Origin of the sequence: Dactylosporangium sp. NPDC000244 (genome assembly GCF_040300725.1) — a bacterium.
Taxonomy (GTDB): domain Bacteria; phylum Actinomycetota; class Actinomycetes; order Mycobacteriales; family Micromonosporaceae; genus Dactylosporangium.
Window position 1 is genome coordinate 1 of the sequence record NZ_JBEPEH010000040.1, and the last position, 57,671, is coordinate 57,671.

Genomic DNA, 57,671 nt, shown 5'->3' on the forward strand with positions numbered 1-57,671 from the left:
GCCGCTGGCCCAGGAGGCCGCCGCGCCCGCGCCGCCCGCGCCCGCGCCCGCGCGCCCGCTCCCGCGCGCCCGCGCCCCACCCCGCGCAGCCCCGCCCACGTGCGCCCCGCGCGCCCGAGCGCCTCCGCCCGCGCGCGGCCGTCCGCGGGGGTGCTGTGTCCGCGTCCGTGTGCGGCGGCGCGTGGGTGTGATCGACGACTCCGCGCTCGGCAGGGCTTGACAGCCGAAATCGTCAGGGCTAGTACGCTCTGCAAATGCTCTCCGTCAAAGCCATCGCCTGGACGCACTTCGAGCCGCCCTCCGAGGTGCCCTGGGAAACCGACGCCGAAGGCGGGGAGGCGCTCGCCGAGTTCGCCGGCCGCGCGTGCTACCAGTCGTGGAGCAAGCCGAACCCGGCAACCGCAACGAACGCCGGGTACCTCAAGCACATCCTCGAGGTCGGCCACCTGAGCGTGCTCGAGCACGGCACGGTGACGTTCTACATGACCGGCGTCTCGCGGTCGTTCACGCACGAGCTCGTGCGGCACCGGCACTTCTCCTACTCGCAGCTGTCCCAGCGGTACGTGCCCGGGCGCGAGCAGGTGATGGTCGAGCCGGCCGTGATCGCCGAGGACCCGGCGTTGCACAAGACGTTCGTCGAGGCGGGTGAGGCGGCGCTCAAGGCGTACAACGAGCTGCTCGAAGGGCTCGAGGCCAAGTTCGCCGACGTCGAGAACAAGACCTCGCGGCGCAAGCAGGCGCGGCAGGCGGCGCGGGCGGTGCTGCCGAACGCGGCCGAGACGCGGATCGTGGTGACCGGGAACTACCGGGCCTGGCGGCACTTCGTGACCATGCGCGCGAGCGAGGGCGCCGACGTGGAGATTCGCGAGGTGGCGGTCGCCTGCCTGCGGGAACTGCAGCGGGTCGCGCCCAGCGTGTTCGGGGATTTCACGATCAGCGAGCTCGCCGACGGCACCGAGGTGGCGGCGCCGCAGTACACCTGGGAATCTTGAGAAATGCTTCGCTTGGGCTTCCGCTAGGTTGTGCGTATGACACGCACCGGTTCCGTCCCCGGCCGGCCGTTCGGCCGGTTGCTCAGCGCGATGGTCACGCCGTTCGGGCCTGACGGTTCGCTCGACGTTGACGGCGCCGCTCGGCTCGCCGCCTACCTGGTCGACGAGCAGGAGCACGACGGCCTGGTGGTCAACGGTACGACCGGTGAGTCGGCCACCACGAGCGACGCGGAGAAGGACCGGGTGCTCCGCGCGGTCGTGGAGGCCGTCGGCGACCGGGCGCACGTGATCGCCGGCGTCGGCACCAACGACACCGCACACTCCGCCGAGCTCGCCCGGGCCGCCGAGAAGGCCGGCGCCGACGGGCTGCTCGTGGTGACGCCGTACTACAACAAGCCGCCGCAGGCCGGCCTCGTGCACCATTTCCGGGCGGTCGCCGACGCGGCGGATCTGCCGGTCATGCTGTACGACATCCCCGGTCGCTCCGGTGTGGCGATCGAGACCGAGACGATGTGCAAGCTCGCCGAGCACGAGCGCATCGTCGCGGTGAAGGACGCCAAGGGCGACCTCGGCGAGACCGCCTGGGTGATCAAGCGGACCGGCCTGGCGTACTACTCCGGCGAGGACAAGCTCACCCTGCCGCTGCTCTCGGTCGGCGCGGTCGGCGTGGTGGGCGTCCCCACGCACGTCTTCGGGCCGCAGACCAAGGCCATGATCACGGCGTACGAGGCGGGCGACGTCGCGCGGGCGCGGGAGCTGCACCTGCAGCTGCTGCCGGCGTTCTGCGGATTCTTCCGCACCCAGGGTGTCATCCTGACCAAGGCGGCCCTGACGCTGCTCGGCCTGCCCGCCGGACCGGTCCGCCCGCCTCTCATAGGCGCGAATGCGGCGGAACTCGGCCGTTTGCGGGAAGATTGCGCGGAGGCGGGCCGCACCATCGGCTCGGCCGACCAGATGGCGCACCACAACGACCTCGGAGTGGCCTTATGACGGTGGCGCACGTCGAGCTCGATCCGCCACCCCCTCCGGGGCCCGGCACGCTGCGGGTGACCCCGCTGGGCGGGCTTGGCGCGATCGGCCGCAACATGACGCTGCTGGAGTTCGAAGGCAAGTTGCTTGTCATCGACTGCGGCGTGCTGTTTCCCGATGTGGAGCAGCCCGGCGTCGATCTCATCCTGCCCGACTTCTCCTCGATCCTCGACCGCCTGGACCAGGTTCAGGCGATCGTGCTCACGCACGGGCACGAGGACCACATCGGCGCGGTGCCGTACCTGCTCGCCCACAAGCCCGACATCCCGCTCGTCGGCTCGAAGTTCACGCTCGCCCTGGTCGAGGCCAAGCTGGCCGAGCGGCGCATCGAGCCCTACTCGCTGACCGTCCGCGAGGGGCAGGTCGAGCGCCTGGGGCCGTTCGAGTGCGAGTTCTTCGCGGTCAACCACTCGATCCCGGACGCGCTCGCGGTCGCCGTGACCACCGGCGCCGGCACCGTGCTGCACACCGGCGACTTCAAGATGGACCAGCTGCCCCTCGACGGGCGGATCACCGACCTGGCCGGGTTCGCGCGGCTCGGCGCCGAGGGCGTCGACCTGCTGCTGTCGGACTCGACCAACGCCGAGATCCCCGGGTTCGTGAACCCGGAGCGCGAGATCGGCCCGGTGCTGGAGCGGATCTTCGGCCGCGCGACCGGGCGCATCATCGTCGCCTCGTTCGCCTCCCACGTGCACCGGGTGCAGCAGGTCTTCGACGCCGCGCACGCGCACGGGCGCAAGGTGGCCCTCATCGGCCGCTCGATGGTGCGCAACATGGGCATCGCCCGCGACCTGGGCCTGCTGCGCATCCCGCACGGGCTGGTCGTCGCGATCGACGAGGCGATGAGCCTGCCGCCCGATCGGGTGGTGCTCATGTCGACCGGGTCGCAGGGCGAGCCGATGAGCGCGCTGGGCCGCATGGCCAACGGCGACCACCGGCACATCGTCATCGGCGAGGGCGACACCGTGGTGCTCGCGTCGTCGCTGGTCCCCGGGAACGAGACCGCGGTGTACCGCGTGATCAACCAGCTCTCGCGAGCCGGCGCGATCGTGGTGCACAAGGACGTCGCCAAGGTGCACGTCTCCGGGCACGCGCCCGCGGGCGAGCTGCTGTACCTGCTCAACGTCGTGAAGCCGCGCAACTTCATGCCGGTGCACGGCGAGTGGCGGCACCTGCGGGCGCACGCACAGCTGGCCCGGGAGGCCGGCGTGCCCGCCGAGCGCGTCGTGCTCTGCGAGGACGGCGACGTGGTCGACCTCGTCGACGGCGAGGCGCGCCTCGTGGGCCACATCCGTTCGCGGTACGTCTACGTCGACGGCCTCGCCATCGGCGACGTGGGGGAGTCGCTGCTGACCGAGCGGCGTATCCTGGGCGACGGCGGGTTCATCGCGGCCACGGTCGTGATCGACTCCGTCACCGGCAAGGTGGTGGCCGGTCCGACGGTCTCGGCGAAGGGATTCTCCGACGACCCGGCGGTCTTCAACGCCGTGCTGCCGCTGGTCACCGAGGCCCTCAACAGGGCGGCGACCGACGGCATCACCGACCCGCACCAGCTGCAGCAGATCGTGCGGCGCACGGTCGGCCGCTGGGTCAACGAGGCGTACCGGCGCCGCCCGATGATCGTGCCGACGGTGGTCGAGGTCTGAGATGTACGCGGCGCTGGCGACGACGGTCCTGGTGCTGCACTTCTGCTTCCTCGCCTACGTGGTGCTCGGCGGGTTCCTCGTCTGGCGGTGGCCCAGGGCCTTCTGGCCCCATCTGGCCGCCGCCGCCTGGGGACTCGCCGTCGTGTCGATCCCGCTGACCTGCCCGCTCACCGTCGCCGAGCACTGGGCTCGCCGCAAGGCCGGGCAGGCGGTCGGGGACAAGGGCTTCATCGACACGTACATCGAGAATGTCCTCTACCCCGAGCGGTACACGCACCTGCTGCAGGTCCTGGTCGGCGTCATCGTGGTCTTCTCCTACGCGGTCGCCCTCGCGAAGCTTCGTCACCGGCGTGCCGAGAGAAGATTGTCGTAGCCGCCCGATACGGTGTGTCCATGGCGGGCCGCACCTCCCAGGCCGGCCGCGGCGGAGGCACGTCCAACGCGCGCGGCGGTTCGAACACGCGTGCTACCCCCCAGAAGCGCGCGGCGACGCCCCGTGCCCGGGCCACGCCCGCGGCCAAGGCGACCCCCGCGAAGGCGACCCGCGGCCGGGCGACCCCGCGGGCGAACACCCGCGTCGCGACACCCGTGCGCCGGCGCCGGACCGGGGCCATGGTCGCCACGCCGCTGGGCCTGTTCGGCCGGGGCATGATCGCGGTCTGGATGGGGCTCGCGCACAGCGTCGGCTGGGGCGCCCGCGCGATCGGGCGGCAGGCGGCGACCGCCCGCGACCTCGATCCCGAGCACCGCCGCGACGGCGCCGGGCTGGGCGTGATCGGGCTCGCGGTGCTGCTCACGGCGGCCCTGTGGTTCCAGGCGGCCGGGCCGGTGGGCCGATGGCTCGCCGACATCTGCCACACGTTCATCGGGGGTGCTTCAGCGGTACTGCCGGTGCTCCTCGTCATCGGCGGCATCCGGATCATGCGCTCGACCGGGGACCCCGACGAGCGCCGCGGACGCGGACTGATCGGCTGGGGTGCCCTCTTCATCGGCGGCACCGGGCTGATGCACCTGGCCGCGGGCAGCCCCACGCTCCCGGCACGGATGGACCGGGCCGGCGGTCTGCTCGGCCGCGGCGGGGGCGGGCTGCTGCAGATGGCGGTCACGTCCTGGGTGGCGGTACCCCTCCTGCTGCTGCTCTCCGCGTTCGGCCTGCTGGTCGTGACGTCCACGCCGATCAGCCGCATCCCCCAGCGCTGGCGCCAGCTGCGCGACCTCGCGCTCGGCCGGGTCGAGGACCCGACGCTCATCGACGACGAGGAGGAGTTCGAGGAGCTCTACGACGAGCCCGAGGAGCGGCCCGCCCGCCGGGCTCCGGCCCGCCGCCGCCAGGCCGCCCGCGCCGACGGCGAGCCCGAGCCGCTGCCGCACCCGCTCGGCCTCGACCCCGACGAGTTCGACGCGGCCGCGCCCGACCTCGACCCCGAGCTCGTCCACGACACCGTGGTGCTGCAGCGGATGCCCGCCGCGGGGCGCAAGAAGAAGGAGAAGGCTCAGGCGCCCGAGAAGGAGCCGCCGGAGCACTCGCCGATGCCGACGCGGGCCGAGCAGCTCGCGCTCACCGACGCCGACTACAAGCTGCCGCCCCCGGACCTGCTCGGCACCGGCGACGCCCCTCGCGGGCGCACCCGGGCCAACGACGAGGTCATGAACGCGCTGCAGGGCGTGTTCGAGCAGTTCGGCGTGGACGCGCTGGTCACCGGCTTCACCCGGGGCCCGACGGTCACCCGCTACGAGGTCGAGATCGGCCATGGCGTCAAGGTCGAGCGGATCACGGCGCTGTCGAAGAACATCGCCTACGCGGTGAAGTCGGCCGACGTGCGCATCCAGAGCCCGATCCCGGGCAAGAGCGCGGTCGGCGTCGAGATCCCCAACCCCGACCGCGAGAACGTGGCGCTCGGCGACGTGCTGCGCTCCCGGGCCGCGACCGGCGACCACCACCCGCTGATCGTCGCGCTCGGCAAGGACATCGAGGGCGGCTACGTCGTGGCCAACCTGGCCAAGATGCCGCACATCCTCATCGCCGGCGCGACCGGCGCGGGCAAGTCCAGCTGCCTCAACAGCCTGCTCGTGTCGCTGCTGACGCGGTCGACGCCGGAGGAGGTGCGGCTGCTGCTCGTGGACCCGAAGCGGGTGGAGCTCACCAGCTACGAGGGCATCCCGCACCTGGTCACGCCGATCGTGACGAACCCGAAGAAGGCGGCCGACGCCCTCGACTGGGTCGTCGGCGAGATGGACATGCGCTACGACGACCTCGCCGCGGCCGGGGTCCGGCACATCGACGACTACAACCGCAAGGTGCGGGCGGGACAGATCACCGCGCCGCCGGGCAGCGAGCGGGAGATCCGGCCGTACCCGTACCTCCTCGTCGTCGTCGACGAGCTCGCCGACCTCATGATGGTCGCCCCGCGCGACGTCGAGGACTCGGTGGTGCGCATCACCCAGCTGGCCCGCGCGGCCGGCATCCACCTGGTGCTCGCCACCCAGCGGCCCAGCGTCGACGTCGTCACCGGCCTGATCAAGGCCAACGTGCCGTCGCGCCTCGCCTTCGCCACGTCGTCGCTGGCCGACTCGCGGGTCATCCTCGACCAGCCCGGCGCCGAGAAGCTGATCGGCCGCGGCGACGCGCTGTTCCTGCCGATGGGCGCGTCGAAGCCGATCCGCATCCAGGGTGCCTGGGTCTCCGAGACCGAGATCAGCGACGTCGTGAAGTTCTGCAAGGACCAGCGCGAGCCGGAGTTCCGGCCCGACGTGACGACCAAGCGGGACGAGGGCAAGAAGAAGATCGACGAGGAGATCGGCGACGACCTCGAGCTGCTCATCCAGGCCATCGAGCTCGTGGTGACGAGCCAGTTCGGCTCGACGAGCATGCTGCAGCGCAAGCTGCGGGTCGGGTTCGCCAAGGCGGGCCGCCTCATGGACCTCATGGAGACCCGCGGCATCGTGGGCCCGTCGGAGGGCTCGAAGGCCCGCGACGTGCTCATCAAGCCGGACTCGCTCGGCGAGGTGCTGGGCGCGCTGCAGGCCTCCGAAGACGACGACTGACGGCGGCGGCGGCGGCCCGGACCGGTCCGCCTGGTGATTGCCCGCGCCCGCTGCGCCTGGCCCGCCCGGTTCGGGGCTGTTCACGCGCGGTGGCCCGTGGGGTGACGGTCGGCGCTGGCCTAGGGTGACTCGGGTGAGGCTTGGGCGGGGGAGCGCGTAGGAGTGCTGGCCGCGTTCGTGCCGATCTGGGCGCTCACCGCCGTCGGGTTCATCGCCGGGCGCAGCGGGGTGCTCGGGGCGCCCGCCGTTGATGTGCTCGGGCGGTTCGTGTTCTACGTGGCGATGCCGGCCGCGCTGCTCAACACGCTCACCCGGCAGCCGATCGGGGGACCCGCGGGGCGCGCGGTCGCGGCGTTCTCGATCGCCACGCTGGTCATCGGGGCGGTCGGCTTCTGCGCGGCGCGGTGGCTGTTCCGGCGGCCGCTGGCCGAGCAGACGATCGCGGGGATGGCCTGCGCGTACGTGAATGCGGGCAACCTCGGCATCCCCGTCATGATGCAGGTGGTGGGCGATGCGAGCTTCATCGCCGTGGTACTGCTGATCCAGACCAGCATCCTCACACCGGTGATTCTCGGCACGCTCGACATCGCACAGAGCGAGCACGCCACCGGGCGCTGGCGGCGGCTCCTGACGGTGCCGTTGCGCAGTCCGGTGATGCTCGCGTGCCTGGCCGGCGTGGTGCTCGGCGCCGCGCACGTGCACCTGCCGCGTCTCGTGGGCGACGCGGTCGCGCTCCTGGGCAACGCCGCGGTGCCCTCGGCCCTCGTCGCGCTCGGGCTCTCGCTCGTGCCGCGGGGAGGCGGCGACGGGGAGGCGCGCCGGCCCGCGGAGGTGACACTGGCGGTACTGCTGAAATCGCTTGTGCAGCCCCTGCTGTGCTTCCTGCTCGCGCGCGTCGTGTTCGGGCTCACCGGGGAGGCGCTGCTCGCCGTCGTGCTGTGTTCGGCGCTGCCGACGGCACAGAACACGTTCGTCTTCGCGCGCGCGTACGGCGTGGACGGCACCTTCTCGCGCGACGTCATCGTGGCGTCGACGGGGCTGTCGATGGCGACGCTCACGGTGGCCGCGACGTTGCTGCAGTGACGCGACTTGGCCGCGTGGCGCGGTCGCGACGTGGGCCGCGCGACGTGGGCCGCGGCGTGGTCGTGCGGCGCGGTCGCGTGAGCGGCGGCGTGGCGTGAGGGCGTGACGTGGCGGTGGTGCTTCTAGGCGGCGGCGCGGGGCGGGCGGTGCTGCTGCGATAGTTGAACGCGTGCCTGACGAGGAGATCGACGCGCTGGCGGCGTTGGCCGACCCGCGGCGGCGGGCGGTGTACGAGCATGTCGCGGCGGCCGGGGACACGGTCAGCCGGGATCAGGTTGCCGAGGCGCTCGGGATCGGGCGCACGCTCGCCGCCCATCATCTCGACAAGCTCGCCGAGGCGGGGCTGCTCGATGTGGCGTTCGCGCGGCTCGGCGGGCGTAGCGGGCCCGGGGCCGGGCGGCCCTCCAAGTTGTACCGGCGCTCCGCGGCCGAGCATTCGGTGAGTCTCCCGCCGCGGGGGTATCGCGTGCTGGCCGAGGTCTTCGCCGAGGCGGTCTCCGAGGCGGGGGTCGAGCCGGCCCTGTACGCGGCGGCGGAGCGTACCGGGGCCCGGCTCAAGGGGCAGGACCCCGAGGCGACGCTGCGGGGGCTCGGATACGAGCCGTACGCCGAGGGCGACGTGTGGCGGTTGCGCAACTGCCCCTTCGACGCGGTCGCGCGCACGCATCCGGGCGTCGTGTGCGGGGCCAACCTGGCGCTGCTGCGGGGCGCGCTCGGAAGCGGCGCGCGTATCGACCCCCGGCCGGACGGGTGCTGCGTCGTCGTGGACCGGTTCGTCGCGGGCGCGGGCGCGCGGGACGATGCGCAAGGCGACCAGGACAGCGCGGGCGCGCTGAACGCTCCGCAGGCGCAGGGTGACCAGCTCGGTGCGGGTGCGCGGGACGACGCGCAAGGCGACCGGCTCCGCGCGGAGGCGCAGGACGGCGTGCAGAACGAACCGTCCGGCGCGGGCTGGGTACACGATCGGCATGCGGCCGGTACTAAAAACAATGAAAGTTTGTCTTAGACTGCCGCCATGACCGATCACCTGGCTCAGCTCAACGTCGGCGTGCCCGTCGGGCCGCGCGACGATCCCCGCATGGCGGGCTTTTACGCTGATATCGACCGGATCAACGCGGTCGCGGACGAGTACCCGGGCTTCGTGTGGCGGCTCGTGGACGACGGCGGTGCCGATGCCACCTCGCTGCGGCCGTTCGGCGGGGACCTCATGGTGAACATGTCGGTCTGGGCGTCGCTGGAGGATTTGCGGCAGTACACCTTCCGTAGTGGTCACCTCGACGTTCTGCGACGACGACGGGAGTGGTTTGTGCCGCTCGGGGAGGCTCACGCGGTGCTCTGGTGGGTCCCGTCCGGCCACCGGCCGAGCCTCACGGAGGCCCGCGACCGGCTTGAGCTGCTCCGGCGGTCCGGGCCGACGCCGGAGGCCTTCACGTTCCGAGACGTATTCCCGGCTCCCTGAGGCCGGATCCGCTCCGCAAATTGTCAGTCCCGGTCGGTACCCTCGACAGCATGTCCACCAACGCTGACCGCCGCGTAGCCCTGCTCACCCTGGGCTGTGCCCGCAATGAGGTGGACTCCGAGGAGCTCGCCGCCCGGCTGGCCGAGGGCGGCTGGTCGGTGACCACCGACGGGACCGACGCCGATGTGGTGCTCGTGAATACCTGCGGCTTCGTGGCCAAGGCCAAGCAGGACTCGATCGACACCCTGCTGGCCGCGGCCGACACCGGGGCCAAGGTCGTCGCGACCGGGTGTCTCGCCGAGCGCTACGGGGAGCAGCTGGCGGGGGAGCTGCCCGAGGCCGACGCGGTGCTGGGCTTCGACCACTACCCGGACATGGCCGCTCGCCTGGACTCGATCCTGGCGGGCGAGTCCATCCCGTCACACGCCCCGCGCGACCGGCGCACGCTGCTGCCGCTGACGCCGGTCGCGCGCCGGGAGGCGACGGTCGTCACGCCCGGGCACCTGCCGGCCCACCTGCGCGGGGTGATGCGGCACCGGCTCGATCACGGGCCCGTCGCGCCGCTGAAGCTGGCCAGTGGGTGTGACCGGCGGTGCGCGTTCTGCGCGATCCCGGCCTTCCGCGGGGCGTTCGTCTCCCGCACGCCGGAGGAGATCCTGGCCGAGGCCGAGTGGCTCGGCGCCAACGGGGTGCGCGAGCTGGTCCTGGTGAGCGAGAACTCGACCTCCTACGGCAAGGACCTCGGCGACCCGCGGCTGCTGGAGAAGCTCCTGCCCCAGCTCGCCAGGACGGCCGGCATCGTGCGGGTGCGCGTGTCCTACCTGCAGCCGGCCGAGACGCGGCCCGGGCTGATCGAGGCGATCGCCACCACTCCGGGCGTCGCCCCGTATTTCGACCTGTCGTTCCAGCACTCCAGCGAGCCCGTCCTGCGCCGCATGCGCCGCTTCGGCTCGACCGAGCGCTTCCTGGACCTGCTCGCGACCGTGCGCAAGCTCGACCCGGAGGCGGGCGCGCGCAGCAACGTGATCGTCGGGTTCCCGGGGGAGACCCGCGAGGACGTCGACGAGCTCGCGCGCTTCCTCACCGAGGCCCGGCTGGACGCGATCGGCGTGTTCGACTACAGCGACGAGGACGGCACCGAGGCGGCCGGGCTGCCGGACAAGGTCTCGGCGGCGACGGTCAAGAAGCGGTACGACTGGATGAGCGCCCTCGCCGAGGAGCTCTGCGCCCAGCGCGCCGGCGACCGGGTCGGGTCGATGGTCGACGTGCTCGTCGACACGGTCGAGCGCCACCCCGACGGCGTGGACGTCGAGGGCCGTGGCGCCCACCAGGCCCCCGAGGTCGACGGCTCCACGACCCTCGTGGCGGGCGGCAACCTCGACCCGGCGTCGCTGCGCCCGGGCGACCTCGTGCGGGCCAAGGTCACGGAGAGTATCGGCGTCGACCTCGTCGCGACCCCGACTGAGCTGATCAGCCCGGCGGCGACATGACCCAGGTCAAGCCCGTGCCGCTGCTCAACGCGGCCAACGTCCTCACGGTCGTGCGCATGGTGCTCGTGCCGGTCTTCGTGCTGTGCGTCGTGGCCAGCCGGATGACCCACGACGTCTGGCAGCTCGCCGCGGGCCTGACCTTCATCGTGGCCTCCGCCACCGACTACGTCGACGGCTGGATCGCCCGCACCCACAACCTCGTCACCTCCTTCGGCAAGGTCGCCGACCCGATCGCGGACAAGGCCCTGACCGGCGCCGCCCTGGTGCTGCTGTCCGCCTACAACCAGCTGCCCTGGTGGGTGACGGTGGTCATCCTGGTCCGCGAGTGGGGCGTCACCGCGCTGCGCTTCTGGGTCATCCGGCACGGGGTCATGCCCGCGAGCCGGGGTGGCAAGGCGAAGACGGCCCTGCAGATCCTGGCCATCGGGTGGTATCTCACGCCGCTGCCGCACGGCCTGGCGCAGATCGGCCCGTGGCTGATGGCCGCGGCGGTCGTGGTGACGGTGGTCACCGGCGCCGACTATGTGATGCGGGCGATCCGGATCCGGCGCGAGTCGCTGGCCCGGGGCGGGGGCGCGGTGCTGCCCGGCCCGGGCGCGGCGCCGGCGGTGGCCCCACAGGCGGACGAGCCGGTCGCCTAGAGAGAGGGGCTCGGGTGTCAACGGATCGGACGGGCGCGATTCTGGCGGCCCTCAAGGAGCGTGGCGAGACCCTCGCCGTGGCCGAGTCGCTGACCGGCGGGCTGCTCGCGGCGGCCTTCGTCGAGGTGCCGGGGGCGAGCCGGGTGTTCCGGGGCGGGATCGTGGCGTACGCGACGGAGCTGAAGGCCAGGCTCCTCGGGGTGCCGCCGCCGCTGCTGTCCTCGCACGGGCCTGTCGACCCCTCGGTGGCCGCGGCGCTCGCGGCCGGCGCCCGGGAGCGGTGCGGCGCGGACTGGGCGGCCGCCACGACCGGGGTCGCCGGACCGGACCCGCAGGGTGGCCAGCCGGTCGGGCGGGTCTACGTCGCCGTCGTCGGGCCGCCCCCCGGGCCGGGCGAGCCGGACCGTGTCGAGGTGCGGGAATTCACCCTTGAGGGGGACCGGGCCGCGGTGCGGGGCGGCGCGGTCGAGGCCGCCGTCGGGTTGCTGGCCGAGACCCTCGCTGTCTCATAACGGCGGGGCAGGGTGTCGATCGGCGTCTCACCAGGTACCGTGACGAGTACCAGTTTCTTCGCGGTCTTGCCAGCTGCGTCAGAGGGGGTGCCACCGTGCTGCTTCGTCGGGTGATCGGTGACGCGCTGCGAGCGCGACGGCAGGCCCAGCACCGGACCCTCCGTGAGGTGTCCACCGCGGCCAACGTGAGCCTCGGCTACCTCTCGGAGATCGAGCGCGGCCAGAAGGAGGCGTCCAGCGAGCTGCTGGCCGCCATCTGCGAGGCCTTGGGCGCCGCGCTGTCCGAGGTGCTGCGGGATGTGAGCGACACCCTGGCCCTGGCCGAGGATCTGCCGCCGGTGCTCGTGCCGGTCGGTGCCCCCGAGCCGGTGCCGGATTCCACGTCGGGCGCCAACCAGGTGCCGGCGGGTCAGCCCGAGCCGGTGCCCGCAGCCGCTGCGGCCGGCGATGCGCCCCAGTCTCGGCTCGTGCGCGGCGCGCCCAAGGCGAAGATCGCCGCGGACGCCAAGCTGTCTGTGGCCGTACGTCATGATGGGCCGTTGCGGACCACGCTGCGTGCGACGCGGGGCCCGGTGGACCGCGAGCGCGACGTCGTCTACGCCGCCTGAGCGCGCCGGGATCGGCGTCGGTCGCGGCGTCTGAGCGTGACGAGGCTGGCGCTGCCCGCGCGTCTGAGCGCGCCGGGGTCCGGCGGGGATTGATCGGGATTCGACGCGACCTGCCACACTTGGGGCCGTGAGCTACCCGAACCGGCGGCGTAACCCGCTCCCGATCATCCTCGCCGCCGTGATCGGCGTGTTCGCGATCTGCGGCGTGTACCTCTTCCTCGCCAACCGCGGCGACGACAAGGGCGGCGACAACAAGGCCGACAACCCCCGTCGCGAGGGCTGCATCGCGCTGAACATCACCGCGTCCAGCGAGAAGGCCGCGCTGATGACGGAGTTCGCGAAGAGCTACATCAAGTCCGACCGGCGCTTCGACGGCAAGTGCGCCGACCCCACGGTGCAGACCAAGGCCTCCGGCGCGGCGCTCGACGCGCTCGCGGCCGGCTGGGACACCAAGAAGGACGGCGCGCAGCCGGCGGTCTGGACCCCCGCGTCGGCGTCGTGGGTCGCGTTGCTCAAGCAGCGCCTGGCCAGCGGCGACAAGGGCGGCCTGGTCCCGGACGGCAAGCTGCCCATGATCGCGCAGTCGCCGTTGGTACTGGCCATGCCCAAGCCGATGGCCGAAGCGCTCGGGTGGCCGGACAAGCAGATCGGCTGGGGCGACGTCTTCGGGCTGATCAACGACCCGAACGGCTGGGGCTCCAAGGGCCACCCCGAGTGGGGCAAGTTCCGGCTCGGCAAGACCAACCCGCACTTCTCCACGTCGGGGCTCAACGCCACGGTCGGCGCGTACTTCGCCGCCACCGGGCGCTCGACCGACCTCACCGACAAGGATCTCGCCGACCCGAAGGTGCTGCAGTACGTCAAGTCGGTGGAGTCCAGCGTCGTGCACTACGGCGACACCACCCTGACGTTCCTGTCCAACCAGCTCGCCGCGGACCAGGGCGGGCGCGGGCTCAACTACGTCAGCGCGGTCGCGGTCGAGGAGAAGTCGGTCTACGACTACAACACCGGCAACCCGACCGGCGACCCGGCGCTGGCCGGCAAGGGGACCAAGCCGCGGGTGCCGCTCGTCGCGATCTACCCCAAGGAAGGCACGCTGGTCAGCGACCACCCGTACGTGGTGCTGAGCAACGCCAGCGACGAGCAGAAGGCCGCGGCCGCCGACTTCCTCGCCTACGTGCGCGACGCGGGCCAGCAGAAGCGCTTCACCGACCTGGCCTTCCGCACCTTCGAGGGCAAGGCCGGCTCGGCGGTCACGCGCGAGAACGGCCTGCTGCCGGACGCGAAGTACACGGTGATCGACCCACCGTCGCCGCAGGTGCTCGAGAAGGCGCTGACCACGTGGGACGCGCAGCGCAAGCGGGCCAAGGTGCTGCTGGTCCTCGACGTGTCCGGCTCGATGAACAACGACGCCGGCAACGGCCAGACCCGCATGGAGCTGGCCAAGCAGGCGGCGCTGCAGTCGCTGGCGCTGCTCGCGCCGGACGACGAGGTCGGGCTGTGGACGTTCTCGACCGAGGTGGCCGGGGCCAGCACGCCGTACACCGAGCAGGTGCCGGTCGCCGCGCTGTCGGGCAACAAGGCGAAGCTGGAGCAGGTGATAAGGGGTATCAGCGCCGAGGGCGGGACGGCCCTGTACGCCACCACGCGGGCCGCGCAGCGCAAGATGGTCGAGCTGTCCGACCCGAGCCGGATCAACGCGGTCGTGGTGCTCACGGACGGCAAGAACGAGTACCCGAAGGACAGCGACCTCGACGCGCTCGTGCGCGACGTGGACACGTCGGACAAGGAGATCCCGGTCCGCGTGTTCACCATCGCCTACGGCGGGCAGGCCGACCTCGGCACGCTGCAGAAGATCTCCTCGGCCTCGCGCGCGGCGGCGTACGACGCGAGCGACCCGACGACGATCAACAACGTGCTCGTCAACGTCCTCAGCAACTTCTGATCCTCAGGTCGAAGGGGCACACTTACCGTCGTGGGCGTCAAGGAGCAGCTGACCGAGCCGTGGGGACTCGTCGCCGCGGGCGTGCTGGGGGGCATGGGCGGTGCGGTGGCGGCCGCCCTGGCCCCGGCCGGCCTGCTCGTCGGCGTGCCGGTCGGGCTCGCGGTCGCGGGCGCGGTGTACGGGATTCGGGTCGGCCTCGGCGTGCTCACCGACCGCGGCGGGTCATCGCCCCGGCCGCTGAACGCCGCGCCGCCCCCGAGCCTGCCCACCCCGCCGCGGGGCAGCGACGCCGAGCGGTTCCTCAAGCGCGCCGAGGCCGCGGTGCGCACGCTGCGACGGCAGGCGGAGGGCACCGGCGACCCGATCCTGAGGAGCCAGATCTCCGAGGTCGACGACTCGGCCGCCGGGGCGCTCGGGGACCTCGCCCGCTTCGCCGGGCAGGTGACGCTGATCGACCAGACGGCGGCGGGGATCAACACACAGCGGCTTCGGCAGGAGTACAACCAGCTCCAGCGCGGCCTGTCCGGCCTCGCCCCGGGACCGTTGCGCGACGAACGGGAGCGGGCCCGGCGCGCCGTCGCGGACCAGCTCGACGTCGGTCAGCGGCTGCGCGAGGCCCGCGAGATGCTCCTGGCCCGCATGCAGTCCGCGGTGCTGGGCATGGAGGGCCTGGTCGCGCGGATGGCGGAGCTGGTCGCTCTGCACGCGACCACGGTCGGCGGCGCACCGCTGACCGCGTCCAAGGTGGCGGAGCTCACGAACGACCTCGAGGGCCTGCGCGCAGGCCTGGCCGAGGCCGAGCGGCTGTCGCGCTCGGCGCTCTCGGGTGGGGATGTCCCGGGCCCACAGCCCTGAGATCCCCCTGACTTGTGTCTGCAATGTACGTGTTTGGCAGTGATTTTCCGGGGGTTGGCCCGCGACCGGACGTGACGCTCTAGCGCGAGCCTGACACGATAGAAGCTGCACGTCCCCGTGCTGGCCGAGAGAGGACCGCGAAATGGCGAATCCGTTCGCTAAGGGCTGGAAGTACCTCATGGCGCTGTTCGGTGCCAAGATCGACGAGTACGCCGATCCGAAGGTGCAGATCCAGCAGGCGATCGAGGACGCGCAGCGTCAGCACCAGGCGCTCGTGCAGCAGGCCGCGGCGGTGATCGGCAACCAGCGGCAGCTGGAGATGCGGCTGTCCCGGCAGATGTCCGAGGTTGAGAAGCTGCAGGGTTCCGCGCGGCAGGCGCTGATGCTCGCCGACAAGTCCCGCGCCGAGGGGGACGAGGCGAAGGCGACGCAGTACGAGCAGACGGCGCAGGTGTTCGCCACCCAGCTCGTCGCGGCCGAGCAGGGCATGGAGGACCTCAAGACCCTCCACGACCAGTCGCTCAACGCCGCCGCCCAGGCGCGCAAGGCGGTCGAGAACAACGCGATGATGCTCCAGCAGAAGCTCGCCGAGCGCACGAAGCTGCTCAGCCAGCTCGAGCAGGCGAAGATGCAGGAGACCGTCGCCAAGTCGCTCGAGTCGATGAGCGGCCTCGCCGCCCCCGGCAACACCCCGTCGCTGGACGAGGTGCGGGAGAAGATCGAGCGGCGGTACGCCAACGCGATGGGCCGCGCCGAGCTCGCCTCGAACTCGGTGGAGGGCCGCATGCTCGAGGTGCAGCGCTCGACCCTCGACATGGCCGGCAGCTCCCGCCTCGACCAGATCCGCGCGAGCATGGCCGGCGAGAAGCTCGCCTCCGCGCCGGAGTCGCCGTCGGTCGCCTCGGCCGGGCCGAAGGACGCCAGCATTTCCCGGCTCGACGAGATCCGGGCCAGCATGAAGGACAAGCAGGCGGGAGATTCGGCCAGCGCAGGCTGACCGGGATCGGGGGGCGGTCATGGCCAGCGATCGGACGAAGCACCTCAAGCGGCTGCGGAAACTGCACCGCTCCGCCCGCGGCTGGACCGTGCGCGCGGGCCTGCTCACCGGGGCGACCGCCGTCCTCGTGCCGTATGCCGGCCTCGGCCTGCCCGACGCGTTCTGGGCGGCCGCGGCCGGCGGCTCCATCGCCATCGCCTGGTGGCGCTGGCTGGACTTCCGGGCCTTCCGCGCGCTGCCGGTGCCGGCCGAGCCCGATCCGGCGCTCGCGGGCACCATGGCGCGGGAGAAGCTCGTCGGGCTGGTCCAGCGGCTTCCGGCCGGGCGCACCGCGATAGCCGAGTTCGACCGGCAGCGCGACGTGTTCAAGCTGCGGGGCCTCACCGTCGCCGAGCCCTGGCGGCGCCTGGACCGCGCCGCCACCATGCTCAGCGGGCTGGTCGGGCGACTCGGGCCGGCCGCCGAGGGAGCCGTACTGGACGCGGCGGTGGCCGAGCGGCAGCTGCGCGATCTCGCCCAGCGGTGCGCGTCCGTCGAGCGCACGATGCGCATCGGGCCCTCGGGTGATGCGCTGCGGCCCGCTCATCGGATGCTCGCCGAGCAGCTCGAGCAGGGGGTCACCGCGTACGAGCAGTTCGTGACCGCGGCCGCTGGGTGTGTTGCTGAGGACAATGCGGCGGTGGGCAGTCTCGCGGATGCGACGGCGTTTTTGCGTGGGGTTGCGGAGGGGCTCGCGGATCTGCGCAGTCCTCAGGCCGCGCCTCGCCCGCAGACCGCTTGATTTCGAGCCCCCGCCGTGCCAGAGGCCGCGGCGGGGGTCGCGCGGAGGGGGCTTGCGGACCTGCGCAGTCGTCAGGCCGCGCCGCGCCCGAGTCCGCGGCGAGGTCGCGCTGAAGGGCTTCGGAGCTGCATGGTCCTTAGGCCGCGCCTCGCCCGTAGACCGCTTCAGTTCGAGTCTGCGCCGTGCCCGAGTCCACGCCGCGCCTGACGCCGCGCCGTGTTTGAGTCCGCGCGGCTCTTGAGGCTGCTGCGCGCTTGGCCGCGGAATGGCGTTCCGTTCAGCGAAAAGTCCGACACTCCGTGATCGGACTTTTCGGATTTATATCCCGACAGGCGAAAAATCCGAAAAGTCGTGCGCGGAGCGCCCGACTTTTCGAAGATCACTCACGAGGTCACTCCGTCGGCAGCAGATAACGCCAGCTCGCCCGGACCACGGTGCCGTCGGCCATGCGGTACGTCGGCCAGGCCCCGCGCTGATCCAGGTCCCGCGTGAGCATGCGCACCGCCGCCCGCGCCGCGTCGCCGTCCAAGTCGGTGCGGCGCAGGCCCTCCGCGTCGGGGGACGGCAGCGTGACGCCGCTCGGCCACGGGTTCACCGTCGCCGACGGGCTCGGGTCGGGCACGATCGGGGTGCCGGTGCCAGCCTGCCCTTCGAGCGCCGGAACGGCCACGACGCGGACGCGGGTGGCGAGGTATGGCTGCGCGGTCGCGGACACCGTCTTGTGCACGGCGGCGAGGCGGTCGCGGGCGTCGTAGAGCACATCCGCGTACACGTGATCGGGTTTGAGCTCGTCGAGCCCCTCGGCCGTGAACGTCAGCGGCCCCGTCGGCGACCACACCGAGACCTTCGTCACGGGCGCGTCGGCGATCGTCATGGTGGGCGTCGGCTTCTTCTGCGAGCCGCCCGCGCGCAGGTCGTCCGCGATGCCGGCGGCGAGGGTGCGCAGCTGGTCGGGGTCCAGGCGGGAGCGGTACGTCGCGTCCGCGATGGCGTCGCCGTCGCCGTAGACGACCAGGCGGGGCGGGCGCAGCGCGGCGATCCCGGCCGCGGTGAACCCGCCGGTGAGCTCCCAGGTCGCGATCGGCTGGTCCTGGGGCGGGTTGAACGAGGTCGTCGGGGTGGGCGTCACCAGAGGCGCACCGTCGCACGCGGACAGCGTGGCCGCCGCGACGAACCCGGCGAGCAGGCCGCGCCGGGTCATGCGGTGATCCATCGCGCCCCTCCCCATGAGACGTACCGGCCAGCACCCTACCCGGTGCGCGCGATCTCGAAGCACGCCGGTCACGGGGGTAACAACCGCCGAGCGGTCGATGCGGATACGTCGCGAAATAACGGGGCTTCAAATTTGGCTTAGGGAATGGGGCATTCCGGGGCAGGCTGGATAGCGTGACGAGGGTGCACATGCCGTACGACATCCAGCGCTTCTGGCTTGTCGACCTCGACGCCGAGGGCGACCTCGTGCTCGTGCGGCCGCGCGGTCACGCCCGGTCCGGGGGTCCGTTCCCCGGCTGGCAGTGCGGGCACCAGTATGTGATGCGATCGTTGTCACCGCCGGTCCAGCGGCGGATGGTGGTGCGGCACCGCCGGCAGGGCTGACCGGCGCGCTCGAACACCCAGTTGGTCTCGCCGCGGCGCAGCGAGCCCGTCGTGGTCTGGGTGAAGCGGCCCCGGTTCGAGTTGAGCAGCGCGTGGGCCTTCGCGACCAGCGCGCCCGGGTCCGCGACGTCGCCGGTGGGCGTCCACGGGGACACGCCGCGCAGGAACAGCGTTTCGGCCTTGTAAAGGTTCCCGATCCCGGCGAGGTTGCGCTGGTCGAGCAGCGCGTCGGCGATCCAGCGCTCGGGCCTGGCCAGCAGCCGGCGCACCGCCTCGTCGGCGTCCCAGTCCTCGCCCATCAGGTCGGGGCCGAGGTGCCCGACGAGCCGCGCCTCCTCGCGCGTGGGCACCAGGTCGAGCTCGTGCAGATGGAAGCCGACGGCGACCGCGGCCGGCGTGTGCAGCGCGACGCGGATCAGGTGCGCGGGGCGGCCGGTCCAGCGCTCGCCCGGCCCGTACGTGCGCCACGCGCCGTCCATACGCAGGTGGGAGTGCAGGGTGAGCGGCTCCCGGCCGTCCTTCGTCAGCCGCAGCAGCAGGTGCTTGCCCCGGCACGCGGACTCGGCGACGGTCCAGCCGGACAGGTCGGCCGCCGCCAGCCGCGGCACCCGGAAGTCGCTGCGCGTGATGGTCTGGCCGGTGATCGCCGATCCGAGCACGCGCGCGGTGTTCCAGACGGTGTCGCCCTCGGGCACGTGTCAGCCGCCGGCCGGGGCCACGGAGTAGCGCTGCAGGTGCCCGCGGGCCTCGAGCGCGGCGACGACCGAGTCGGCGTCCGAGCGCGACTCGAGGCGGGCCACCTCGTACCGCTCGCCGTCGTCGCCCTCGCGCAGCACGAGCCACAGCCCGGCCTCGACGCGGGCGCGCACCTTCCGGGCGTCCTTCTCGGCCTGCCGGAGATGGTCGGCGGCCTGCTCCTCGGCGATGCGCAGGATCTGGTCGACCCGGGTGCCGAGCCCGGAGAGCGTCGGGCGGCCGTCCTCGCCCTCCTCGCTCGGCTCGTAGGTCGTCGGCCCGCTCGCGGCGAGCATGACGAGCCCGATGACCGTCGCGGCGACGCCCGTCCACAGGGCCGTGGCCTGCGCCCGGGACGCGGCGAGCTGCGAGCCGGCGAACAGCCCCACGCCGAGCCCGATCAGCACCAACGCCACACGCCTCATGTCACTGAGAGGCTAGCCGATCCGTTCCAGCTGCATGATCCCGTCACCGGCGGGCAGCGCCGAGGTCCGCCCGGTCGGGCGGTACCCGGCCTTCTCGTAGAGCCGGCGCGCCCGCGCGTTGCTCGTGCGCGTCCACAGCGTGGTGCGGGCCCACCCGGCCGCGTGCAGCGCGTCGAGGACCAGGCCGCCGAGGCCCGCACCCCAGCGCGCGGGCGCGACGAACACCATGGACACGTGGCCCTCCCCGGCGACGGGCGCCCCCGCGCCGTCGTCCGCCCGGCCCGGCTCGGCCAGCCCCATCGCCACCGTCTCGCCCGCGCCCTGGTCAACGGCCACGACGACGAGCGCGCCGGGCTCGCGGAGCTTGGCGCGCACCCGTTCCACGCGCGCGGGCGCGGGCGCGTGGCCGCGCGCCTCGTTGGCGGCCCGCCACACCTCCAGCGCGGGTTCGAGGTCGCCCGGTCCGGCCCGCCGCACATCGATCACCTAAGCAGTGAGCACCTGGCGGCCCATCGGTGTCAACCGCTGGCACAGCGCGGGCGGGGGCCAGGTGACGCTGCGCAGCTCGTCGTCGTACGACATCCAGTAGTGCCCGCTGCCGTCGTGGTCGAAGTACGCGTGCGACTCGTAGGCGACCCGGTGCGCGGGGTCCCGGATCCAGGCGACCGGGTGCATCTCGCCCCACGAGGGCGGTCCGATGGGGGTGTACCCGCTGACGAGGATCGCCCGCCGGTCCCCGGTCGCGCGGATGGCGTCGACCGCCTCCTGGGCCGCACGCTGCCAGATCAGCGCGCCCGCGCGCCCGTCCGCGGCCAGTCGCGTCGGCTCGTTCAGCAGCCCGAGCCCGATCACCGACGGGTCGTCGGCCGCGACGCTCAGCCGCCGCCAGAAGTCGGCCAGGGCCGTCGTCGGCAGCGCGAACTCGCCGAGCCGCAGCATGCGCGGCGGCCCGTCCCGGCCGCCCCCGAGCGCGTAGTCGCCGTAGTTGTGCAGGTCGATGATGACCGCGAGCCCGGCCCGCCGCGCGTGCTCGAGCGCGTCGCGCACCCGCGCGAGCTCGGTCGCGTCCAGCGGCCCGAACGGCCGCGGCTGCAGCCGCTCCCAGTTGACCGCCAGCCGCACGAGGCGCACGCCGCGGCCGGCCAGGAACGCGTAACTCGACGGCGTCTCGTACGTGTAGTCCAGGCCGTAGCGGCCCGGGTTCGTGGTGCCGAAGCCGCCGTCGCTGTCCGAGGCGGCGAACGAGCCCGCGGCCAGGTTCACGCCGCGCAGATATCCGGGTGTACTCGCATGCCGCTCGACGATGTGCGCCTGCGGCCCGGCCACGTCGACCCGCAGGCCTTGCGCGACCGGGCGGTACACGGCCATCGGGTAGTTCGCGGGCCACGCGCCGGCGGCCCAGGCGGTGACGGGGAGCCCGATCGCGTCGGCCGCCTCGTACCAGACCTCCGCGACCCGGCTCCACTGCTCCGCGTCCCGGTCGCCGGGCCAGCCGATCTCGCCGATGAACCCGGTCGCGTGGTTGCGCCGCAGCCAGGCGGAGAAGTTGGCGAGCCCGGCCACGGCGCGGGCCTGCACGACGTCGTCGACGCAGAGCACCTTGACGGGCCGGGGTTGCGCCATCGGTACCGCCAGTGCCGCCACCATGATCAGCAGCACGCCACCGAGCGCGAAGCCCCGTTGCAGCCTTCTCGCGACCGCCCCGGCGCCGGGCCGTCCCCGGGTGACGCGCCGCCCGGGCGGCCTCGGCTGAGACCTCGGGCCACCCGGCGGCTCCGTCGCGCGGTCGTCCCGCTCGGACGCGTCCTGGCGTTCGGGCGCGTCGTCTCGCTCGGACGCGTCGTCTTGCTCGGGCGCGTCGTACTGCTCCCGCGCGTCGTCCCGCTCGGGCGCGTCGTCTCGCTCGGACACGTCGTCTTGCTCGGGCGCGTCGTGCTGCTCCCGCGCGTCGTCTCGCTCGGGCGCGTCCTCCCGTTGTCGCGCCTCATGTCGCTCGGGCGGCCGCGGTGTTCTCGGCGGGTGGGCGCTTTCGTGTGCTGCGTCGCTCCCGGGCACGCACGGGGACTGCCCACTTTTCGGCGTTGTATCGCCGCGCGGGCTCAGTCGAGCAGGGGTGCCACCTCGGCCGCGATCAGCTCCAGGTGCTCGAGGTCGCGCAGGTCCAGCACCTGCAGGAACGCGCGGGAGGCGCCGGCCTTCACGAAGCCGCTGATCTGCTCGGCGAGGCGTTGCGGCGTGCCGTACAGCTGACCGGCCTGCGGCCCGCCGGGGTTCAGGCCGACCGCCTCCGCGCGGCGACGGACCTCGGCCTCGGTCGCGCCGCACACGATCGTCTGCGCGAACGAGAACACGATCGGCGCGCGCCCGTCGCGACCCTCGGCCTCGATCGCCTCGACCACGCGCCGGTACTGCGCGTCGGTGTCATCCAGCGACGCGAACGGCACGTTGAACTCGTCGGCGTACCGAGCGGCGAGCCGCGGCGTGCGCTTCGGCCCCGTCCCGCCGATGATCACCGGCGGCCCCGCGGGCTGCACGGGCTTGGGCAGCGCCGGGGAGTCGACGACGTCGTAGTAGCGGCCTTCGAAGGAGTACGTCATCCCGGGCGGCGTCGCCCAGAGCCCCTTGATGATCTCCAGCTGCTCGGTGAGCCGGTCGAAGCGCTCGCCCACGGGCGGGAACGGAATGCCGTACGCGGCGTGCTCCCGCTCGTACCAGCCCGTGCCCAGCCCTAGCTCGACCCGCCCGCCGCTCATCGCGTCGACCTGCGCCACCGCGATCGCGAGCGGCCCCGGAAGCCGGAACGTCGCCGAGGTCACGAGCGTGCCGAGCCGGATCGTCGAGGTCTCCCGCGCGAGCGCGCCGAGCGTCACCCACGAGTCGGTCGGCCCCGGCATCCCGCCGCCGGACCCGGTCAGATAGTGGTCGGACCGGAAGAACGCCTCGAAGCCGAGCTCCTCGGCCCGCCGCGCGATGGCAAGCTGGTCCTCGTACGTAGCCCCCAGCTGAGGCTCGGTGAACACGCAAAGCCGCATGGAGCGGACACTATCGCGATGATCTCGTTCACGACCGACTACGGCCTGTCGGACGGCTTCGTGGCGGCCTGCCACGGCGTGCTCGCCCGCCTTGCCCCGCAGGCCCGGGTCCTCGACATCACCCACCTGATCCCACCCGGCGACATCCGCCGCGGCGCCGCGATCCTGGCCCAGACGGTCCCGTCCCTGCCGCGGGGCGTACACCTGGCCGTGGTCGATCCCGGCGTGGGCACGGCCCGCCGCCCGATCGCCATCGCCACGGCCGGCGGCAGCTTCCTCGTGGGCCCGGACAACGGCCTGCTCATCCCGGCGGCCCTAGCGCTGGGCGGCGTGACCACGGCCGTGGCGCTGACGAACCGCTCGTGGTTCGCGCCGGAGGTCTCGCACACCTTCCACGGCCGCGACATCTTCGCCCCCGTGGCCGCCCGCCTGTCCGAGGGCGCCGCCCTGCTCGACGCGGGCGAGGAGATCACGGACTGGGTGACACTGCCGCAGCCGTACGTCGAGCAGACCCCCGGCCGCCTCGTCGCCGAAGTCCAGACGGTGGACCATTTCGGCAACGTCCAGCTGGCCGCCACGGCCGCGGCCCTGTCCCCGATCCCCGCCCACGCCGAGGTGAACGGCACCCCGGCCGTGCACACGACGACCTTCGGCAACGCGGACCCGAACGCCTTGGTACTCCTGGCCGACTCGGCGGGCTACGCGGCGATCGCGGTGAACGGCGGCAACGCGGCCCAGCGCCTGACCCTGTCCCCGGGCGACCGAGTGACCATCACGTACTGACCCCGCACCTCGCGCACATTCACCGCGCGCCGCGTCACGCCGGACCGCCGCGTGGGTTGCCTTCACGGCCGCGCCTTGCCGCGTTTCGCTTCCACCGCACGGCCATTGCGCTCGGCTCTGTCAGGCACCGCACGATTGCCGCGCACCGCACACCGCACACCCGCGTACCGCACGATTGCCGCGCACCGCACACCCGCGCACCGCGCACCGCACACGACCCGATCCGCAGGGCCGTCGCGAGCCGACCCGCCGCGAGCCGGTGCGGCAGGCCGTCGCGAGCCCACGCCGGCCGCCGCGAGCCGCGCCGCCCCGGAGCGGCGAGCTGTTCTTCGTTCCAGCTCCTCGATTCGGTCAAAGGCCAGTCGTCAGCCGCGTAGTCGTAGTCCTCTCGGTGTGCTGCGGAACCCCGCGCTCGCCAGCGCATCGCGCAAGGACGACTGCAGGATCGACTCCCCGTCCGCCCGTTCGACCGACAGCGCCCCCAACGCGCCCCCGTGCACCGCGTCCGCCAGCGCCTTCGCGGCCAGGGCGAGCAGCTCCGGGTCGTCGGCGTAGGACAGCAGGGTGCGGCCGCCGCGCTCGACGTAGAGGATCAGGTCGCCGCCCACGGTGACGACCAGCGAGCCGGCCTTGCGGCCCGCGCGGTGGCCGGACCGCTCGCCGTCGCCGACGTCGACGACACGCTCGGGCCAGGGCAGGGCCGCGCCGTACGGGTTCGCCGGGTCGGTCGCGGCCAGCACGAGCGCGTCGCGGTGCTCGGTCCCGCCGCGCAGGCGGTCGACCGCGCCCGGCAGGGCGAACTGGGCGGCGCCGAGGCCCTCGACGAAGTAGCCGCGCCGGGCCGCGCCGCGCTCCTCCATCGCGGCGAGCACCGGGTAGACGCCGGCGAAGGCGCCCGGCAGGTCCTCGGCCATGACCGCGCCGCGGGTGACGACCCCGTGCCGGTCCAGCAGCAGCTCGGCGTTGGCGGTCGCGCGCCGGGTCGGGTCGAGGTCGCGCTCGGGCAGCCGATACCACCGGCCCGCGGCCGTCGGCGGGCCGCTGCGGGCGACGGCGAGCGCGGCGCGGCCGAGCGAGAGAGAGCCCGCCCGTCGGTACCGCGACTTCGGCGCCGAGGGCCGCGACCGGTGCGCCCCGCCGCCGCCGAGCTTCGCCCGCAGCGGCGCGATCGTGTCGTTGGACAGGTGGCCGGCCCAGACGAGGTCCCAGAGGGCGGCCACGAGCTCCTCCTCGGGCGCGTGGATGTGCTCGGCGAGCCCGCGGAAGAACAGCGCCTGCCCGCCGGCGAGGGCGTCGAGCACGGCCTCGTGCAGCGGCCCGCCCACCTCGGCGGCCGGCGGCAGGAGCAGCGGCGCGGCGTCGGCGAAGGCGAGGGTCACCCAGCCGTCGTGCTCGCCGATCGAGCCGGTGCCGGCCCACACCAGGTCGCCGGAGGCGGTGAGCTCGTCGAGGTAGGCCTGGCTGTAGTCCCCGACCCGGGCCGGCAGGATGAGCCGCTCCAGCGCCGAGGCGGGCATCGCCACCCCCTGCAGCTGCTCGATCGCCGACGCCACGGCCTCCACGCCGCGGGCCCGGGAGGAGCCGCTGATGTGGTGCCACTGCGGCAGGAACCGGGCCAGCACGCGCGGCGGCACCGGCTCGATCTCGCGGCGCAGCGCGGCCAGCGAGCGGCGGCGCAGCAGGCGCAGGATCTCGGCGTCGCACCACTCGGTGCCGGCCCCGTCGGGGGAGAACTCGCCGGACACGGCCGAGGGCAGCCGGCGCAGCGCCTGCTCGACGACGAACACCCCGAGCCCGAAGCGTGCCGCGCACGCCGCGGCGGTGAACGGCGCGTGGGTGCGCGCGTAGCGGCTCACCAGGTCGCCGAGCGGGTCCGCGACCGGCTCCAGGTAGGCGGAGGGCAGGCCGACCGGCAACGCCACCCCCAGCGCGTCGCGGTATCGCCCGGCGTCCTCGACGGCGATCCAGCGCGCCTCCCCGGCGACGCGGACCTGGATCGCGCGCCGCCGGTCGGCCAGCTCCCGCGCCCAGGCCGGATCGGCGCCGCGGGCCGCGAGCCCGTCGTCGCCGAGGTCGCCGAGCACCCGCAGCATCTCGGCGACGTCCTCGGCGTCGCGCGGGGTGCGCTGCTCGCCGAGCCACTGCAGGCTCGACTCGGTCTCGGCGACCACGGCCGGGTCGAGCAGCTCCCGTAGCTCCACCCGCCCGAGCAGCTCCGCGAGCAGGGTCGGGTCGAGCGCGAGGGCGGCGGCGCGGCGCTCGGCCAGCGGCGCGTCGCCCTCGTAGAGAAACGCCCCGACGTAGCCGAACAGCAGCGACCGGGCGAACGGGGAGGGCCGCTCGGTCTCGACCTCGACCAGCCGCAGCTTGCGCCCGGCCACGTCGCGCATCACCCCGACGAGCCCGGCCACGTCGAACACGTCCTGCAGGCACTCCCGCGCGGCCTCCAGCGTGATCGGGAAGTCGGCGTAGTCGCGGGCCACGTCGAGCAGCTGGGCGGAGCGCTGACGCTGCTGCCACAGCGGCTGCCGACGGCGCGGGTCCCGCCGCGGCAGGAGCAGGGCCCGGGCCGCGCACTCGCGGAACCGCGCCGCGAACATCGCCGACGTGCCGACCGTCTCCTCGACGATCCCGGCGATCTCGTCCGGGTCGAAGGCGACCAGCTCGGCGCCGGGCGGCTCGTCGGCCACGTCGGGCAGCCGCACCACGATCCCGTCGTCGCTCGGCATGACCTGGGCATCCACCCCGTACCGCTCCTGCAGCCGCCGCCCGATCGCCAGCGCCCACGGCGCATTGACGCGGGCCCCGAGGACACAGTGGACAGTCATCCGCCAGTCCCCGAGTTCGTCGCGGAACCGCTCGACCAGCACCGTGCGGTCGTCGGGCAGGTGCCGGGTCGCGGCCCGCTGCTCGCGCAGGTAGGCCAGCAGGTTGTCGGCCGCCCAGTCGTCGAGCCCGCCGGCCCGCAGGTGCACCCGGGCCGCCTCGTCGCCGGACTTCACGAATCCGCGCAGCCGCGCCCCGATCGCCCGCCCCAGCTCCACCGGCCGCCCCGGCGAGTCGCCCTTCCAGAACGGCATCTTCGCCGCGGCGCCGGGCGCGGGGGAGACCAGCACCCGGTCGGGGGTGATGTCCTCGATCCGCCACGACGTCGAGCCGAGCAGGAACACGTCGCCGACCCGCGACTCGTAGACCATCTCCTCGTCGAGCTCGCCGACCCGGGCCGCCTTCTCCGCGCCCGCCAGGAACACGCCGAACATGCCCCGGTCGGGGATCGTGCCGCCGCTGGTGACCGCGAGCCGCTGGGCGCCGGGCCGGGCCGAGAGCTGCCCCTCGGTGCGGTCCCACACGAGCCGCGGCCGCAGCTCGGCGAAGGCGGTGGACGGGTAGCGCCCGGCCAGCATGTCCAGCACCGCGAACAGCGCCGAGTCGGGCAGGTCGGCGTAGACCGCGGCCCGCCGCACGAGCTTGGCGAGGTCGTCGACGGACCAGGCCTCCATCGACACCATCGCGACGATCTGCTGGGCCAGGACGTCGAGCGGGTTGCGCGGGTAGCGCAGCTCCTCGATGCCGCCCTCCACCATGCGCTCGGCCACGACCGCGCACGAGACCAGGTCGCCGCGGTGCTTGGGGAAGACCACGCCGCGGGAGACGGCCCCGACCTGGTGCCCGGCCCGCCCGACCCGCTGCAGCCCCGCCGCGACGCTCGGCGGCGCCTCGATCTGCACCACCAGGTCGACGGCGCCCATGTCGATGCCCAGCTCCAGGCTGGAGGTGGCGACGACGGCCGGCAGCTGCCCGGACTTGAGCGCCTCCTCGATGTGCTTGCGCTCCTCGCGGGAGACGCTGCCGTGGTGCGCGCGGGCCACGACCGGCGGCGCGCCTCCGGCCATGCCGGCCTGGGCCATCATCTCGGCCGGGGTGCGGGCCGGCTCCGGCTGCGGCACCCCGGCGCGGGCCCCGGCCAGCTCGTTGATCCGGGCGCAGAGCCGCTCGGCGCCGCGCCGCGAGTTGGTGAACACGATGGTCGAGCGGTGGGCCTGGATCAGGTCGAGCACGCGCTCCTCGACGGCCGGCCAGATGGACGCCTGCCGGGGCGCCCCGTCGTCGTCCTCGCCGGGCGCGGCCTCGCCCAGCGCCGTCATGTCCTCGACCGGCACCTGGACCTCGACCTCGATGGTCTTGGCGCTCGGCGGCTGGACGATCTCCACCGAAGCCGCCCCGCCCAGGAAGCGCGCGGTCTCGTCGATGGGCCGCACGGTCGCCGAGAGCCCGATGCGCTGCGCCGGCCGCTCCAGCAGCGCGTCGAGCCGTTCGAGTGACAGCGCCAGGTGCGCCCCGCGCTTGGTGGCGCAGACCGCGTGCACCTCGTCGATGATCACGGTCTCGACGCCGCGCAGCGACTCCCGCGCCTGCGAGGTGAGCAGCAGGAACAGCGACTCGGGGGTGGTGATCAGGATGTCCGGCGGGGTGCGGGCGAAGGCCCGGCGCTCGTCGGCCGGGGTGTCGCCGGTGCGCATGCCCACCCGGATGTCGGGAGGCTCCTGGCCGAGCCGCGCGGCGGCCTGCCGGATGCCGGCCAGCGGGGCCCGCAGGTTGCGCTCGACGTCGACGGCCAGCGCCTTGAGCGGGCTGACGTAGAGCACCCGGCACCGGCGGGCGGGCTCGGCGGGCGGCTCGGCGGCCAACCGATCGAGGGACCACAGGAACGCGGCGAGGGTCTTGCCGGAGCCGGTCGGCGCCACCACGAGCGCGTGCCGGCCTGCGCTGATCGCCCGCCACGCGCCCGCCTGTGCCCTGGTCGGTGCCGCGAACGCGGCGCGGAACCACTCGCGTGTCGCCGCCCCGAAACCATCCAGCTCTGCCATGCCCACAATCCTGCACCGGGGGTACGACACTTTTTGAGGGCGGCAGCGATTTGCCCGAATTGGTCCGTTTGGCTACTGTATTGCACACCCGAAGGGACACCCGAACTTGCCTGGCCGGGCAACGAGGGGTCCCCTGCCCGGTCAGGCGGGGGACCCCGATGCGGCCGCACGGCCCAAGAAGCGGTGCCTCAGGAGAGGCTGGCCGTCGCGAGCTTCACGCTGAAGGCCAGGAACGCGCCCCCGACCAGCGTCGTCAGCCCCTTGGCGAGCCGGCGCCGCGCCCGGAAGCGATCGGCCAGGAACCGCCCGCCGAAGATCAGCCCCGTCAGGTACAGCGCGCTGAGCACCTCCGCGACCGCCCCGAGCACCAGGAAGCTGACCGCTGGGAGCGGGTACGACGGATCCACGAACAGGATGAAGAACGACACGAAGAACAGGATCGCCTTCGGGTTGAGCAGGCTGATCACGAGCGCACGGCGGAAGGGCCGGTCCGCGGGCGCGGCCGCTACCGTCGCGTCCTCGGCGCCCTTGCGCCGCAACGTGCTGACGACGAGCCGGACGCCGACGAAGGCCAGGTACGCCGCGCCGGCGTACTTCACGATGCCGAACAGCCACGGAGTGCTGTGCAGCAGCGAGGCGACCCCGCCGGCCGACAGCGTCATGAGCACCGCGTCGCCGAGCCACACCCCGGCCGCCGCCCGGTAGCCGTCGCGCACCCCGCGCCGCGCGGCGACCGAGAGCACGTACAGCGAGTTGGGCCCCGGCAGCAGCACGATCGCGAGCGTGCCGAGCACGTACGTCAGGGGGTTGGTGATGCCGAGCACGTGCCGCCTCCGTTGTCCAGCGCCGCGGCCAGCCGGTCTCGCGCGGCTGGCCATTCGTCGGTGATCATGGAGTACAGCACGGTGTCACGCTGGCTGCCATCAGCCCTTCGGCGGTGGCTGCGCAGGACGCCCTCCCGCTGCGCGCCGAGCCTCTCGATCGCCCGCTGAGAGCGCTCGTTGCGCACGTCCGTGTGCCACTCGACCCGCAGCGCGCCGAGGGTGTCGAAGGCGTGCTGGAGCATGAGCAGCTTCGACTCGGTGTTGACCGCGGTACGCCACCAGGGCCGGCCGATCATGGTGTGCCCGATGGCGACGCCTCGTTGCACCGGATTGACGGCGTAGTACGAGGTGCTGCCGACGATCCGCCCGGTCGCGACGTCGCGTTGCACGAAGGGCACCCGATCGGCGTCGGCCAGCGCCGCGGCGACGATCACCGCCGTCTCCGCGACCGAGCGCGGCCGCGGGATCGTGAGGTGCGTCCAGACCTCGGCGTCGTCCAGCGCCGCGAACAGCCCGGGCGCGTGGGCGTGATCGAGCGGCTCGAGCACGATGTGGCGGCCCCGCAGCGCGCCCGGGCGCCGCCAAGGATCACTGTCCGGACGCAGATAACCCGGCAGCGGTACCTCCTGAGCCTCCGCCGGCACCGGAAGCCCCCGAGTGAGCGTGAGCGGTACGACCCCTGCCCAATGCGGCAACGAGGCGTCCTCGGGATCGTCCTTCGGGCCGCCGCGCCGGACCTTGGCCGAGGCCTCGGCGAGGGGCAGCGCGAGCAGCGACGTCTGCGCGGACTCGCGGCGGCTCGGGCGCCGGCTGTCGGCGTCGCGCCCGGGCGCCACCTTGTCCACGAGCGCGGCGAACGCGCGGGCGCGCTCGTCCTCGTCCGCGACCGGGCGCGCGATGCCGTGGACGATCACCGAGCGGTAGTTGGCGCTGTGGTTGAACTGCGAGCGGGCCAGCACGAGCCCGTCGATGATCGTCACCGCGACGCACACGGGCAGCCCCTCCGCGCGCGCGGCGAGCATCGGGCGGCTGCCGGTGGAGCCGTGCAGGTACAGCGTGTCGCCGACGCGCGCATGCAGCGTCGGGAGCACGCGCGGCTCACCGTCGGCGACGTAGCTGAGGTGGCAGACGTACGCCTCGTCCAGCACCTCGTGCACCAGCTCGACGTCGTAGGAGGCCCGTTCGGGCATGCGCCGAGGCGTGCTGCGCGCCGTCTGCTGATACGTCTCCACGGTGCTCCTTATGTACTAGTACAAAAGCGCGAATGTGGCAGTACAATAGCAGCCGGTCCCTGAGCAGCGGCAACCGAAAAATGTCGGACCCCCTCGCTAATGTCCCCACCGATCGGGGGCACCGCTCGCAAAACGGGGGCGAGCGGTGCCCGCATTCGGGGGAGGCACCAGCATGCAGACCGTTCTCGCGCTCCTGGCCGCATCGGCGCTCATCACGGCCCGCTTCGCCCGGCTCCGCTCGCATCGCCTGCTCCGACGCTCCATCGACCGCTTCGGCAACGGCGGCGAGAGGCGAGGCACGACGGAGCCCTGTTCCCCTCGCCGCCGACCCACGTTCCGGGCGACCACGGTCGGCTCTGAGGCCCTGGCCGCACCAGCGCGCATCGGCCGGCCTGCTCCTGCGCTCCAGCGACGACGGCGGGAGGCGAGCCATCTCCGGACGGTCGGCGTCGAGGCGCTCGCCAACCCCTTGGACGTCACGAAGGTGTCGCACTCCCGCGTCGACTCAACGGCCGCCGAACGCCTCGGCGCCCCGGCACTCGCGGCCGATAGGGCCCCTGACCTCGGCGAAGTTGATCGTGCTGGTCGTCGGCGGGCACCGGGGCGACCGCGACTCCGGCCGTTTCCGAAATATTTGCGCACCCGCAACGGCCTATCGACGGTTGAAGGGGGAGTAGGCGGCCCCGCCGCAGGGTCCGGCCGCGCGCCGGCCGCTCACTCAGGGAGGAAGAGCATGCGACCCGACCACCCCCGGTCAACCCTCACGCCGACGATTCCTTGCCTGCCGGCGGCCCGGCTCCTGACCCTCCCGGCTGCCCGGCGCTCGCCCGCCCCGCTGTCCGCGCGAACGACGTGCACGCTGGACTTCACGTCCGCCGCCGCCCACACCCCAGCCCCCGCCGCGCCCGCTTTAGCCCCCGCCGCGCCCGCCCACGTCCTGGCCCTCGGCGCCGCCACGCCCGCCGCCGCGACACCCGCCCACGTCCTGGCCCTCGGCGCCGCCACGCCCGTCCCAGCCCTCGCCGCCGCGCCACCGGCCGCCGAGCGCCCCGGACCCCGGTCGGAGCCGGAGATCGCCGACCCTGGGCTCGCCCGGCTCGTGCCAGTCGTCCGCGTCCTCGCCGCGCCCGGATCCCTCTTACCGGCCCGGGCCTGGTGCTCGCTCGACATGACCGGCCCGTCCCCGGCTCCCGCACCTCTCGCCCACGGCCTCACGTTCCCGCCGGCGTCACTCCTGTCCGCCCCGGCCGCCCGCACCCCGGCGCTGTCCGGCCGGACCTGGTGCTCGCTCGCCGTCGCGGCGCCCTGTCCGCCGCCCATCTCCGCGACCTTCCAGCCGGCGACGAAGGCGAGCGCGGCCCCGGTGTCCGCGCGCGGGCTCGCGATTTCGCCGGCCCCGTGGCTCCTCGTCCCGGCTGGCCCCGCACCCGAGCTGCCGGCCCGCACCTCCTGCTCGCTCGACGTCGTCGACCCCGTCGCCGAACTCCTGCCCTCCGACTGGGGAATCAAGGGCGTCTACCCGGTGCTGGTCGCTCCCGTGGTCGCCTCGGGCCGAGCCGGACTGTCGGCCCGGGTCTCGTGTGAGCTCGTCCCGCCACCGGCCCCCGCGGAAGTCGCCGCCCGGGTGCGTCTGCTTCTGCCCTTGGCCGCGACCGCCGAACCGCACGCACCCGTCGACGCCCGGCCGCCCGTGTCCGTGGCGAACGGGTTCGCGCCGCCCGTGTCCATGGCGAACGGGTCTGTGGCGAACGGGTCTGTGGCGGAGCCGGTCGCGGCCGGAGACGTGCGGCGCGAACACGAAAACGCCGGGGAGTCGGTTGCGGCTGGGGGTCCGCGGGAGAGCACGGCGGAGCCGGTGCCGGGGCTTCGCGATCGAGGGCGTAATGGCGGGCGCGGGCAGTGGCGGCGCTTCGGTGGGCGGGCGAAGGAGCTCGCCGGGGTCGTGGTCGCGGTACTCGTGGCGCTCGTGATGGGCGGGTGCGGGGTCGGCGGCGAGCAGCCCGGGTCGACCTCGGCGGCGGCATCGACCGACCCGGCCGGGAAGGACGCGCTGGTGGGGGCGGTGAAGGCGCTGCAGGGGACGACGTACGGGTACACGATGAAGATCGATAACGGGACCGTCACCGGGGTCGTGGACCCGACCGGGAAGCGGCAGGCGCGGCTCGACTCGGTCGCGTCGGGGGTGAAGTTCTCGCTCGAGGGGATCGTGCTCGGGGGCGGGGAGCGGTACTTCCGCACGAGCATTCCGGCGGCCGGGGTGAGCTCGAAGAAGTGGTACCGGTTCGATCGGACCAAGGTGACGCGGACCGAGATCATCGGGCTGTTCGAGACCAAGGACCCGACCAGCAGCCAGGACTTCGTGGCCCGGGTCGCCCGGGCTCGGCTCGAGGACGGCGGGAAGATCACGGGCACCTACGACCTCACGCGCGGCGGTGACCTCGGGCTCGCGGACCAGGCGGGGCTCACGGCGCTCGGCGAGCGCGCGAAGGCAGTGCCGTTCGTGGTGACGCTCGACGCGCAGGGGCGGCTGGCCTCGGTACGGGTGACGGTGCCCGCCTACGCGGGGGCCGCCGAGCGCACGCTCACCGTCGACTACCGCGACCAGGGCAAGCCGGCGCAGGTCACGGTTCCGAAGGCGGCGGAGGTCGCACCCGCGAATGCCGCTGTCTACAACCTGTTGAACAACTGAACTTTGGCTTTGGCCGCGGGCCCGGGGCGCGCGGAGGCCGGTACGCTCCGCCGCGTGACGAGGACGACCGCCCGGCCGGCGCGACCCGAGGACACGGTGCGTCGCGCGCACGGGAAGGACCGCGGCTCCGGAGCCGGCGGCTTGCATCGACGCGTGGCTCGGAGAAGACGGGACGGTGCTCGTCTCCGGCCCGGGGCCGGTTCGTCCGCGGCGGCCGCGCGTGAGGGCTCAGCGGGCGGGCCGCTGGTGCCTGGCCCGGGTGGCGCACCGGTTGGGGTCCGGGTGCCTGACCCAAGCAGCGCACCGGTTGGCGTTCGGGTGCCCGACTCGGGCAGTGCATCGGGCGGCGTCCGGGGGCGTGGTTTCGGTGCGGGGGCGGTTCGAGGGCCGGGCGCGGCCCGGGTGTGGAGTGCTCGGTGCGGGCGGGCGTTGGCTGCGGCCCTGCTCGTCGCGGTGGGTCTTGCGGGCTGTACGCACCAAGGGGTTCAGCCGGCGCCTACGGTCAGTGTCAAGCCGTCGCCCAGCGGGTTGGCGGCCGGGGTCTGGCATCTCGGGTTCAGCAGTTACCGGTTCAAGGTGGTCGCCAAGGAGGGCAGCTACACCGGCGGGATCGATCCGCTCGCGGATCTGCTCGACGCCTCGGTCTCCGTCAGTTCCCGCGGGGCCTCGCTCACGATCGACACCGTTGAGGTGCGGGGGAGCGCGTACACGCGGCTCACCGGGTTGCCGCTGCCGGGGTTCGACGGGCAGGCCTGGTATCGGATCGACTCGGCCCGGGTCACGAAGCCGGGGGCGCTCGGGCTCAGCGCCACCAAGGACCCTACCGGCGTGCAGGCGCTCATCGCGGCCTCGCACGACGTCCGGCGCGATGGGCGCACGTACTCCGGCACCGTCGACATGACCCGGATCGTCGCGTGGGGGCCGGTCAACGTCGGGCAGGTCATGCAGCTCGGGGAAGCGGCCCGGGCGGTGCCGTTCGAGGCGAGCGTGGACGAGCAGGAGCGGCTGGTCTCGGTCACGGTGCGCATCCCGGACAACCCGGTGACGGCGACCTACTCGGACTTCGGCACGGCCGTGAACGCCGTGGAGCCCAAGGACGCGCAGCCGCTGCCCGACCACCTCTACGGCATGCTCGGACTCTAGGCAGGCCGCGAAGGCGGTGCGACCCCGCCAATCGCCGCCGGGGCAAGAGCCGAGGCGCAAGACGGCGAGGGGCCGCGAAGGCGGTGCGGCCACCCCGGCGCGCCGCCAACCGCCACCCAGGGCAAGAGCCGAGGCACGAGGCGGCGGAGGGCCGCGAAGGCAGGGTGCGAGGCTAGGCGAGACAGTGTCTCGCGTCGCACACTTGCGCCCATGGAGCAGCACCTGTACGAGGCCGAGCACCACGCGTTCCGGGACCTCTGCCGGGAGTTTCTCGCCCGCGAGGCCGTGCCGCACAACGACGAGTGGGACAAGGCCGGCATCGTCGACCGGGAGATCTGGCGCAAGGCCGGCGCGGCGGGGCTGCTCGGCATGGACGTCGACGAGGAGTACGGCGGCGGGGGGCAGCGGGACTTCCGGTTCAACGCGGTCCTCGTCGAGGAGATCATCGCGGCGGGGGCGTCGGGGCTCGGGTTCGGGCTGCACAACGACGTCGTCGCGCCGTACCTGACGGATCTCACCACCGGCGAGCAGAAGAAGCGCTGGCTGCCCGGCTTCTGCTCCGGCGACATCGTCACCGCGATCGCGATGAGCGAGCCGGGCGCGGGCAGCGACCTGGCCGGCATCCGTACGAACGCGGTGCGCGACGGCGACTCCTGGGTGCTCAACGGGCAGAAGACGTTCATCACCAACGGCGAGATGGCCGACCTGGTCGTGGTCGTGGCCAAGACCGACGCGTCCAAGGGCGCGCACGGCATCAGCCTGTTCGCGGTGGAGACGGGCACGCCCGGGTTCACGCGCGGGCGCCGGCTGGAGAAGGTCGGGCTCAAGGCGAACGACACGGCCGAGCTGTTCTTCGACGACTGCCGCATTCCCGCCGAGAACCTGATCGGCCAGGAGGACGGCGGCTTCTACCACCTGATGGCAAACCTGCCCCGGGAGCGGCTCGGCATCGCGGTGGCGGCGGTCGCGGCGGCGGAGTCGGTGCTCGCCATGACGCTGGAGTACGTCCGCGGGCGCGAGGCCTTCGGGCGGCCCATCGGCACGTTCCAGCACAACCGGTTCCTGCTCGCCGAGCTCGACACCGAGGTGACCATCGCGCGGACGTTCCTCAACCACTGCATCCTGGAGCAGAACGCGGGCCGGCTCAGCGTCGCCGACGCGGCCAAGGCGAAGTGGTGGACGACGGAGCTGCAGAACAAGGTCGCGGACCGGTGCGTGCAGCTGCACGGCGGGTACGGCTTCATGATGGAGTACCCGGTCGCCAAGGCGTGGCTCAACAGCCGGGTCCAGACCATCTACGGCGGCACCACCGAGATCATGAAGGAGATCATCGGTCGTTCGCTCGGGCTGTGACCCGGGCGAGGGCTTCCAGGATGAGCGCGGTCGATGTGGCGCCGGGGTCTGGGTGCCCGGCGCTGCGCTCGCCCAGGTAGGAGGCACGGCCTTTGCGGGCGATCAGCGGTACCGTCGAAGCTGCTCCTGCTTTTGCCGCTTCAGCGGCGGCCCGGGCCGCGACGGGCTCTCCGGAGGCGAAGGCGCCCGCGTAGGCGTCCACGGCGGGGGCCAGCGCGTCGACCATGGTCTTGTCGCCGACCTCCGCCTTGCCCAGTTGCCGCACGCCGTCCAGCGCCGCCTGCAGCCCCTCGGCGAACGTCCCGCCCTGGCGCAGCGTCTTGCCCAGGGCGCGGAACACGGTGCCGTAGAGCGGCCCGGATGCGCCGCCGACCTTCGACAGCAGCGTGGTGCCGGTCTTGCCGAGCACGTCGCCGGCGGAGGTCGGCTCCAGGCCGCCGAGCGCGGTGGTCACGGCGTCGAAGCCGCGGCGCATGTTCACGCCGTGGTCGCCGTCGCCGATCGCGGTGTCGAGGTCGGTGAGGTGCTGCGCCTCCGCGCGCACGGACTCGGCGACGGCGGCGATCCACTCCCGGGCCAGGGCCTCGTCCACGCTCACACCCCCCAGCGCAGCGCGGGCGTGCGCACGGGCGCGTCCCACAGGCGCAGCAGCTCGTCGTCGGCGCGGCACACGGTCAGGGAGATGCCGACCATGTCGAGGCTGGTGACGTAGCTGCCGACGAGGGAGCGCGCGATGGTCGCCCCGGACTCGTCGAGCAGGCGGCGGATCTCGCCGAACATGAGGTACAACTCCATCAGCGGCGTGCCGCCCAGCCCGTTCACGAGCAGGATGAGGGGCTCGGAGCCGACCGGTTTCGCGGTGAGCACCGCGTCGACGACCAGCGCGGCCAGCTCCCGGGCCGGGCGCATCCGCTCGCGGCTGCGGCCGGGCTCGCCGTGGATGCCGACGCCCACCTCGATCTCGTCCGCGGCGAGCTCGAATCCGGGTTTTCCAGAAGCGGGAGTCGTACCGGCTGTGAGCGCGACGGCGAACGACGCCGAACGCTCGTTGACGGTGCGACCGATCGCGGCGACGGCATCGAGGTCCGCGCCCTCCTCGGCGAGCGCCCCGGCGATCTTCTCGATCAGCAGGGTCGCCCCGGTGCCGCGGCGCCCCGCGGTCCAGGTCGAGTCCTCGACCGCCACGTCGTCGTCGACGAGCACGGTCGCGACCCGCAGGCCCTCCTCGTCGGCGAGCTCGGCGGCCATCTGGAAGTTCATCACGTCGCCGGTGTAGTTCTTGATCACGTACACCACCCCGGCGCCCGTGTCGGCGGCCTTGGTGGCGGCGAGGATCTGGTCCGGGACGGGGGAGGTGAACACCTCGCCCGGGCAGGCGGCGTCGAGCATCCCGAGCCCGACGAAGCCGGCGTGCAGCGGCTCGTGCCCGGATCCGCCGCCGGAGACCAGGCCGACCTTGCCCGGCCGCGGCGGCTCCGCCCGCGCGACGTACTGCTCCTCGAGGTCCACCCGCAGCTCGGGATGGGCGGCGGCGAGCCCGGCGAGCGCCTCCCGGACGACGTCGGCCGGGTCGTTGATGAACTTTTTCATGGACATAGCATGCCTGGTATGGCGCAACTGGTGGGGATCGTGTTGGTGTCGCACAGCGAGCGGCTGGCCCACGGCCTGCGGGACATGCTCGTGCAGGTCGCGGGTGAGGAGGTGCCGATCGAGGCGGCGGGCGGGACCGACGACGGGGGGCTCGGCACCAGCTACGACCGCATCCTCGTGGCCATCGACCGGGCCGACCGCGGCGCCGGGGTGCTCGTGCTCACCGACCTGGGCAGCGCCGTGCTCACCGCGCGTACGGTCCTCGAGGACCGGGTCGCCAACGACGCCGTGCTCGTCGACGCGCCGTTCGTCGAGGGCGCGGTCGCGGCGGCGGTGCTGGCCGGCACCGGGGCCGCGCTCGACGCGGTCACCGAGGCGGCGGTGGAGGCCCGCGATGTCCGCAAGCTCTGAGCGCTCGGTGGTGCTGCCCGAGGATCTGCACGCCCGGCCCGCCGGGGCGCTGGTGCGGGCGGCGGCGCGGTTTCGCAGTACCGTCGAGGTGATCTTCGGCGAGAAGTCCGCGAACGCCCGCAGCGTGCTCGCGGTGATGGGGCTCAACGCGACGGCTGGCTCCACGGTGCTGGTGCGCGCCGCCGGCGAGGACGCCGCCGAGGCCGCGGACGCGATAGTGTCTGTGCTTGCTCACTGAATCGGCCCCCGTCGACCTCGCGTCGCTGCAGCGCCGGACGCTCGGGCTGCTCGTCGGGGCGCAGATCGTGGGCGGGCTCGGCGTCGCCAGCGGTGTGTCCGTCGGGGCGCTGCTCGCCTCCTCGCTCGCCGGGCCCTGGGCCGCGGGCATCGCCGGCAGCTGCGCGGTCGTGGGCGGGGCGGTGATCGCGATCCCGGCGACCCGCCTGATGCGCACCGGCGGGCGGCGGCCGGGGCTGGTGTTCGCGTACTCCCTGGGGTCCCTCGGCGCGCTGCTGGTCGTCGTGTCGGTGTGGGCGGCCTCCGTACCGCTGCTGTTCCTCGGCACCCTGCTGTTCGGCGGCTCCAGCGCGGCGAACCTGCAGTCCCGCTACGCCGCCGTCGACCTCGCGGCGCCCGATCGGCGGGCCCGCCACCTGTCGGTCGTCGTCTGGGCCGCGACGGTCGGGGCGGTCGCGGGGCCCAACCTGGCGCCGCTGACCGATCGGCTGCTCGGGCGCTGGGGCGTGCCGGAGTACGGCGGGCCGTACCTCTTCAGCGTGCTCGCCTTCGCGCTCACCGCGATCGTGATCTTCGTGGCCCTGCGCCCCGACCCGCTGCTCACCGCCGGGGGCACCCGGCCCGGGGAGAAGGCCGTCTGGCGCCAGGCCGCCCGCACCATCCGCGACAGCGCCGGCGCCCGGACCGGGGTCGCCGCCGTGGCGGTCGGGCACGTGGTGATGGTCGGCGTGATGTCGATGACGCCGGTGCACATCGGGGAGTACGTCCACGACCACGGCGACCTGCTGCGCGTTGTCGGCCTCGTGATCAGTGTGCACATCACCGGGATGTACGTGCTCTCGCCCGTCATGGGCCTGCTCGCCGACCGGTTCGGGCGCCGTCCGGTGATCCTCGGCGGGGTCGGGCTGCTGGTGGCGGCCTGCGCGTTCGCCGGGACCGCGGGCTCCGACACGGTCCGCCTCTCGATCGGGCTGGCCCTGCTCGGGATGGGCTGGAGCGGCACCATGGTGGCCGGATCGACGCTGCTGTCGGAGTCGGTGCCGACCGAGCAGCGGGCCGGCGTCCAGGGGCTCTCCGACGTGATCATGGGGGTCGCGGGGGCCTCGGCGGGCGCGTTGTCCGGGGTAGTCGTTGATTTCTTCGGGTACCCCGTGCTGGCGCTCCTCGCCGGGGTGACCGTGATTCCGTTGATCGCCCGTGTACTCCGTTAGGTTGACCCCGTGCGTCTGACAGATTTTTGGCAGCGGCTCGAGGAGGTCTTCGGGCCCGCATACGCCCGAAGCATCGCCCACGACCAGGTGTTGTCCCAGCTCGGCGGCCTGACCATCGAGGAGGCGCTCGCGGGTCGCTTCGATACCGCGGAGGTGTGGCGCGCTGTAGTTGCCGCATATCCGGAGCGTGTTCCCGCACGTCTACGCTGATGTTTTTCGGCGTGTCGGCGTGCTAATCGTACAGATGTACGGGTACTCTTCTCGCTCGTTGGGCGTCGCTTCGAATTTTTTGTCATACCCGGCGCTTAACGTGTCAGCGTGACCAAGCGAACGCCGACGAAGACCGCGAACCCAGGGGTGACGGACATGGCAGTGCAACCTGACCGGGAGAAGGCGCTGGGACTCGCCCTCTCGCAGATCGACAAGCAGTTCGGCAAGGGCTCCGTGATGCGGCTCGGCGAGCGCGTTCTGCAGCCGCAGGCCATCATCCCGACCGGCTCCATCGCCCTTGACGTGGCGCTGGGCATCGGGGGCCTGCCGCGCGGCCGCGTGGTCGAGGTCTTCGGCCCGGAGTCCAGCGGTAAGACCACCGTCGCGCTGCACGCGATTGCCAACGCGCAGGCCCAGGGCGGCATCGCGGCGTTCATCGACGCCGAGCACGCCCTCGACCCCGACTATGCCAAGGCCCTCGGTGTCGACACCGACGCGCTGCTCGTGTCCCAGCCCGACACCGGTGAGCAGGCCCTCGAGATCGTCGACATGCTGGTGCGCTCCGGCGCCCTCGACATCATCGTCATCGACTCCGTCGCCGCCCTCGTGCCGCGCGCCGAGATCGAGGGCGAGATGGGCGACAGCCACGTCGGCCTCCAGGCCCGCCTCATGAGCCAGGCGCTGCGCAAGATCACCGGTGCCCTCAACAACTCCGGCACCACGGCGATCTTCATCAACCAGCTCCGCGAGAAGATCGGCGTCATGTTCGGCAGCCCGGAGACCACGACCGGTGGCCGCGCGCTGAAGTTCTACGCCTCGGTGCGCCTCGACGTGCGGCGCATCGAGAGCCTCAAGGACGGCACCGACGTCGTGGGCAACCGCACGCGCGTCAAGGTGGTCAAGAACAAGGTGGCCTCGCCGTTCAAGCAGGCCGAGTTCGACATCATGTATGGCAAGGGCATCTCGCGCGAGGGCTCGCTCATCGACGTGGGCGTCGAGCAGTCGATCATCCGCAAGTCCGGCGCCTGGTACACCTACGATGGCGACCAGCTCGGCCAGGGCAAGGAGAACTCGCGCAAGTTCCTGCGCGACAACCCCGACGTCGCCGCCGAGATCGAGAAGAAGATCAAGGAGAAGCTCGGGGTCGGCGTCGGCCAGTCCACGGACGCGGCCGGTGGCCCGGAGGCGGCTCCGGTCGACTTCTGATCCCGCTCGCGTCGCGCTTGGTCGCCGTCCCTGACGGCGTGGCTCTCGCCGCTCTAGCGGTGGCGTTGCTCGCGTCGCCCTCGCGGCGGCGTGGCTCTCGCCGCTCTTGCGGTCGCGTTGCTCTCGTCGCCGTTGTGGTGGCGTGGCTGTCGTCGCCCTCGCGGCGGCGTTGCTTGAGACCCCCGGTGCCGGTCCAGTGGGCCAAGCCGCTCGGGGCGGCACCGGGTCTCTTGCTCGTGCTTGTTGTGCGTGGAGGTAGGGCTTGTCCGGCGAGGACGACGAGAACCCTTGGCTTGCGGCCGAGGGGTCGAGGGAGCCGCGGGCGGCTCGCCGCTCCGATCGGTCCGTGCCTTCGGTGGCGCCGTGGACTGATCCCGGTGGCTCGAATCCTTGGACGACGCCCTCTTCCGGCTCGCCTTCCGCTGCCGCTTCCACTGCCGCTGCCGTTGCCGGTCCGGCTTCGGTGGACGAGGTTTCTCGGCCGGCCTGGGAGCTCGAGCCTGGGAATCCCTGGGTGGCGGCCGATGATCCCGCGCTGTCGGACGCGGCTCGTCCTGTGTTCGAGCCGGGGCCGGGCAATCCGTGGGCCGATCCTGGCTCCGCGCCGCCTAGCCTTCCGCCTTCCGGCCCGGCTTCGGACCGGGCGTCGAAGTCGCTGCCGTGGGCTGATTCCGACTCGCCCTCTGGTTCATCTTCGGGTGGGCGTCGGGCGTCGAGGTCGCTGCCGTGGGCTGATTCCGACTCGCCCTCTGGTTCATCCTCGGGTGGGCGTCGGGCGTCGAGGTCGCTGCCGTGGGCTGATCCTGACTCGCCCTCCGGCTCCTCCTTCTCCTCCGGCGGGCGGCGGGCCTCGGGAGCTGCGTCGCGGACACCTGATGACCCGGCTGCCGGCTCCTCCTCCGGCGGGCGGCGGGACTCGAGGTCTGCGTCGCGGACGCCTGGTGATTCGGCTGCCGGTTCCTCCTCTGCCGGTTCCTCCTCTGCCGGGCGGCGGGCCTCTCGGTCGTTGCCGTGGAGTGCCCCTGCTTCGGACATTTCGGAAATTCCCGATTCGCAGGCCGGAGACGCCGACGAGCGCACCGGGGGCGATGGGCGGCGGGGGCGGCGCGGGCGCGGCAAGCGGGATCGCGATGCTCCGCCGCCGAAGCCGATGGACCCGCGGGAGGCGGCCCGGGAGATCTGCCTGCGGCAGCTCGCCGTGCGGCCGCGGACCAGGGCCGAGCTCGCGACCGCGATGCGCAAGCGGGGTGTCGAGGACGAGATCGCGGCGGAGATTCTCGACCGGTACGACGAGGTCGGCATCATCGACGACGCCGCGTTCGCGCACGCGTGGGTGAGCAGCCGCCATCACGGCAAGGGGCTCTCGCGGCGGGCTCTCGCCGGCGAGCTGCGGCGCAAGGGCGTCTCCGCCGACGAGATGGGGGAGGCGCTGGAGGAGCTGACCCCGGACATGGAGGCGGAGACCGCGAAGGCGCTCGTCGTGCGGCGCCTCCGGAGCGAGACCCGCGCCACTCCGGAGGCCGTGTTCCGGCGGCTGGTCGGGATGCTGGGCCGCAAGGGGTACCCGCCCGGCCTCGCCATCCGCCTCGTCAAGGAGGCCATGGCCGAACGCGACGACGCCGCCGAGTTCGCGGACTCCATCGATGCCGACGCGCTCGCTGACGCCGCCCTGGACCCGGATGCTCAGTAGGCCTTCGCCTCGTCAAGGAGGCCGTGGCCGAGCGCGACGACACTCCATCTACGCCGACGCGGCTCTCGACCCGGACGCTCGGTAGCCCTCCGCGATCTGTCGATCAGCCATAGGGCCGACACTGCCTGCGACGACCCCGGACGTGTTGCACGCTCAGTGACCGTCGGGCCGGTCTGGGGTGATGGGTGTCGATGCCGATGTTGGTGGCGCACACCGTCTGTGGTGGAATGGTTGCAGCACCGCGCGGAGGCTCGTGTGCGCTCCGATTTCGAGCAGTTACTTGCTGTGGAAGTTTTTACCCGCGCAGCGACCGACATGCCGGAAAGGTCCCCACAAACGTGGCCGCTGGGGTGTTTCGGCTGGCGACGGTACTTGACGGACTTACGTCCCGTATGGTGCCCGATCATGAGTCCTTGACCGAAGCGCCCTTCACGACCTAGCCTCGGCGTTACCAGATGGAGACCGCCCAACCACCGCGGGTTTACCGCACAACATAGATCGCGTCACAGATCAGCATCACTTACTTGATCCATAGCGGATATGAGCGCCACGCCTTGCGGGAGGTGTCGGCGCTAGCAGCGACCCAGCAGCGGGGCCCCTTGGGCCTCGATATCGATATACCTTGATGCGCAGTGGTCGGGCGTCTCCTCCATAACCCCCGCCGTCGCAAGATGCGCGGCGCCGAGCGGAGCGAGGTGACGTCGTGACGGAGTGCGCTCGTGTCATCCTCTGCGACCCCGAAGGCACTGGCGGCCTGGCGGCCCCGGGAGCCGGCGCGGGGCGACCCCGCGACGGCGCGCGATCGGTCACGGCCGCCGGCGCCGACGGCGATGAGGGCGACAGAACTCGAAGCGCTGAGCGAGCCCGCGATGGCGCGCGATCGGTCACGGCCGCCGACGGCGACGGCGACGGCGACAGAACTCGAAGCGCGGAGCGAGCCCGTGACGGCGCGCGATCGGCCACACCCAGCGCGCCGCGCGCGGAGCGTCAACGGTTCGAGGTGGTGCGGACGGCGCCCCCAGCCGTCGGGGATGGTGATGTCCGCGGGCGAACCGCGCACATCGGCCTCGAGCGGCGAACCCGGGCGGCCGGCCCAAGTAGGGTGGCTACGGGGGGCGAGACCGCCCGTGCGGACAGGGCGGTGGGCGTGAACAGAGCGTCAGGTGCGAACCGGGCACGAGTGGTGCCATGGCCCGGCCTTGGCTCGCGACCCGCCCTCGACCGGACCGTGCGGGAGCGGCCCGGGATGTCGGATGACGCGGCGGCTGTGCGGCAGGTGGCGGCGTGACCGGGGTGCAGATCGCGTTGACGGTGGCGCTCACCGTCCTCGTGGTCGTTGTTGTGGCGGTGCTCGTGGTGGCGCTGAAGGTCGTACGCCGGCTCGGGGGCACCGTTCCCGCGGTCGCGCCCGTCGGGGACGACCCCGCGTTCCTGGCCGAGAAGGATCGGCAGGAGCACTCGCTCGCGTCGTTGCGTACGGCGGCCGAGGACGCCACGGCGGCCGTGGACGAGGCGCGGGCGGCGGCGGCCGCGGCGCGCACCGAGGCGGCGGCCGCGAAGGCCGAGGCCAGCGCGGCCCGCTCGGAGGCGCGGCGGATTATCGACGGGGCCCGGGCCGAGGCCGACTCGCTGCTCGAACGCTCGCACCGGCAGGCCGAGACCGACGCCGAGCAGGCTCGGGCGACCGCGCGGCGGGCCGGGGAGCGCGAGGTCAACCAGCTCACCGCGGTCGCCAAGGAGCAGTCGCAGGACGCCGAGCGCCGGCAGCGCCGGCTCGACGAGCGGGAGCGGCTGCTGGCCGAGGAGGCCGAGCGGCTGGCGGAGCGGGATCGGCGCATCAGTGGTACCGAAGCGGATTTGTTGGAACGCGAAGCGTCCTTCGCCCGGAGGGAGTCCGAGCTCGCCGAGGGCGAGGAGCGGCACCGGGAGGAGCTGGAGCGCATCGCCGGGCTGACCGCCGACGCGGCCCGGGTCGAGGTCGTCGAGACGATCGAGGCGCAGGCCAAGCGCGAGGCGGCGCTGCTCGTGCGGGACATCGAGAACGACGCGCGCAACACGGCCGAGCAGCGGGCGCGGCACATCGTCGTCGACGCGATCCAGCGGGTCGCCAGCGAGCAGACCGCCGAGAGCGTGGTCAGCGTGCTGCACCTGCCCAGCGACGAGATGAAGGGCCGGATCATCGGCCGCGAGGGGCGCAACATCCGCGCGTTCGAGTCGACGACCGGGGTGAACCTGATCATCGACGACACGCCGGAGGCCGTGCTGCTGTCGTGCTTCGATCCGGTACGCCGGGAAATCGGACGGCTCACGCTCGAGAAGCTCGTGCTCGACGGGCGGATCCACCCGCACCGCATCGAGGAGGTCTTCGACCAGGCCAAGCACGAGGTGGAGCGGCTGTGCCAGCGTGCCGCCGAGGACGCGCTGGTCGAGGTGGGCATCACCGACCTGCACCCCGAGCTCATGACGCTGCTGGGGCGGCTGCGGTACCGCACGTCGTATGGCCAGAACGTCCTCAAGCACCTCGTCGAGACCGCGCACATCGCCGGGATCATGGCCGCCGAGCTGCGCCTGGACCCGCCGCTCATCAAGCGGTGCGCGTTCCTGCACGACATCGGCAAGGCGCTCACCCACGAGGTGGAGGGCAGCCATGCGCTGATCGGGGCGGACGTCGCCCGCAAGTACGGCGAGCACGAGGACGTCGTCCACGCGATCGAGGCGCACCACAACGAGGTGCTGCCGCAGACCATCGAGGCGGTGCTCACCCAGGCCTCGGACGCGTGCTCCGGCGGGCGCCCGGGGGCGCGGCGGGAAAGCCTCGAGGCGTACGTCAAGCGCCTCGAACGCATCGAAGAGATCGCCGGTGGCAAGTCGGGCGTCGAGAAGGTCTTCGCGATGCAGGCGGGGCGCGAGATCCGGGTCATGGTCCGGCCCGACGACGTCGACGACATCGGGGCGGCGGTGCTGGCCCGCGATGTGGCCAAGCAGATCGAGGAGGAGCTGACCTATCCGGGTCAGATCCGCGTGACGGTCGTGCGCGAGTCCCGGGTCACCGAGATCGCCCGCTGACCCGCGGGCCGCGTTCGCCGCGGCTTCGGTTTCGGCTTTCGCGTGCTCGCGTTCTGCTCGCGCGGCGGCGATCTCGCGTGCTGGCGCGGCTTCGACCCGCGTGCCGCACCGACTGCCGGCTTCGTGGGCTCGCGCGGCGGCGGCAGCCCATGTGCCGCGCCGGCGGCGGCTTCGCGTGGCTTCCGACCCACGTGCCACGCCGCCGTTCCAGTCGTGCGGCTCCCGACCCACTGGGACGCGGCGGCCTCCGTAGGCCGGGAGGCCCCAGGCGCGCGTTTGCGCAGCCCAGCCACCATCGCCCGGAAAAATGCTGATAAAGGAGAAAAGTCCGGATCACGAAGTGTCCGGACTTTTCTCTGTCAAGCCGTCACAGCGGCGCGATCGCGGAGTCCCCCACGATGAAGTCCTTCTTGACCTTGTACGCCCAGATCACCGGGTCCGCCCCGTCGAGGTTGCCGCTGCCGTCCCACTTGATCTCACGCCCCGTCGTGGCGCCCTTCGCCTTGTACGTGGCCATGAACTTCAGCATCTCCTCGCGCGTGCCCTTCCCCGCGAGGAAGCCGGCCAGGTAGACCGCCGCCGCGTCGTACGCCTCCGGGCCGTAGAAGCTGGCCTGCGCGCCGAAGGTGCCCTGGTACTTCGAGGCGAAGTCCGCCCCCGCGTCCTTCGACGGCACGCACGGGCACGTCACGACCACGCCCTCCGCCTTGCCCTCGGTCTTGGTCACGAAGCTCTGCGTGAACAGCTTGTCCGAGCCGACGATGGGCAGGTCCGCCTTGGCCGCGCGCAGCGCCTTGACGAAGGGGATGCCGTCGGCCGACTGGCCCGCGAAGTACACCGCGTCCGGGCTGGAGTCGGTGACCTGCTTGACCGCCGAGGCGAAGTCGGTGTCGGTCTGGCGGATCGAGACGGACACGCCCGTGGCGCTGCCGAGCACGTTGGACACCTCGGTGCGGCCGATCGTGCCGTAGTCCGAGTCGTCGTACACGATCGCGGTCTTCTTGGCCTTCAGGGTGTTCTTGATGTACGCCGCGCCCGCGCGGGCCTGGTCGGCGTCGGAGCCGATGCCGCGGTGGAAGGTGGCCCAGCCCTGCTTGGCGAGGCTCTCGTCCGGCGCGAACGGCGTGATCATCGGCAGCTTGGCCTTCTCCAGGATCGGGCCGGCCGCGAGGATCTCGTTGTCGTAGACGGGGCCGACCACGCCGATCACCTCGGGGTCGTCGACGGCCTGCTGGGCCTTGGTCTTGCTGCCGTCGTCGGTCCCGGTGGTGTCGAACTCCTTGAACTCGACCTTGCAGCCCGCGTGCGCGGCGTTGAAGTCGTCGATGGCGAGCCGGACGCTGTTGCGCATCATCACGCCGTCGTCGGAGTTGTCGCCGCTGGACATCCCCAGGTACGCGATCTTGTGCCCGCACGCCGGGGACGCCGCCGGGGCCACGACCGGGTTCGTCGGGCCGGGGTCGGGGTCGCCCGAGCCGTTGCGGTTGGCCGCCCACACGATCCCGCCGACGATCAGCAGCAGCGCGAGGGTGCCACCGCCGACGGCCGCGATCAGCCCTCCGCGTCGTTTCGTCGGCGGTGGTACCGGCGGATAGCCCCCCGACCACGCCGGAGCGGGGCTTGCCGGGATCGCGGTCACCGGCTGCGGCACCGGAGCCGGACGCACGGGCTGCTGCGGCATCACCGGCTGCGCGGGCGCGGGGAAGCCCACCGGCGGGCGCGGCTGCGGCGGCTGCGGGTGTACGGGCTGCGGCGGGACAACCGGCATCGCGCTCGTCTGGATCAGCGGCGGCAGGTGCGGCGTGTTCGACGGCATGCTGAACCCGGGCGACACCGGCTGCCCCGACACCGGCGCGGCCGACACCGGGGCCGCGGCCACGTCGCCGCTGAGCTCGTGCGCGCGGGTGCCCGACGACGGGCCGCCCGAGGTCGGCACCGGGGCGCCGGAGATGGGCGAGGTCGCGCCGCCGGCCGCCCCCGCGACCGCCGCCCGCCCCGTCGGCGGGGCCAGGTGCAGGGCGCCCTCGGCGACGACGAGCTCGGGCTGCTCGATCGCGGTCGGGGCCAGCCCGAACGCGCGGTGCAGCAGCGTCGCGGCGAGCGGGATGCGGCTCGATCCGCCGACCAGGAACACCGCGGAGATGGGCCGGGCGCCGAGCGCCGCCGCGGTGACCGCGATCTGGGTGGCGGTGACGGTGCGGTCCAGGATCGGGCGGGCCAGCTGCTCGAGCTGCTCGCGGCCGATCGGGACGCTCTCGTCGAAGAGGGGCACGTGTACGTACGTGGTCGCGGCCCGGCTCAGCATCTCCTTGGCCAGGCGCGCGTCCTCCCAGAGCTGCCACGCGGCGCGCCGGTCGGTCTCGCTCTCCGGGTTGGTGAGGCGCTGCCAGCGGTCGCCCTCGCGGCCGGCGAAGTTGCGGCCGAGGTAGGCCACGACGGCCGCGTCGACGTCGAGGCCGCCCGCGTCCGGGAGGCCCTCGCTCGCGAGCACGTCGAAGCCCCCGCCCGCGTTGCGGCGCACGACGCTCGCGTCGAACGTGCCGGCGCCGAAGTCGTACACCACCGCGACGCCGCCGACGGGCACGTGGGTGCCGACCGTGCTCACGAAGTACGACGCCGCCGCCACCGGCTCGGACGACAGCAGCGGCTCGGGGAGCCCCGCGGCGATCGCGGCGCGGGAGAGCGTCTGGCGCCGCTGCGGCGGCCAGGTCGCGGGGTGGGTGATCATCACGTGGGCGGGCTTGGCCCCGGCGACCCGCTCGGCCTCGGTCGCGACCCGCCGCAGGACGCTGGTGACGAGGTCGGCGACGGCCACGTCCCGCTCGCCGAGCCAGACGGTGCCCTCCTCGACGCGCCGCTTCGGGTAGGGCTCGAACCGGTGCGGCTGGAGCCGCGCGGAGTGGACCGCGTCACGTCCGGTCAGGATGCTGCCGTCGGCGTTGACGTACACCGCCGACGGCAGCAGGGGCGAGCCGTCGAAGAGGAGGGGCTTGGTGCGCCCGTCCGGCCAGCGCAGGACCCCGACCGTGGTCGAGGTCCCGAAGTCGATGCCCAACCGGAAGCCAGTGTCCGCCACTCGCGCAGCGTACGCACCGGACGCAACCTTGCCAATCGACTCAGAAGGTGCCGCTCAGACGATCGGTGTGCCGGGCTCGTTGGTCAGCGGGACCGGCGGGGCGGTCGTCTTGCGCCGCCTGCCGCCCATGAGGCGTTTCTGCAGCCAGAAGGCGAACCAGGACAGCAGGCCGCAGGTGCCGATGTACATCGCGGCGACGATCAGGTAGCTGGGCACGTACGGCAGGCCGAAGGGCAGGCGGCCGCCGATCGACTTGCCGACGTACAGCAGCTCCGGCAGCTGGATGAGGAAGCCCAGCGCGGTGTCCTTGAGCAGCACGACGACCTGGCTGACGATGGCCGGCAGCATGGCCCGGATCGCCTGCGGCAGGAGGATGGACGTCATCACCTGGGTCTTGCGCATGCCCAGCGCGTAGGCGGCCTCCGACTGGCCCCTCGCCACGGCGTTCACGCCGGCCCGGAAGATCTCGGAGAGCACCGCGCCGTTGTAGAGCGTGAGCGCGATCACGAGCGGCCAGAACGGGCCGACCTTGTAGCCGAGCTGGATCGGGCCGTAGTACGCGAAGAAGATGAGCACGAGCAGCGGGATGGCCCGGAACAGCTCGACGACGAACGAGGTCGGGGCGCGGAAGTACAGGTGGTCGCTGAGCCGTCCGGCCGCCAGCAGTGCACCGAACAGCAGCGCGAGCACGGCCGCGGCGCCGGCGGTCTTGAGCGTGGTCAGGTATCCGTCGAGCAGCTGCTGCTGGATCGCGGCGTACTCGAACTGCTGCCACTTGATCGAGTCGAACTGGCCGGTGTCGTTGAAACGCAGCACGATGTAGACCAGCAGCGCCACGATCCCGACGAGGCTCACGGCGCCGAGCAGGCGGTTGCGCAGCTTGGCCTTCGGGCCGGGCAGGTCGTAGAGAAGGTTCGAGCTCATCGGGCGACCCCCCAGCGGTTCTCGAGCCGGCGCTGCATCACGATCAGCGGCAGGACCAGGATCAGGAAGCCGATCATGATCCAGAGGATCGTGTAGATCTGGTTCTCGCCGCGCTCGGAGAGGTACGCCTGGATCGCGCCCGCCTCGGCAACGGAGAAGCCGGCCGCGACCGTCGTGTTCTTCAGCATGGCGTTGAGGACGCTCACCATCGGCGGCACCACGGTGCGGAAGGCCTGCGGCAGCACGATGAGGCTGAGCACCTGGCCGAAGGTCATGCCCAGCGCGCGGGCGGCCTCGGCCTGCCCGACCGGCACCGTGTTGATGCCGGCGCGCAGCGCCTCGCACACGAACGCGCTCGTATAGGCGGTGAGCGCGATGCAGGCGCTGGGGAAGTAGTCGATGTTGACGTCCAGCTTGGGCACCGCGAACACGAGCAGCGCGAAGACCAGCGTCAGCGGGCAGTTGCGCAGCAGCAGCACGTAGGTCGTGCCGAAGCCGCGCAGGGCGGGCACCGGCGACACGCGCATCGCGGTCAGCAGGGTGCCGAGCACGAGCGAGGCGACCCCGGCGATCAGGAACAGCTGGATCGTGACCCAGAAGTGCTGCCAGATGGTGGTCCAGTTGTCCGTGAGGACATGTAGAAACTCGTTCATCCGCTGCCCATCGGAAATGGATCGGAGGGGGGACCTATGCGGGAACGCCGCCCCGAGTGGGGCGGCGTCCCGGTCAGTGGGGTCAGTACTTCTCGAGCGGCGGAATCGTCGCGGACGAGCCGGACTTGCCCAGCGTGCCGTCGTAGATCTTCTGCCAGGTGCCGTCCTTCTCCGCGGCCTCCAGCGAGGCGTTGACGAAGTCGCGCAGCGCCTTGTCGTCGTGCGACAGGCCGATGCCGTACTTCTCCGGGTACGCCTTGCCGGTCGCCGGGTCGGTGAACGGCTTGCCGACGACCTTCAGCATGCTCGGGTTCTGCGCCGCGTAGCCCTTGAGGATCGCGTCGTCGGTGGTGACCGCGTCGACCTTCTTGTCGATCAGCTGCGACACGCACTCGGAGTAGGTCTTGAACTCGACGATGTTGCTGTCCTCGGTGAGCTTCTGGTCGCGCACCCGCTGGATCGGCGTCGAGCCGGTGGCGGAGCAGACCTTCTTGCCCTTGAGCGACTCCGAGCCGGTGATGGACGTGTCGTCCTTGCGCACCAGCAGGTCCTGCGCGGCGATGAAGTACGGGCCGGCGAAGGAGACGTCGGCCTTGCGCTTGTCGGTGATCGAGTAGGTGCCGACGTAGTAGTCGACCTCGCCACCCTTGATCGACGTCTCGCGGTTCGCGGACGCGACCTCCTTGTACTCGATCTTCGCCGGGTCGATGCCCAGCTTCGACGCGATCAGCTGGGCGATCTCGATGTCGAAGCCGCAGCGCTTGCCGGAGGCGTCCTTGTAGCCGAGGTTCGGCTGGTCGAACTTGACGCCGACGACGACCTTGCCGGCCGACTTGATCTTCGCGAAGGTCGGGCTGCCCGCGATGTCGACGCCCGTGGCGGGCGTGAGCGTGGCGCCGGACGAGGTGCAGGCGTCGCTCGCCGCGGCGGGTGCGCCGGACTGGCCCGGGGTCTCCGGGGTGGGCGTGCCCTCCTTGCCGCAGGCGGCAAGGCCGAGCGAAAGCGTGGCGACGGCGGCCATGGCCGCGATGCGCGTGATTCGCATGTTCTTGTGTGCTCCTTCCATATACCTCAGGCCGTCCGGCGGACCGTACGGCCGCGTGGCACACCGGGGGTGGTGCGCCGTCTCCCGTGTATCGAGATGGTGCGTGAACGTCAGTGCGTGAGGATCTTCGAGAGGAAGTCCTTGGCCCGGTCGGTGCGCGGGTTGGCGAAGAAGTCCGCCGGCGTCGCCTCCTCGACCAGCTGCCCGTCGGCCATGAACACGACGCGGTTGGCCGCGTGCCGGGCGAAGCCCATCTCGTGGGTGACGACGACCATCGTCATGCCCTCGCTGGCCAGGCCGGTCATCACCTCGAGCACCTCGCCGACCATCTCGGGGTCGAGCGCGCTCGTCGGCTCGTCGAACAGCATCGCCTTGGGCTGCATGGCCAGGGCGCGCGCGATCGCGGCGCGCTGCTGCTGGCCGCCGGAGAGCTGGGCCGGATACTTCTCGGCCTGCGCGGCGATGCCGACCCGCTGCAGCAGGCTCATCGCCCGCTCGCGGACCACGGCCGGCTTCTCCTTGCGGACCTTTACCGGGCCGAGCATCACGTTCTCGAGGATCGTCTTGTGCGCGAAGAGGTTGAACGACTGGAAGACCATGCCGACCTCGCTGCGCAGCCGCGCGAGGGGCTTGCCCTCGGCGGGCAGGCTGGTGCCGTCGAACACGATCTCGCCGTTGTTGATGGGCTCGAGCCGGTTGATCGCACGGCAGAGCGTCGACTTGCCGGAGCCCGAGGGTCCGACCACCACGACGACCTCGCCCCGCCCGATCGACAGGTTGATGTCCTTCAACACGTGCAGCTCGCCGAACCACTTGTTCACGCCACTGAGCACGATCAAAGGCTCGTCCGTCATGTCCCTGCCCCACTGGAATAGCGACGCTTGTCTTCCCGTCTGGTGCGACTGACGTTAGCGGGGCAAAGGCTCTTGATCCGCGACACAGTGGTCACGGGGCGATAACGACGTCCGAATTGCGCGGACGTGTCGCTGACGGCTTGCTGTCGCCTCGGTTTGATCACAAGGAGCAACCCGGCGATGCTGATGTCATGCGCATCCTCGTGACCAACGACGACGGCATCGACAGCCCCGGCCTGCTCACGCTCGCCGAGTGGGTGGCGCGCGCCGGGCACGAGACGGTGGTCGCCGCGCCGGCCGAGGAGTCCTCCGGCTCCAGCGCGGCCCTGCTCGCGGTCGACGAGGGCGGGCGCATTCAGATGCGGGAGCGGGGCATCGACGGTACCGCCGCCGCTTTCGCGGTTTCGGCGACGCCGGCGTTCATCGTCCTGCTGGCCACGCGCGGTGCCTTCGGGCCGCCACCCGACGTCGTGCTGTCCGGCATCAACCGGGGGCCCAACACCGGTGCTGCGGTGCTGCACTCCGGCACCGTCGGGGCCGCGCTCACGGCCGTGGCCAACGGCTGCCCGGCGCTGGCGGTCTCGCTCGACGTGGCCCCCGACGCCGAGGAGGCCAACTGGGACACCGCGGCCGAGGTCGCCGTCGGCCTGCTGCCGCTGCTCACCGGGGTGTTCGCGCTCAACGTCAACGTGCCCGACGTCGAGGCCGGGGCGCTGCGCGGCATTCGCCGGGCGCACCTGTCCGAGTTCGGGATGGTGCAGATGACCCTGCGCGACCAGGGCGAGGGGTTCGTGCGGATGTCCCTCGAGCAGGTGGGGGAGGTGCCCGAGCCGGGCAGCGACGACGGGTGGCTGCTGGACGGGTACGCCGCCGTCACGCCGCTCTTCCCGCCCGGCGAGGCCGCGGACGTGGAGTTGCCCGGGCTCGTGGATACGGCCGGTGAGCACATCGGGGGCTAGCGCCTGCTTGGCGACCGGGGTGGGAGCGAGGCGGAGTCCAGATTTCGTCTGGGGGTGGCCCGTGGAAGCCCGGCTACCGGGTTGTAACCCGGCTTCCGCGGGACGCCGCCAGGCGGAATCTGGGCCCGCCGCAGCCCCGCCCCGGTCGCGAAGCAGGCGCTAGTATTTCCTTCGCCATGACTGAGACCCGTACCTTCCGCGTGATCACCTACGGCTGCCAGATGAACGCGCACGACTCCGAGCGCATCTCCGGGCTGCTGGAGGAGGCCGGCTACGTGCCGGCGGCCGGCGACGGCGAGCCCGACGTCGTCGTGTTCAACACGTGCGCGGTGCGGGAGAACGCGGACAACCGGCTCTACGGCAACCTCGGCCACCTGCGCCCCACGAAGCTCGCGCACCCCGGCATGCAGATCGCCGTCGGCGGCTGCCTGGCGCAGAAGGACCGCGGCGACATCGTGAAGAAGGCGCCCTGGGTGGACGTCGTCTTCGGCACCCACAACATCGGCTCGCTGCCGGTGCTGCTCGAGCGCGCCCGGCACAACGCCGCCGCCGAGGTCGAGATCCTCGAGTCGCTCGAGGTCTTCCCGTCGACGCTGCCGACCCGCCGCGAGTCGACCTACGCGGGCTGGGTCTCCATCTCCGTCGGCTGCAACAACACCTGCACGTTCTGCATCGTGCCCGCGCTGCGCGGCCGCGAGAAGGACCGCCGCCCCGGCGACGTGCTCGCCGAGGTCGAGGCGCTGGCGGCCGAGGGTGTGCTGGAGGTGACGCTGCTCGGCCAGAACGTGAACTCCTACGGGGTCGAGTTCGGCGACCGGTATGCCTTCGGCAAGCTCCTGCGCGCGTGCGGCTCGGTCGAGGGTCTGGAGCGGGTGCGGTTCACCAGCCCGCACCCGAAGGACTTCACCGACGACGTGATCGCGGCCATGGCCGAGACGCCGAACGTGTGCCACTCGCTGCACATGCCGCTGCAGTCGGGGTCGGACACCGTGCTGCGGGCCATGCGCCGGTCCTACCGGGCCGAGAAGTATCTGGGCATCATCGAGAAGGTCCGCGCCGCGATGCCCGACGCCGCCATCACGACCGACATCATCGTGGGCTTCCCCGGCGAGACGGACGCGGACTTCGAGCAGACGCTCGACGTGGTGCGCGAGGCCCGCTACTCCAGCGCGTTCACCTTCCAGTACTCCAAGCGTCCCGGCACCCCCGCGGCCTCGATGGACCTGCAGGTGCCGAAGGCCGTGGTGCAGGAGCGCTACGACCGGCTGATCGCCGTGCTGGAGGAGATCAGCTGGGCCGAGAACAAGCGCCTGGTCGGCTCGACGCTCGAGGTGCTGGCCGCCGTCGGCGAGGGGCGCAAGGACAACGCGACCGGCCGCCTGTCGGGCCGCGCGCGGGACGGCCGGCTGGTGCACTTCGCCGCCGATCCCGACGCCGGGATCCGGCCGGGCGACATCGTGCACACGACGGTGACGTATGCGGCGCCCCACCACCTCAACGCCGACGGCCCCCTGGTCTCGCACCGCCGCACGCGGGCCGGCGACGCCTGGGAGTCGGGCCGGGTGACGCGCACGCCGGGCGTGGCCCTGGGCATGCCGACGATCGGCGCCCCGCCGCCGCAGCCGGCGGCCGCGACCCACTGCTGAGCCGTTCCCGGCGCCGCGCGGCCCTGGGCATGCCGACGGTCGGCGCCCCGCCGCCGCAGCCGGCCGCGACCCACTGCTGAGCCTTCCCCGGCGCCGGGTGTGGCCTCGGCGCAGCGTCATCTGGGCAGAAAAGCGTTGACCACTACACGCACGCGGCGTGTAGTGGTCAACTTTCTATGTCGGACGGGGCGCTGCCCGTCACCGGAGAAGTCCGTCAGCCGGTGTGCTCCGCCATGGCCAGGAACTTGCGCTTCGACTCGAGCGCCTTCTCGGCCTCCTTGATGCGCCGCTGGTCGCCGGCGGCCTGGGCGCTCGCCAGCTGCTGCTCCGCCCGCGCCACCTGCTCGCGCATCTGGGCCAGCAGCGGGCTGGCCTCCGGCGGGGTGCGCCGCCACGCGGCGTCCATCGCGACCTTGACCTTGTCCTCGATGGCGCGGAGGCGACGGTCCAGGCCGGCCTGCGACTCGCGGGGCACGCGGCCCGCGTCGTGCCAGTTGCCCTGGATCTCGCGCAACTTGTTCTGCGCGCCCTTCGGGTCGCCGTCGATGTCGAGGGCCTCGGCCTGGGCCAGGAGCTCCTGCTTGCGCTCGAGGTTGCCCTTGAACTCGGCGTCCCGCGCCGAGAATACCTCGCTGCGCCGCTTGAAGAAGGCGTCCTGAGCTGCCCGGAAGCGCTCCCAGAGCTTCTGCTCCGTGTCCTTCGCGGCGCGCGGGGCGGCCTTCCACTCGGTCATGAGGTCCTTGAGGCGGGCCGCCGTCGCGTTCCACTCGGTGGACTCGGACAGGCCCTCGGCCTCGATGACGAGCTCCTCCTTGCGGCCCTGGGCCTGCTTGCGGGAGGCGTCCAGGGTGGCGAAGTGGGCCCCGCGGCGGCGGGTGAAGGCGTCGCGAGCGGCGGCGTAGCGCTTCCAGAGCTCGCTCTCGGCCTTCTTCTCGACGCCGTGGATCGCCTTCCACTCGTCGAGGATCTCCTTGAGCCGGTCGCCGGCCGTCTTCCAGCCGGTGGCGTCGGCCGCGATGGCCTCGGCCTCCTCGACCAGGGCGGTCTTGCGGGCGAGCGACTCGGCCCGGGCCGCGTCGCGGGCGGCCCGCGCGGCTCCGGCCTTCTCCTCGGCGATCGTCGTGAGCTTGTCCAGCCGGGCGGCGAGCCCGTCGATGTCGCCGACGACGTGGGCCTCGTCGAGGCCGCTGCGCAGGCGCCGGATGGTGGACAGGGACTGGCCGGCGTCGGCGGCGCCGCTGCCGAGCCTCGCCTCGATCAGGTCGACCTCGGTCACCAGGTCGGCGAACCGGCGGGCGAAGTGGGCCAGGCCCTCCTCGGGTGTCCCGGCCTGCCAGGACCCGATGGGGCGCTCACCGGCGGCCGTCTTCACGAAGACATTGCCGTCGGTGTCGATCCGTCCAAACTCCGTAGGGTCGCTCATCTGCCCATCCTCGCTCCCGGCGCCCGTAGGATCGGGTATCCCACCGTCACGCCGCCATCGCACAGCAAAGTTCCCCAGGGCATTCTCACAGGTGTGCCCCGGGGCCGGTCGAGGGCCTGCGGCCGAACCGTGACCATTCCGGTGCCATTCACAGGCCGCACGGTTGCGCAGAGACCGTCCCCGATAACGTTAAGCCGTGTCACTCGTCGCCGCCGCGGTCTGCCCACATCCGCCACTGCTCGTGCCGGACCTGGCCGCCGGGGCCGCGTCCGAGCTCGACGACCTGCGGGCGGCCTGCCGCGCCGCGGTGGCGCACCTGGCGGATGCCTTGATCGACTCGCTCATCGTTCTCGGTTCTGATACCACGACGGTACGCCGTGCGGCCCCGTTCGGGGGGACCCTATCCCCGTGGGGCATCGACCGGCCCGTCGGCGACCCGTCGGGCGAGCCCCTGCCCCTCAGCCTGCTCATCGGTGCCTACCTGATGCCGGGCGCCGGAAACTTCCAGTCCGTCGCCGCCGACGCCGCACCCGGCGAGTGCGCACGCCTCGGCCTCGGCCTCGCCGGCGAGGCCGAGCGCGTCGGGCTCCTGGTGCTCGGCGACGGCTCGGCCTGCCGTACCGACAAGGCGCCCGGCTTCTTCGACCCGCGCGCGGAGGCGTTCGACGCGACCGTCGCCGCCGCCCTCGCGGGGGCCGATGCCGCCGCGCTCGCCGCGCTCGACCCGGCCCTGGCCGCCGAGCTGCTCGTCGCCGGCCGCGCGCCGTGGCAGGTCCTGGCCGGCGCGGCCGAGGGTGAGATGCGCGGGGAGTTGCTGTACGACTCCGCTCCGTACGGTGTCGCCTACTTCGTGGCCACGTGGGCGGCATGAGGCCGGTCATCGCGATCGTCGGGCCGACGGCCGCGGGCAAGTCCGCGCTGAGCCTGCGGCTCGCGGAGGAGCTCGGCGGCGAGGTCGTCAACGCCGACTCCATGCAGCTGTACCGCGGCATGGACATCGGCACCGCCAAGCTCACCGAGGCCGAGCGGGCCGGCGTCCCGCACCACGTCCTGGACATCTGGGACGTCACCGAGCCCGCCAGCGTGGCCGTCTACCAGGGGCTCGCCCGCGCCGCCATCGACGACATCGCCGCCCGCGGCTGCGTCCCGCTGCTCGTCGGCGGCTCCGGCCTCTACGTGCGGGCCGTGCTCGAGGACTTCGACTTCCCCGGCACCGACCCCGAGCTGCGCGCCGAGCTCGAGCGGGAGCTGGACGAGCACGGGCCCGCGCCGCTGTACGCCCGGCTGCAGGCCGCCGACCCGGTCGCGGCCGGGCGCATCCTGCCCAGCAACGGCCGGCGCATCGTGCGCGCCCTGGAGGTGAACGCGCTCACCGGCACCGCCTTCACCGCGCAGCTGCCGCAGCCCCGCCCGGTGTACGACGCCATCCAGCTCGGTGTCGACGTCGACACGGCGGTGCTGGACGCGCGGATCGACGCGCGGGTCGAGCACATGTGGGCGCTCGGCTTCGTGGCGGAGGTCCGCGGCCTGCTCGGCCGGGGGCTGCGGGAGGGGCGCACGGCGAGCGGCGCCCTGGGGTACCGCCAGATCATGAACCTGCTCGACGGGCTCTGCGGCCCCGAGGAGGCCCGCGCGGAGACGGCCCGCGCCACCCGGCGCTTCGTGCGGCGGCAGCGCTCCTGGTTCCGCCGCGACGGGCGGATCATC

48 protein-coding genes (1 of these 48 running past the window's edge) are annotated in these 57,671 nt (G+C 72.7%); 31 read left to right on the plus strand and 17 right to left on the minus strand.

Going from position 1 to position 57,671, the window contains the following annotated elements; all coding sequences use genetic code 11:
• Window positions 1–254 precede the first annotated feature (254 nt).
• From thyX to pspM, 16 genes are all read left to right on the plus strand, one after another.
• Entirely contained in the window at window positions 255–992 is a 738-nt protein-coding gene (gene thyX / locus ABT369_RS43645; RefSeq protein WP_350621951.1) for an FAD-dependent thymidylate synthase, read from the plus strand.
• Between the two features lie 36 nt (window positions 993–1,028).
• A complete protein-coding gene (dapA, locus tag ABT369_RS43650; protein WP_350621953.1) occupies window positions 1,029–1,982 on the plus strand; it encodes a 4-hydroxy-tetrahydrodipicolinate synthase in 954 nt (317 codons plus the stop codon).
• Complete coding sequence (locus ABT369_RS43655) at window positions 1,979–3,667, plus strand: ribonuclease J (RefSeq protein WP_350621955.1); 1,689 nt, start codon at window positions 1,979–1,981, stop codon at window positions 3,665–3,667. Before dapA ends, ABT369_RS43655 begins: the two co-directional genes overlap by 4 nt.
• A gap of 1 nt (window position 3,668) precedes the next feature.
• Window positions 3,669–4,040: a DUF2784 domain-containing protein gene (locus ABT369_RS43660; RefSeq protein WP_350621957.1), complete on the plus strand. Its 372-nt coding sequence runs from the start codon at window positions 3,669–3,671 to the stop codon at window positions 4,038–4,040.
• Between the two features lie 20 nt (window positions 4,041–4,060).
• Entirely contained in the window at window positions 4,061–6,712 is a 2,652-nt protein-coding gene (locus tag ABT369_RS43665; protein WP_350621959.1) for an FtsK/SpoIIIE family DNA translocase, read from the plus strand.
• 162 nt (window positions 6,713–6,874) lie between these two features.
• Window positions 6,875–7,795: an AEC family transporter gene (locus ABT369_RS43670; protein WP_350621961.1), complete on the plus strand. Its 921-nt coding sequence runs from the start codon at window positions 6,875–6,877 to the stop codon at window positions 7,793–7,795.
• A gap of 169 nt (window positions 7,796–7,964) precedes the next feature.
• A complete protein-coding gene (locus tag ABT369_RS43675) occupies window positions 7,965–8,801 on the plus strand; it encodes a helix-turn-helix transcriptional regulator (protein ID WP_350621963.1) in 837 nt (278 codons plus the stop codon).
• Window positions 8,802–8,810: 9 nt separating this feature from the next.
• Entirely contained in the window at window positions 8,811–9,254 is a 444-nt protein-coding gene (locus tag ABT369_RS43680) for a DUF3291 domain-containing protein (RefSeq protein WP_350621965.1), read from the plus strand.
• A gap of 50 nt (window positions 9,255–9,304) precedes the next feature.
• The gene (rimO, locus tag ABT369_RS43685) at window positions 9,305–10,744 is read left to right on the plus strand and encodes a 30S ribosomal protein S12 methylthiotransferase RimO (protein WP_350621967.1); all 1,440 of its coding nucleotides are present in this window, start codon (window positions 9,305–9,307) and stop codon (window positions 10,742–10,744) included.
• Complete coding sequence (gene pgsA / locus ABT369_RS43690; RefSeq protein WP_350621969.1) at window positions 10,741–11,385, plus strand: CDP-diacylglycerol--glycerol-3-phosphate 3-phosphatidyltransferase; 645 nt, start codon at window positions 10,741–10,743, stop codon at window positions 11,383–11,385. The genes rimO and pgsA overlap by 4 nt, the downstream gene beginning before the upstream one ends.
• A 14-nt stretch (window positions 11,386–11,399) precedes the next feature.
• Window positions 11,400–11,897 (plus strand): CinA family protein, encoded by a 498-nt coding sequence (locus tag ABT369_RS43695; protein WP_350621971.1) that lies wholly within the window; start codon window positions 11,400–11,402, stop codon window positions 11,895–11,897.
• A gap of 95 nt (window positions 11,898–11,992) precedes the next feature.
• On the plus strand, window positions 11,993–12,505 hold the full coding sequence (locus ABT369_RS43700; protein WP_350621973.1) for a helix-turn-helix domain-containing protein: 513 nt from the start codon (window positions 11,993–11,995) through the stop codon (window positions 12,503–12,505).
• A 127-nt stretch (window positions 12,506–12,632) separates the two neighbouring features.
• A complete protein-coding gene (locus ABT369_RS43705) occupies window positions 12,633–14,450 on the plus strand; it encodes a vWA domain-containing protein (protein WP_350621975.1) in 1,818 nt (605 codons plus the stop codon).
• 30 nt (window positions 14,451–14,480) lie between these two features.
• Complete coding sequence (locus tag ABT369_RS43710; protein ID WP_350621977.1) at window positions 14,481–15,305, plus strand: hypothetical protein; 825 nt, start codon at window positions 14,481–14,483, stop codon at window positions 15,303–15,305.
• Window positions 15,306–15,447: 142 nt separating this feature from the next.
• The gene (locus ABT369_RS43715) at window positions 15,448–16,302 is read left to right on the plus strand and encodes a PspA/IM30 family protein (RefSeq protein WP_350621979.1); all 855 of its coding nucleotides are present in this window, start codon (window positions 15,448–15,450) and stop codon (window positions 16,300–16,302) included.
• A 19-nt stretch (window positions 16,303–16,321) separates the two neighbouring features.
• Window positions 16,322–17,083, plus strand: coding sequence for a phage shock envelope stress response protein PspM (gene pspM, locus ABT369_RS43720; protein WP_350621981.1), 762 nt, complete (start codon window positions 16,322–16,324; stop codon window positions 17,081–17,083).
• 391 nt (window positions 17,084–17,474) lie between these two features.
• Here pspM and ABT369_RS43725 read toward each other — a convergent pair whose 3' ends face one another.
• The 6 genes from ABT369_RS43725 to ABT369_RS43750 all read right to left on the minus strand — a co-directional run bounded on the left by ABT369_RS43725 (window position 17,475) and on the right by ABT369_RS43750 (window position 22,871).
• Window positions 17,475–18,296, minus strand: coding sequence for a hypothetical protein (locus tag ABT369_RS43725; protein WP_350621983.1), 822 nt, complete (start codon window positions 18,294–18,296; stop codon window positions 17,475–17,477).
• A 265-nt stretch (window positions 18,297–18,561) separates the two neighbouring features.
• Window positions 18,562–19,374, minus strand: coding sequence for a DNA-formamidopyrimidine glycosylase family protein (locus ABT369_RS43730; protein WP_350621985.1), 813 nt, complete (start codon window positions 19,372–19,374; stop codon window positions 18,562–18,564).
• A 3-nt stretch (window positions 19,375–19,377) separates the two neighbouring features.
• Window positions 19,378–19,839: a hypothetical protein gene (locus ABT369_RS43735; protein ID WP_350621987.1), complete on the minus strand. Its 462-nt coding sequence runs from the start codon at window positions 19,837–19,839 to the stop codon at window positions 19,378–19,380.
• 12 nt (window positions 19,840–19,851) lie between these two features.
• Window positions 19,852–20,325 carry a GNAT family N-acetyltransferase gene (locus tag ABT369_RS43740; RefSeq protein ID WP_350621989.1) on the minus strand — a complete coding sequence of 158 codons (474 nt, stop codon included), beginning with the start codon at window positions 20,323–20,325 and terminating at the stop codon, window positions 19,852–19,854.
• Entirely contained in the window at window positions 20,326–21,750 is a 1,425-nt protein-coding gene (locus ABT369_RS43745) for a glycoside hydrolase family 5 protein (RefSeq protein ID WP_350621991.1), read from the minus strand. It abuts the gene before it with no gap.
• A 188-nt stretch (window positions 21,751–21,938) separates the two neighbouring features.
• A complete protein-coding gene (locus ABT369_RS43750; protein ID WP_350621993.1) occupies window positions 21,939–22,871 on the minus strand; it encodes an LLM class F420-dependent oxidoreductase in 933 nt (310 codons plus the stop codon).
• 18 nt (window positions 22,872–22,889) lie between these two features.
• Between ABT369_RS43750 and ABT369_RS43755 the strand changes: the two genes are divergently transcribed.
• Window positions 22,890–23,654, plus strand: coding sequence for an SAM hydrolase/SAM-dependent halogenase family protein (locus ABT369_RS43755; RefSeq protein WP_350621995.1), 765 nt, complete (start codon window positions 22,890–22,892; stop codon window positions 23,652–23,654).
• Window positions 23,655–24,019: 365 nt separating this feature from the next.
• On the opposite strand, the gene ABT369_RS43760 is transcribed toward ABT369_RS43755, so the two are convergent.
• From ABT369_RS43760 to ABT369_RS43770, 3 genes are all read right to left on the minus strand, one after another.
• The gene (locus ABT369_RS43760) at window positions 24,020–28,522 is read right to left on the minus strand and encodes an ATP-dependent helicase (protein WP_350621997.1); all 4,503 of its coding nucleotides are present in this window, start codon (window positions 28,520–28,522) and stop codon (window positions 24,020–24,022) included.
• Window positions 28,523–28,710: 188 nt separating this feature from the next.
• On the minus strand, window positions 28,711–29,400 hold the full coding sequence (gene leuE / locus ABT369_RS43765; protein ID WP_502891898.1) for a leucine efflux protein LeuE: 690 nt from the start codon (window positions 29,398–29,400) through the stop codon (window positions 28,711–28,713).
• Window positions 29,322–30,578: a bifunctional pyridoxamine 5'-phosphate oxidase family protein/GNAT family N-acetyltransferase gene (locus ABT369_RS43770; RefSeq protein ID WP_502891899.1), complete on the minus strand. Its 1,257-nt coding sequence runs from the start codon at window positions 30,576–30,578 to the stop codon at window positions 29,322–29,324. The genes leuE and ABT369_RS43770 overlap by 79 nt, the downstream gene beginning before the upstream one ends.
• A 733-nt stretch (window positions 30,579–31,311) precedes the next feature.
• Here ABT369_RS43770 and ABT369_RS43775 point away from each other — a divergent pair.
• The 3 genes from ABT369_RS43775 (at window position 31,312) to ABT369_RS43785 (ending at window position 35,763) form a co-directional block, all read left to right on the plus strand.
• Window positions 31,312–33,267, plus strand: coding sequence for a hypothetical protein (locus ABT369_RS43775; protein ID WP_350622001.1), 1,956 nt, complete (start codon window positions 31,312–31,314; stop codon window positions 33,265–33,267).
• A gap of 576 nt (window positions 33,268–33,843) precedes the next feature.
• A complete protein-coding gene (locus ABT369_RS43780; RefSeq protein WP_350622003.1) occupies window positions 33,844–34,410 on the plus strand; it encodes a hypothetical protein in 567 nt (188 codons plus the stop codon).
• Between the two features lie 210 nt (window positions 34,411–34,620).
• The gene (locus tag ABT369_RS43785; RefSeq protein ID WP_350622005.1) at window positions 34,621–35,763 is read left to right on the plus strand and encodes an acyl-CoA dehydrogenase family protein; all 1,143 of its coding nucleotides are present in this window, start codon (window positions 34,621–34,623) and stop codon (window positions 35,761–35,763) included.
• Here ABT369_RS43785 and dhaL read toward each other — a convergent pair.
• On the minus strand, window positions 35,738–36,361 hold the full coding sequence (gene dhaL / locus ABT369_RS43790) for a dihydroxyacetone kinase subunit DhaL (protein WP_350622007.1): 624 nt from the start codon (window positions 36,359–36,361) through the stop codon (window positions 35,738–35,740). The two genes, ABT369_RS43785 and dhaL, sit on opposite strands and share 26 nt — an antisense overlap.
• The gene (gene dhaK / locus ABT369_RS43795; protein WP_350622009.1) at window positions 36,358–37,353 is read right to left on the minus strand and encodes a dihydroxyacetone kinase subunit DhaK; all 996 of its coding nucleotides are present in this window, start codon (window positions 37,351–37,353) and stop codon (window positions 36,358–36,360) included. Before dhaK ends, dhaL begins: the two co-directional genes overlap by 4 nt.
• Window positions 37,354–37,371: 18 nt before the next feature.
• On the opposite strand from dhaK, the gene dhaM reads away from it, so the two are divergent.
• From dhaM to rny, 7 genes are all read left to right on the plus strand, one after another.
• On the plus strand, window positions 37,372–37,764 hold the full coding sequence (gene dhaM, locus ABT369_RS43800; protein ID WP_350622011.1) for a dihydroxyacetone kinase phosphoryl donor subunit DhaM: 393 nt from the start codon (window positions 37,372–37,374) through the stop codon (window positions 37,762–37,764).
• Window positions 37,748–38,002 (plus strand): HPr family phosphocarrier protein, encoded by a 255-nt coding sequence (locus ABT369_RS43805; RefSeq protein ID WP_350622013.1) that lies wholly within the window; start codon window positions 37,748–37,750, stop codon window positions 38,000–38,002. Before dhaM ends, ABT369_RS43805 begins: the two co-directional genes overlap by 17 nt.
• Complete coding sequence (locus ABT369_RS43810; RefSeq protein ID WP_350622015.1) at window positions 37,992–39,212, plus strand: MFS transporter; 1,221 nt, start codon at window positions 37,992–37,994, stop codon at window positions 39,210–39,212. The genes ABT369_RS43805 and ABT369_RS43810 overlap by 11 nt, the downstream gene beginning before the upstream one ends.
• Before the next feature lie 9 nt (window positions 39,213–39,221).
• On the plus strand, window positions 39,222–39,422 hold the full coding sequence (locus tag ABT369_RS43815; protein ID WP_350622017.1) for a DUF3046 domain-containing protein: 201 nt from the start codon (window positions 39,222–39,224) through the stop codon (window positions 39,420–39,422).
• Window positions 39,423–39,578: 156 nt separating this feature from the next.
• Entirely contained in the window at window positions 39,579–40,628 is a 1,050-nt protein-coding gene (recA, locus tag ABT369_RS43820) for a recombinase RecA (protein ID WP_350622019.1), read from the plus strand.
• 1,033 nt (window positions 40,629–41,661) lie between these two features.
• A complete protein-coding gene (locus ABT369_RS43825; protein ID WP_502891902.1) occupies window positions 41,662–42,318 on the plus strand; it encodes a regulatory protein RecX in 657 nt (218 codons plus the stop codon).
• 1,284 nt (window positions 42,319–43,602) lie between these two features.
• On the plus strand, window positions 43,603–45,384 hold the full coding sequence (rny, locus tag ABT369_RS43830) for a ribonuclease Y (RefSeq protein ID WP_350622023.1): 1,782 nt from the start codon (window positions 43,603–43,605) through the stop codon (window positions 45,382–45,384).
• Between the two features lie 367 nt (window positions 45,385–45,751).
• Here rny and ABT369_RS43835 read toward each other — a convergent pair whose 3' ends face one another.
• The 5 genes from ABT369_RS43835 to ABT369_RS43855 all read right to left on the minus strand — a co-directional run bounded on the left by ABT369_RS43835 (window position 45,752) and on the right by ABT369_RS43855 (window position 51,936).
• Window positions 45,752–48,460, minus strand: coding sequence for an ABC transporter substrate-binding protein (locus ABT369_RS43835; protein ID WP_350622025.1), 2,709 nt, complete (start codon window positions 48,458–48,460; stop codon window positions 45,752–45,754).
• Between the two features lie 54 nt (window positions 48,461–48,514).
• A complete protein-coding gene (locus tag ABT369_RS43840; protein WP_350622027.1) occupies window positions 48,515–49,384 on the minus strand; it encodes an amino acid ABC transporter permease in 870 nt (289 codons plus the stop codon).
• Window positions 49,381–50,037: an amino acid ABC transporter permease gene (locus ABT369_RS43845; protein WP_350622029.1), complete on the minus strand. Its 657-nt coding sequence runs from the start codon at window positions 50,035–50,037 to the stop codon at window positions 49,381–49,383. The genes ABT369_RS43840 and ABT369_RS43845 overlap by 4 nt, the downstream gene beginning before the upstream one ends.
• Before the next feature lie 82 nt (window positions 50,038–50,119).
• On the minus strand, window positions 50,120–51,082 hold the full coding sequence (locus ABT369_RS43850) for a glutamate ABC transporter substrate-binding protein (RefSeq protein ID WP_350622031.1): 963 nt from the start codon (window positions 51,080–51,082) through the stop codon (window positions 50,120–50,122).
• A gap of 110 nt (window positions 51,083–51,192) precedes the next feature.
• Entirely contained in the window at window positions 51,193–51,936 is a 744-nt protein-coding gene (locus ABT369_RS43855) for an amino acid ABC transporter ATP-binding protein (RefSeq protein ID WP_350622033.1), read from the minus strand.
• Window positions 51,937–52,127: 191 nt separating this feature from the next.
• Here ABT369_RS43855 and surE point away from each other — a divergent pair, with 191 nt between their 5' ends.
• The gene (gene surE, locus ABT369_RS43860; protein WP_350622035.1) at window positions 52,128–52,895 is read left to right on the plus strand and encodes a 5'/3'-nucleotidase SurE; all 768 of its coding nucleotides are present in this window, start codon (window positions 52,128–52,130) and stop codon (window positions 52,893–52,895) included.
• Between the two features lie 176 nt (window positions 52,896–53,071).
• Window positions 53,072–54,541, plus strand: a complete 1,470-nt coding sequence (miaB, locus tag ABT369_RS43865) for a tRNA (N6-isopentenyl adenosine(37)-C2)-methylthiotransferase MiaB (RefSeq protein ID WP_350622037.1) — start codon at window positions 53,072–53,074, stop codon at window positions 54,539–54,541.
• 214 nt (window positions 54,542–54,755) lie between these two features.
• Here miaB and ABT369_RS43870 read toward each other — a convergent pair whose 3' ends face one another.
• Window positions 54,756–55,964, minus strand: coding sequence for a DUF349 domain-containing protein (locus ABT369_RS43870; protein ID WP_350622039.1), 1,209 nt, complete (start codon window positions 55,962–55,964; stop codon window positions 54,756–54,758).
• 196 nt (window positions 55,965–56,160) lie between these two features.
• Between ABT369_RS43870 and ABT369_RS43875 the strand changes: the two genes are divergently transcribed.
• Together ABT369_RS43875 and miaA are read left to right on the plus strand one after the other, a co-directional pair.
• On the plus strand, window positions 56,161–56,835 hold the full coding sequence (locus tag ABT369_RS43875; RefSeq protein WP_350622041.1) for a class III extradiol ring-cleavage dioxygenase family protein: 675 nt from the start codon (window positions 56,161–56,163) through the stop codon (window positions 56,833–56,835).
• Window positions 56,832–57,671 carry the 5' portion of a tRNA (adenosine(37)-N6)-dimethylallyltransferase MiaA gene (gene miaA / locus ABT369_RS43880; protein WP_350622043.1) on the plus strand. It continues 63 nt past the right edge of the window, so the window shows 840 of its 903 coding nt (coding positions 1–840); it begins with the start codon at window positions 56,832–56,834; its stop codon lies off the right edge, out of view. Before ABT369_RS43875 ends, miaA begins: the two co-directional genes overlap by 4 nt.

Bases quoted from the DNA above. Each gene is read 5' to 3' on its own strand.
- surE (WP_350622035.1), top strand. From the start codon at position 52,128: ATGCGCATCCTCGTGACCAACGACGACGGCATCGACAGCCCCGGCCTG.
- ABT369_RS43870 (WP_350622039.1), bottom strand. From the start codon at position 55,964: ATGAGCGACCCTACGGAGTTTGGACGGATCGACACCGACGGCAATGTC.
- pspM (WP_350621981.1), top strand. From the start codon at position 16,322: ATGGCCAGCGATCGGACGAAGCACCTCAAGCGGCTGCGGAAACTGCAC.
- ABT369_RS43845 (WP_350622029.1), bottom strand. From the start codon at position 50,037: ATGAACGAGTTTCTACATGTCCTCACGGACAACTGGACCACCATCTGG.
- ABT369_RS43715 (WP_350621979.1), top strand. From the start codon at position 15,448: ATGGCGAATCCGTTCGCTAAGGGCTGGAAGTACCTCATGGCGCTGTTC.
- ABT369_RS43775 (WP_350622001.1), top strand. From the start codon at position 31,312: ATGCGACCCGACCACCCCCGGTCAACCCTCACGCCGACGATTCCTTGC.
- dhaM (WP_350622011.1), top strand. From the start codon at position 37,372: ATGGCGCAACTGGTGGGGATCGTGTTGGTGTCGCACAGCGAGCGGCTG.
- ABT369_RS43655 (WP_350621955.1), top strand. From the start codon at position 1,979: ATGACGGTGGCGCACGTCGAGCTCGATCCGCCACCCCCTCCGGGGCCC.
- rimO (WP_350621967.1), top strand. From the start codon at position 9,305: ATGTCCACCAACGCTGACCGCCGCGTAGCCCTGCTCACCCTGGGCTGT.
- ABT369_RS43850 (WP_350622031.1), bottom strand. From the start codon at position 51,082: ATGCGAATCACGCGCATCGCGGCCATGGCCGCCGTCGCCACGCTTTCG.
- ABT369_RS43735 (WP_350621987.1), bottom strand. From the start codon at position 19,839: ATGAGGCGTGTGGCGTTGGTGCTGATCGGGCTCGGCGTGGGGCTGTTC.
- ABT369_RS43760 (WP_350621997.1), bottom strand. From the start codon at position 28,522: ATGGCAGAGCTGGATGGTTTCGGGGCGGCGACACGCGAGTGGTTCCGC.
- ABT369_RS43840 (WP_350622027.1), bottom strand. From the start codon at position 49,384: ATGAGCTCGAACCTTCTCTACGACCTGCCCGGCCCGAAGGCCAAGCTG.
- ABT369_RS43665 (WP_350621959.1), top strand. From the start codon at position 4,061: ATGGCGGGCCGCACCTCCCAGGCCGGCCGCGGCGGAGGCACGTCCAAC.
- thyX (WP_350621951.1), top strand. From the start codon at position 255: ATGCTCTCCGTCAAAGCCATCGCCTGGACGCACTTCGAGCCGCCCTCC.
- ABT369_RS43725 (WP_350621983.1), bottom strand. From the start codon at position 18,296: ATGGATCACCGCATGACCCGGCGCGGCCTGCTCGCCGGGTTCGTCGCG.
- ABT369_RS43785 (WP_350622005.1), top strand. From the start codon at position 34,621: ATGGAGCAGCACCTGTACGAGGCCGAGCACCACGCGTTCCGGGACCTC.
- dapA (WP_350621953.1), top strand. From the start codon at position 1,029: ATGACACGCACCGGTTCCGTCCCCGGCCGGCCGTTCGGCCGGTTGCTC.
- leuE (WP_502891898.1), bottom strand. From the start codon at position 29,400: ATGGCCAGCCGCGCGAGACCGGCTGGCCGCGGCGCTGGACAACGGAGG.
- ABT369_RS43660 (WP_350621957.1), top strand. From the start codon at position 3,669: ATGTACGCGGCGCTGGCGACGACGGTCCTGGTGCTGCACTTCTGCTTC.
- ABT369_RS43855 (WP_350622033.1), bottom strand. From the start codon at position 51,936: ATGACGGACGAGCCTTTGATCGTGCTCAGTGGCGTGAACAAGTGGTTC.
- pgsA (WP_350621969.1), top strand. From the start codon at position 10,741: ATGACCCAGGTCAAGCCCGTGCCGCTGCTCAACGCGGCCAACGTCCTC.
- ABT369_RS43805 (WP_350622013.1), top strand. From the start codon at position 37,748: ATGTCCGCAAGCTCTGAGCGCTCGGTGGTGCTGCCCGAGGATCTGCAC.
- recA (WP_350622019.1), top strand. From the start codon at position 39,579: ATGGCAGTGCAACCTGACCGGGAGAAGGCGCTGGGACTCGCCCTCTCG.
- ABT369_RS43750 (WP_350621993.1), bottom strand. From the start codon at position 22,871: ATGCGGCTTTGCGTGTTCACCGAGCCTCAGCTGGGGGCTACGTACGAG.
- dhaK (WP_350622009.1), bottom strand. From the start codon at position 37,353: ATGAAAAAGTTCATCAACGACCCGGCCGACGTCGTCCGGGAGGCGCTC.
- miaB (WP_350622037.1), top strand. From the start codon at position 53,072: ATGACTGAGACCCGTACCTTCCGCGTGATCACCTACGGCTGCCAGATG.
- ABT369_RS43755 (WP_350621995.1), top strand. From the start codon at position 22,890: ATGATCTCGTTCACGACCGACTACGGCCTGTCGGACGGCTTCGTGGCG.
- ABT369_RS43680 (WP_350621965.1), top strand. From the start codon at position 8,811: ATGACCGATCACCTGGCTCAGCTCAACGTCGGCGTGCCCGTCGGGCCG.